Source organism: Paenibacillus luteus, assembly GCF_006542765.1.
GTDB classification, from domain to species: Bacteria; Bacillota; Bacilli; order Paenibacillales; family Paenibacillaceae; genus Pristimantibacillus; species Pristimantibacillus luteus.
Window position 1 is genome coordinate 1 of sequence record NZ_SKCD01000011.1, and the last position, 57,671, is coordinate 57,671.

At 43.6% G+C, this 57,671-nt stretch carries 55 protein-coding genes and 2 pseudogenes; 21 read left to right on the plus strand and 36 right to left on the minus strand.

From position 1 onward, the window contains the following. Positions 1-393, minus strand: a 393-nt coding sequence (locus E0496_RS08025; RefSeq protein WP_161601338.1) for a helix-turn-helix domain-containing protein, incomplete at its 3' end; no start/stop codon positions are given. Positions 394-1,279: 886 nt separating this feature from the next. Then, entirely contained in the window at positions 1,280-2,188 is a 909-nt protein-coding gene (locus E0496_RS08035) for an SDR family oxidoreductase (protein WP_141501082.1), read from the minus strand. A gap of 135 nt (positions 2,189-2,323) precedes the next feature. Between E0496_RS08035 and E0496_RS08040 the strand changes: the two genes are divergently transcribed. Further along, on the plus strand, positions 2,324-2,665 hold the full coding sequence (locus tag E0496_RS08040) for a winged helix-turn-helix transcriptional regulator (protein ID WP_277755839.1): 342 nt from the start codon (positions 2,324-2,326) through the stop codon (positions 2,663-2,665). A gap of 168 nt (positions 2,666-2,833) precedes the next feature. Here the strand turns inward: E0496_RS08040 and E0496_RS08045 are convergent, their stop codons facing one another. After that, positions 2,834-3,379 carry a cysteine hydrolase family protein gene (locus E0496_RS08045; protein ID WP_141501084.1) on the minus strand — a complete coding sequence of 182 codons (546 nt, stop codon included), beginning with the start codon at positions 3,377-3,379 and terminating at the stop codon, positions 2,834-2,836. Positions 3,380-3,499: 120 nt separating this feature from the next. Here E0496_RS08045 and E0496_RS08050 point away from each other — a divergent pair, with 120 nt between their 5' ends. The 3 genes from E0496_RS08050 to E0496_RS08060 all read left to right on the plus strand — a co-directional run bounded on the left by E0496_RS08050 (position 3,500) and on the right by E0496_RS08060 (position 5,873). Then, positions 3,500-3,943, plus strand: coding sequence for an Lrp/AsnC family transcriptional regulator (locus E0496_RS08050; protein ID WP_141501713.1), 444 nt, complete (start codon positions 3,500-3,502; stop codon positions 3,941-3,943). 257 nt (positions 3,944-4,200) lie between these two features. Then, positions 4,201-4,653 (plus strand): MarR family winged helix-turn-helix transcriptional regulator, encoded by a 453-nt coding sequence (locus E0496_RS08055; RefSeq protein WP_141501085.1) that lies wholly within the window; start codon positions 4,201-4,203, stop codon positions 4,651-4,653. A 41-nt stretch (positions 4,654-4,694) separates the two neighbouring features. After that, entirely contained in the window at positions 4,695-5,873 is a 1,179-nt protein-coding gene (locus tag E0496_RS08060; RefSeq protein ID WP_141501086.1) for an MFS transporter, read from the plus strand. 201 nt (positions 5,874-6,074) lie between these two features. Here the strand turns inward: E0496_RS08060 and E0496_RS08065 are convergent, their stop codons facing one another. Genes E0496_RS08065 through nikA form a run of 6 tightly spaced genes read right to left on the minus strand, consistent with a single transcriptional unit; the run spans position 6,075 to position 12,114 of the window. Continuing rightward, on the minus strand, positions 6,075-6,932 hold the full coding sequence (locus E0496_RS08065; protein WP_141501087.1) for a DMT family transporter: 858 nt from the start codon (positions 6,930-6,932) through the stop codon (positions 6,075-6,077). A gap of 43 nt (positions 6,933-6,975) precedes the next feature. After that, a complete protein-coding gene (locus E0496_RS08070) occupies positions 6,976-7,761 on the minus strand; it encodes an ABC transporter ATP-binding protein (protein ID WP_141501088.1) in 786 nt (261 codons plus the stop codon). Next, positions 7,754-8,665 carry an ABC transporter ATP-binding protein gene (locus E0496_RS08075; protein WP_141501089.1) on the minus strand — a complete coding sequence of 304 codons (912 nt, stop codon included), beginning with the start codon at positions 8,663-8,665 and terminating at the stop codon, positions 7,754-7,756. Before E0496_RS08075 ends, E0496_RS08070 begins: the two co-directional genes overlap by 8 nt. Then, entirely contained in the window at positions 8,665-9,555 is an 891-nt protein-coding gene (nikC, locus tag E0496_RS08080; RefSeq protein ID WP_141501090.1) for a nickel transporter permease, read from the minus strand. Before nikC ends, E0496_RS08075 begins: the two co-directional genes overlap by 1 nt. Continuing rightward, the gene (gene nikB / locus E0496_RS08085) at positions 9,552-10,496 is read right to left on the minus strand and encodes a nickel ABC transporter permease (protein ID WP_141501091.1); all 945 of its coding nucleotides are present in this window, start codon (positions 10,494-10,496) and stop codon (positions 9,552-9,554) included. Before nikB ends, nikC begins: the two co-directional genes overlap by 4 nt. A 1-nt stretch (position 10,497) precedes the next feature. Beyond that, entirely contained in the window at positions 10,498-12,114 is a 1,617-nt protein-coding gene (gene nikA, locus E0496_RS08090) for a nickel ABC transporter substrate-binding protein (protein ID WP_141501092.1), read from the minus strand. A 735-nt stretch (positions 12,115-12,849) separates the two neighbouring features. Between nikA and E0496_RS08095 the strand changes: the two genes are divergently transcribed. The 4 genes from E0496_RS08095 to E0496_RS08110 all read left to right on the plus strand — a co-directional run bounded on the left by E0496_RS08095 (position 12,850) and on the right by E0496_RS08110 (position 16,605). Next, positions 12,850-13,869 (plus strand): ABC transporter substrate-binding protein, encoded by a 1,020-nt coding sequence (locus E0496_RS08095; protein ID WP_141501093.1) that lies wholly within the window; start codon positions 12,850-12,852, stop codon positions 13,867-13,869. Between the two features lie 68 nt (positions 13,870-13,937). Next, positions 13,938-14,933, plus strand: coding sequence for a FecCD family ABC transporter permease (locus E0496_RS08100; RefSeq protein ID WP_141501715.1), 996 nt, complete (start codon positions 13,938-13,940; stop codon positions 14,931-14,933). Beyond that, a complete protein-coding gene (locus E0496_RS08105) occupies positions 14,930-15,736 on the plus strand; it encodes an ABC transporter ATP-binding protein (RefSeq protein ID WP_241674640.1) in 807 nt (268 codons plus the stop codon). The genes E0496_RS08100 and E0496_RS08105 overlap by 4 nt, the downstream gene beginning before the upstream one ends. After that, positions 15,733-16,605: a DJ-1/PfpI family protein gene (locus E0496_RS08110; RefSeq protein WP_206669734.1), complete on the plus strand. Its 873-nt coding sequence runs from the start codon at positions 15,733-15,735 to the stop codon at positions 16,603-16,605. The genes E0496_RS08105 and E0496_RS08110 overlap by 4 nt, the downstream gene beginning before the upstream one ends. Positions 16,606-16,729: 124 nt before the next feature. Here E0496_RS08110 and E0496_RS35535 read toward each other — a convergent pair whose 3' ends face one another. The 5 genes from E0496_RS35535 to E0496_RS08130 form a co-directional block, all read right to left on the minus strand. Then, positions 16,730-16,885, minus strand: coding sequence for a hypothetical protein (locus E0496_RS35535; RefSeq protein ID WP_161601339.1), 156 nt, complete (start codon positions 16,883-16,885; stop codon positions 16,730-16,732). Positions 16,886-17,027: 142 nt separating this feature from the next. After that, positions 17,028-18,755, minus strand: a complete 1,728-nt coding sequence (gene cydC / locus E0496_RS08115; protein ID WP_141501094.1) for a thiol reductant ABC exporter subunit CydC — start codon at positions 18,753-18,755, stop codon at positions 17,028-17,030. Beyond that, the gene (gene cydD / locus E0496_RS08120) at positions 18,752-20,515 is read right to left on the minus strand and encodes a thiol reductant ABC exporter subunit CydD (RefSeq protein WP_141501095.1); all 1,764 of its coding nucleotides are present in this window, start codon (positions 20,513-20,515) and stop codon (positions 18,752-18,754) included. Before cydD ends, cydC begins: the two co-directional genes overlap by 4 nt. A 41-nt stretch (positions 20,516-20,556) precedes the next feature. Continuing rightward, the gene (locus E0496_RS08125; protein ID WP_141501096.1) at positions 20,557-21,573 is read right to left on the minus strand and encodes a cytochrome d ubiquinol oxidase subunit II; all 1,017 of its coding nucleotides are present in this window, start codon (positions 21,571-21,573) and stop codon (positions 20,557-20,559) included. Continuing rightward, positions 21,570-22,934 (minus strand): cytochrome ubiquinol oxidase subunit I, encoded by a 1,365-nt coding sequence (locus E0496_RS08130; protein WP_141501720.1) that lies wholly within the window; start codon positions 22,932-22,934, stop codon positions 21,570-21,572. Before E0496_RS08130 ends, E0496_RS08125 begins: the two co-directional genes overlap by 4 nt. A 413-nt stretch (positions 22,935-23,347) precedes the next feature. On the opposite strand from E0496_RS08130, the gene E0496_RS35540 reads away from it, so the two are divergent. The 3 genes from E0496_RS35540 to E0496_RS08140 all read left to right on the plus strand — a co-directional run bounded on the left by E0496_RS35540 (position 23,348) and on the right by E0496_RS08140 (position 24,838). Continuing rightward, positions 23,348-23,500, plus strand: coding sequence for a hypothetical protein (locus tag E0496_RS35540; RefSeq protein WP_161601340.1), 153 nt, complete (start codon positions 23,348-23,350; stop codon positions 23,498-23,500). Further along, positions 23,494-23,916 carry an SCO family protein gene (locus E0496_RS08135; protein WP_141501097.1) on the plus strand — a complete coding sequence of 141 codons (423 nt, stop codon included), beginning with the start codon at positions 23,494-23,496 and terminating at the stop codon, positions 23,914-23,916. The genes E0496_RS35540 and E0496_RS08135 overlap by 7 nt, the downstream gene beginning before the upstream one ends. A 205-nt stretch (positions 23,917-24,121) precedes the next feature. Then, positions 24,122-24,838: a response regulator transcription factor gene (locus tag E0496_RS08140; protein WP_175598027.1), complete on the plus strand. Its 717-nt coding sequence runs from the start codon at positions 24,122-24,124 to the stop codon at positions 24,836-24,838. Between the two features lie 64 nt (positions 24,839-24,902). On the opposite strand, the gene E0496_RS08145 is transcribed toward E0496_RS08140, so the two are convergent. Together E0496_RS08145 and E0496_RS08150 are read right to left on the minus strand one after the other, a co-directional pair. Then, the gene (locus E0496_RS08145; protein ID WP_141501098.1) at positions 24,903-25,925 is read right to left on the minus strand and encodes a cytochrome c class I; all 1,023 of its coding nucleotides are present in this window, start codon (positions 25,923-25,925) and stop codon (positions 24,903-24,905) included. A 1-nt stretch (position 25,926) separates the two neighbouring features. Then, positions 25,927-27,261 (minus strand): c-type cytochrome, encoded by a 1,335-nt coding sequence (locus E0496_RS08150; RefSeq protein WP_141501099.1) that lies wholly within the window; start codon positions 27,259-27,261, stop codon positions 25,927-25,929. A 232-nt stretch (positions 27,262-27,493) separates the two neighbouring features. Here E0496_RS08150 and E0496_RS08155 point away from each other — a divergent pair, with 232 nt between their 5' ends. Both E0496_RS08155 and E0496_RS08160 read left to right on the plus strand, forming a co-directional pair. Further along, the gene (locus tag E0496_RS08155) at positions 27,494-27,856 is read left to right on the plus strand and encodes a c-type cytochrome (RefSeq protein ID WP_141501100.1); all 363 of its coding nucleotides are present in this window, start codon (positions 27,494-27,496) and stop codon (positions 27,854-27,856) included. A 206-nt stretch (positions 27,857-28,062) separates the two neighbouring features. After that, on the plus strand, positions 28,063-28,800 hold the full coding sequence (locus E0496_RS08160; protein WP_141501101.1) for a response regulator transcription factor: 738 nt from the start codon (positions 28,063-28,065) through the stop codon (positions 28,798-28,800). Here the strand turns inward: E0496_RS08160 and E0496_RS37150 are convergent. After that, positions 28,776-29,030, minus strand: coding sequence for a c-type cytochrome (locus E0496_RS37150; protein WP_421923453.1), 255 nt, complete (start codon positions 29,028-29,030; stop codon positions 28,776-28,778). The genes E0496_RS08160 and E0496_RS37150 overlap by 25 nt on opposite strands. 208 nt (positions 29,031-29,238) lie before the next feature. On the opposite strand from E0496_RS37150, the gene E0496_RS08165 reads away from it, so the two are divergent. Then, positions 29,239-29,964 (plus strand): response regulator transcription factor, encoded by a 726-nt coding sequence (locus E0496_RS08165; protein WP_141501102.1) that lies wholly within the window; start codon positions 29,239-29,241, stop codon positions 29,962-29,964. A gap of 53 nt (positions 29,965-30,017) precedes the next feature. Here E0496_RS08165 and E0496_RS08170 read toward each other — a convergent pair whose 3' ends face one another. Then, positions 30,018-30,668 carry a response regulator gene (locus tag E0496_RS08170; protein WP_141501103.1) on the minus strand — a complete coding sequence of 217 codons (651 nt, stop codon included), beginning with the start codon at positions 30,666-30,668 and terminating at the stop codon, positions 30,018-30,020. Then, complete coding sequence (locus E0496_RS08175) at positions 30,669-31,400, minus strand: sensor histidine kinase (protein ID WP_141501104.1); 732 nt, start codon at positions 31,398-31,400, stop codon at positions 30,669-30,671. 312 nt (positions 31,401-31,712) lie between these two features. Here E0496_RS08175 and E0496_RS08180 point away from each other — a divergent pair, with 312 nt between their 5' ends. The 5 genes and pseudogenes from E0496_RS08180 to E0496_RS08200 all read left to right on the plus strand — a co-directional run. Continuing rightward, on the plus strand, positions 31,713-32,408 hold the full coding sequence (locus E0496_RS08180; RefSeq protein WP_141501105.1) for a metal ABC transporter ATP-binding protein: 696 nt from the start codon (positions 31,713-31,715) through the stop codon (positions 32,406-32,408). A gap of 26 nt (positions 32,409-32,434) precedes the next feature. Continuing rightward, on the plus strand, positions 32,435-33,208 hold the full coding sequence (locus E0496_RS08185) for a metal ABC transporter permease (protein WP_277755845.1): 774 nt from the start codon (positions 32,435-32,437) through the stop codon (positions 33,206-33,208). 22 nt (positions 33,209-33,230) lie between these two features. Continuing rightward, a complete protein-coding gene (locus E0496_RS08190; protein ID WP_141501107.1) occupies positions 33,231-34,049 on the plus strand; it encodes a metal ABC transporter solute-binding protein, Zn/Mn family in 819 nt (272 codons plus the stop codon). A gap of 259 nt (positions 34,050-34,308) precedes the next feature. Further along, positions 34,309-35,084 (plus strand): IS5 family transposase gene (locus tag E0496_RS08195; RefSeq protein WP_141501108.1). Its coding sequence is split into 2 segments (ribosomal slippage): positions 34,309-34,642 and positions 34,642-35,084, totalling 777 coding nucleotides; the frame shifts between segments, so codons are not numbered across the junction. Between the two features lie 71 nt (positions 35,085-35,155). Then, a pseudogene (locus E0496_RS08200) lies at positions 35,156-35,254 on the plus strand (IS3 family transposase); the annotation flags it as partial. A 133-nt stretch (positions 35,255-35,387) separates the two neighbouring features. On the opposite strand, the gene E0496_RS08205 reads toward E0496_RS08200, so the two are convergent. Beyond that, entirely contained in the window at positions 35,388-39,440 is a 4,053-nt protein-coding gene (locus E0496_RS08205) for a DUF5695 domain-containing protein (RefSeq protein ID WP_141501109.1), read from the minus strand. Between the two features lie 834 nt (positions 39,441-40,274). Here E0496_RS08205 and E0496_RS08210 point away from each other — a divergent pair. Then, positions 40,275-41,690, plus strand: coding sequence for a PepSY-associated TM helix domain-containing protein (locus E0496_RS08210; RefSeq protein WP_141501726.1), 1,416 nt, complete (start codon positions 40,275-40,277; stop codon positions 41,688-41,690). A 19-nt stretch (positions 41,691-41,709) separates the two neighbouring features. After that, positions 41,710-42,198: a FixH family protein gene (locus E0496_RS08215; protein ID WP_141501110.1), complete on the plus strand. Its 489-nt coding sequence runs from the start codon at positions 41,710-41,712 to the stop codon at positions 42,196-42,198. Positions 42,199-42,262: 64 nt separating this feature from the next. On the opposite strand, the gene E0496_RS08220 is transcribed toward E0496_RS08215, so the two are convergent. From E0496_RS08220 to E0496_RS08295, 16 genes and pseudogenes are all read right to left on the minus strand, one after another. Further along, complete coding sequence (locus tag E0496_RS08220; protein ID WP_141501111.1) at positions 42,263-43,000, minus strand: ABC transporter ATP-binding protein; 738 nt, start codon at positions 42,998-43,000, stop codon at positions 42,263-42,265. Beyond that, entirely contained in the window at positions 42,993-43,814 is an 822-nt protein-coding gene (locus E0496_RS08225; protein ID WP_241674641.1) for an ABC transporter permease, read from the minus strand. Before E0496_RS08225 ends, E0496_RS08220 begins: the two co-directional genes overlap by 8 nt. After that, positions 43,811-44,380 (minus strand): nitrous oxide reductase accessory protein NosL, encoded by a 570-nt coding sequence (locus E0496_RS08230; RefSeq protein ID WP_141501112.1) that lies wholly within the window; start codon positions 44,378-44,380, stop codon positions 43,811-43,813. The genes E0496_RS08225 and E0496_RS08230 overlap by 4 nt, the downstream gene beginning before the upstream one ends. Continuing rightward, complete coding sequence (locus E0496_RS08235) at positions 44,377-45,714, minus strand: right-handed parallel beta-helix repeat-containing protein (protein ID WP_141501113.1); 1,338 nt, start codon at positions 45,712-45,714, stop codon at positions 44,377-44,379. Before E0496_RS08235 ends, E0496_RS08230 begins: the two co-directional genes overlap by 4 nt. Then, the gene (locus E0496_RS08240) at positions 45,711-46,106 is read right to left on the minus strand and encodes a hypothetical protein (protein ID WP_141501114.1); all 396 of its coding nucleotides are present in this window, start codon (positions 46,104-46,106) and stop codon (positions 45,711-45,713) included. The genes E0496_RS08235 and E0496_RS08240 overlap by 4 nt, the downstream gene beginning before the upstream one ends. Positions 46,107-46,417: 311 nt before the next feature. Then, on the minus strand, positions 46,418-47,995 hold the full coding sequence (locus E0496_RS08245; protein WP_141501115.1) for a glycoside hydrolase family 43 protein: 1,578 nt from the start codon (positions 47,993-47,995) through the stop codon (positions 46,418-46,420). Continuing rightward, the gene (locus E0496_RS08250) at positions 47,985-49,583 is read right to left on the minus strand and encodes a response regulator transcription factor (RefSeq protein WP_141501116.1); all 1,599 of its coding nucleotides are present in this window, start codon (positions 49,581-49,583) and stop codon (positions 47,985-47,987) included. The genes E0496_RS08245 and E0496_RS08250 overlap by 11 nt, the downstream gene beginning before the upstream one ends. Next, positions 49,555-51,327 carry a sensor histidine kinase gene (locus tag E0496_RS08255; RefSeq protein ID WP_161601342.1) on the minus strand — a complete coding sequence of 591 codons (1,773 nt, stop codon included), beginning with the start codon at positions 51,325-51,327 and terminating at the stop codon, positions 49,555-49,557. The genes E0496_RS08250 and E0496_RS08255 overlap by 29 nt, the downstream gene beginning before the upstream one ends. Positions 51,328-51,430: 103 nt before the next feature. Then, the gene (locus E0496_RS08260; protein ID WP_141501118.1) at positions 51,431-52,777 is read right to left on the minus strand and encodes an ABC transporter substrate-binding protein; all 1,347 of its coding nucleotides are present in this window, start codon (positions 52,775-52,777) and stop codon (positions 51,431-51,433) included. Positions 52,778-52,852: 75 nt separating this feature from the next. Next, the gene (locus E0496_RS08265) at positions 52,853-53,689 is read right to left on the minus strand and encodes a carbohydrate ABC transporter permease (protein ID WP_141501119.1); all 837 of its coding nucleotides are present in this window, start codon (positions 53,687-53,689) and stop codon (positions 52,853-52,855) included. 16 nt (positions 53,690-53,705) lie between these two features. Next, positions 53,706-54,638 carry a carbohydrate ABC transporter permease gene (locus tag E0496_RS08270; protein ID WP_141501120.1) on the minus strand — a complete coding sequence of 311 codons (933 nt, stop codon included), beginning with the start codon at positions 54,636-54,638 and terminating at the stop codon, positions 53,706-53,708. Between the two features lie 388 nt (positions 54,639-55,026). After that, positions 55,027-55,794 carry an ABC transporter permease gene (locus tag E0496_RS08275; protein WP_141501121.1) on the minus strand — a complete coding sequence of 256 codons (768 nt, stop codon included), beginning with the start codon at positions 55,792-55,794 and terminating at the stop codon, positions 55,027-55,029. Then, entirely contained in the window at positions 55,795-56,556 is a 762-nt protein-coding gene (locus E0496_RS08280; protein WP_141501122.1) for an ABC transporter ATP-binding protein, read from the minus strand. A gap of 91 nt (positions 56,557-56,647) precedes the next feature. Next, positions 56,648-56,906, minus strand: a pseudogene (locus E0496_RS08285) (DUF1048 domain-containing protein); the annotation flags it as partial. A 2-nt stretch (positions 56,907-56,908) separates the two neighbouring features. After that, on the minus strand, positions 56,909-57,280 hold the full coding sequence (locus E0496_RS08290) for a DUF1048 domain-containing protein (RefSeq protein ID WP_141501124.1): 372 nt from the start codon (positions 57,278-57,280) through the stop codon (positions 56,909-56,911). 2 nt (positions 57,281-57,282) lie between these two features. After that, on the minus strand, positions 57,283-57,606 hold the full coding sequence (locus tag E0496_RS08295) for a PadR family transcriptional regulator (protein WP_194151617.1): 324 nt from the start codon (positions 57,604-57,606) through the stop codon (positions 57,283-57,285). Positions 57,607-57,671 lie beyond the last annotated feature (65 nt).

Consider the following 57,671-nt stretch of genomic DNA (forward strand, 5'->3'; position numbering starts at 1 on the left):
GAGTACTTTCACTTCTTGTTCTTTGACGCGAAGTTCTTTTTGTAGCTTTGTAGCTTGCTCAGCAACACCGCCATTGGCTTGCATACATGCATCTCGCCAAGCTTCAACTTGCTCGACATACAATCCTTTCGAACGGCAGTATTCCGCTAACTCGATCTGGCTTAACGTCATGGTCTCCACAGCGATAGAGAACTTATCTCGTGTACTCCATTTCTCAGTTCCCAATTCCCCAGCAGGCATTGCAAACCCTTGTGCCCGAGCTAACTTCTTCCACTTATACAGTGTTCCTTCAGATAGTCCACTATCCCTTGCGATCTGACTTACAGACTCATTGTTCGGAGGCATCATTCGTTGCAGTATCTTAAGCTTCATCTCTTTACTCGGTTTAGTCATTGTCATCCACCTTAGTCTCTCTTTCTATTCACTATACTTTCAAGAGAGGGGTACGACAACTAGTCTGACGCAGGGGGTTTCTACAACTATACCCCATTGCACCTAGGTCAAGTGCATATGAATTCCTTCGTCAGTTCCCCATCTTCAGAAGTGAGTCGTCTTCACTCCGGGCTGCATATTTTACAACTAAACTTAGACATGAGTGGTAAGTATATCTGTTAGAAAGGCCATACCCGCGGCTCCCAATACTTTGTTTAGCTTCTTGATCATTTTGTCCAGGTTATTTCCTTGCTGCCTTTTGGTGATCGTATAAACTTTAACTTTATACTCCTTCACTTTTGCATCCGGCAGGACAAGATATTCTTTCCAAAGTCGAATCCCAGAAACTCGAAGCTTTCATCGAAGTACACCACTTTTGTTTTCTCAGGATGTATCTTCAGTTGAAGTTCTCCTTCTATAATGGTCTTGCCGCTTGATACAATTCATCAGCTTGTTTCCTTTGAATTACACAGGATCACTGGCACAGGACTACATATCGAACTTTAGACCTTTGTCGTGGATGTAATCAGCCAGAGCCTTCATTCCACTAGAATTTTGTTGAGGTCAGGCACTAGCCTCCCCTGCTCGTCTCTTTCCCTAAGGCTCTAATGTTTTTATTCCTCTCTGATGCATGATTTCCATACATATATCTTATTCTAATCATGTCCACCTATCTATGCCTATAACTGGTTGATGCTTGTATATGGACATTTATTGCCTTGAATGATCTAGCCATGAATGGTCAAGTCTTTGACGGGCAAGGTAAACAAAAAAAGGGCTCCACATATTAATCGTGCGTAATATGCAGAACCCTTTGTATAGTTTTTGGGTAGTCACCGTTCAGGTATTAGTTAGAGACGGGTGCGAAAAATCCATTCTGCACAGCTTGTTTCACCCACTCTGTGAGCGGAGTGCCCGGAGTGGCAGAACGAAGTTCATCGCTGACTTGCTCTGGTTTAGGTAATAAATGAAAATGATTACTTAATCCAAGCCATTTGTATGAGTCCGCCAGACCTTCTGCTGTTTCCTTACCCAGCATCGGAGATAATGCTTCATTGAATACTTCCACAGGAAGAGAGTAAAATTTTATCTTTCGATTCAATACGATGCTAAACTGTTCAGCCAGTTGATTCCCGCTCAGCGCCTCAGGTCCTACGATAGGCAACGCTTGCCCTGCCAGTTCTGTGTGTTTAAGTGCATGTACACTGTAAGTAGCCGCATCTTCCATACTGATCCATGCGACTGGAGAATCGGCTGGTACAGGATAAGCCAGTGTTTGATTGTCTACAACGCCGGGGATAAGGAAGTTTTCCATATAAAATGTAGGTTGAAGGATGATAAACGGAACGCCACTTTGCTTCAAATAAGCAATCGATTCCCTCTTGATATCATAAGCAGCAACACCAGTAACTTCATCTGTAAAGAAACCGCTGGTATTAAAAACGAGAAGCTTAACATTAGCTGCTTTGGCAGCATCTACGGTATTGCGGATGAATTGTCGATTACGCTCTAAATCGTAGTCCACCGGCATCAATAGAAACACTTTGCTGACACCTTGATGAGCTGGAATGAGGCTCGCTGCATCGGTTAGATCTCCAACAAAGGCGGTAATGCCTTGTTCTTGAAGCTGGGCAGCCTTGTCCGAATTTCTTACTATTGTATGAACAGCATATCCTTCTTTCACAAGCTTGCTAGCAACTGCCCCTCCTTGTACGCCACCAGCTCCATAAACTAATATTCTATCCTTTATTTCCATCTCATCGTCATCCTTTCATTTACTAAAAGTAATTTTGTGATTATAGTTATATATTAAAGACTTAAACTCATTTATGTAAGTACGCACATCATTGATATATAGTATCCCTAAGGATACCTAAAAGGAGGGACCATGTTGGACACACAAGACTCAAATTGCTCACAATGTCCGGTTGAATATACGGTCAATATGGTCGGGGGCAAGTATAAATTGCTCATTTTACACAAGCTTTCGATTTTTGGCGTAAGACGGTTTAATGAATTAAGAAAAGAATTTCCCAATATTACGCAGCGTACACTCACTCGCCAACTGCGTGAGCTTGAAAGCGATGGGCTGGTGAACCGACTAGTCTATTCTGAAATCCCACCCAAAGTAGAGTATTCTCTGTCCGATACCGGTAAGAGCCTTCACTCGATACTTCATCATATGGAGAAATGGGGCTTGAACCATATCGAAAATAATCCTAAAAAATCCTGATAACCAAATTTTTCAGAAAAGATAAGAACGACCTCAGATTTATAGCGAACAACCAAAGGAATTGTAATGAATATAGTCTGTTCAGAAAAAAAATTCTGGACAGACTATTAAAGTTTTGAAATATTTAATTATTGCGATTTCTTTGTTTTGTAAGCTTGAACTAGCTTATTATTTCACAAAATGCTCGGTAGAAATTACATTGGCATAGATACCGTTAAGTGCACCGACAAACGCATAATGAACTTGTTCAGCAGTAACGTCCTTACCCTCATAAGATAAGTCACGTGTCGCACATGCATCTTCAATAAGTGTAGCTTCAAAACCTAAATCCACTGCTGCTCTTACTGTTGCATCAATACACATATGTGTCATCATACCAACAACAACGACCTTGGTAACGCCCCTTTCCTTTAATTTACTTTCCAAATCCGTATTTAAAAAGCTGTTAGGGAAATGTTTAATGATGATACTTTCATTTTGCAAAGGCTGAACCGTTTCATGTATTTCAGCACCCTCTGTGTCTGGAAGGAAGAATCCAATTGCTGGATTTGCTGCGATATGTTGAATATGAAAAATGTTATCCTTATTGTTCTGTCTAAACCACTTAAGAACTTTAGCAGCATTCGCAGCCGCTTTATCGGGATTGACCAATTCCATGTTTCCATTCGGGAAATAGTCATTTTGAATATCGATAATAATTAACGCTGTGCTCATTTTCTCCACCTCAACTATCATATTTTGTTACATTAAAATCATAAATCATATGTTGATTTCTATCGATAACTTGATGAAATGCTTTACTACCAAATGCTTTCATGCTGAAAGGAGTTTATGATGGAGCTTGATAACATTGATTTTCAGATCCTGCGGTTATTAACCGAGAATTCACGTATTCAGTGGAAAGACTTAGGTGAACAAATCCATATGACGGGACAGGCGGTAGGGAATCGTATTAAAAAACTTGAGGATAGTGGCGTAATTAAAGCCTACTCGCTAATAGTCGATGAAATGAAAGTAGGACTTTCTTATACCGCATTTATCCTTATTTATATGAAAACATCCAATCATAATTCGTTCATACAATTTATTAATGAACAAAATGAGGTAGTTGAAGCTCACCGGATATCAGGAGAAGGCTGTTACCATCTAAAAGTAAAAATTAATTCTCAAGAAAAATTGAATCTTTTTCTAAATGAAATTCTTGCGTATGGGAACTATAGTGTAAACTTATCCATAAATGAAATTAAACAACGTAATCCATTGACTGCCACAATATAATGAAGTATGACTCGGCATACTAGTCGGCCTCATAAGAATGAACTTCTATTTCCGATTCGAAATCTAGGGTACAAATATTGGTATTCATTCGGCTTTTATCTTTCGTTTTGGGTGCATAACAAAAGCTAGAACTTCTTATATTTTTCATTTTCTTTGCGAAATAAAAAGCTGTTGACAAAAAAAATGTTAGCATATAACATACGTTTATCAAGTTTAGTTCACTTAACTTAACTTATCTTATTAGCAAGGAGAATATTATGCTTTCAGATTATCAAAAAATGTATAAAGAGCTAACTGTCGTTTTAAGTGAATATTACTTGAATTATCTTTTGTACAATAAAAACGCTCAAAAGTTCAACGATTATCATTTAACAACACAGCAAGATGCGTTTTTATTTTTTATGAAGGACAATCCACGCATCACAGCAAATGAAATCGCCAAGAAATTTGCGATTTCTAAAAGTGCTGTGAGCCAAGTATTATCGAAGCTCGAAGCACAAAACTTTATCAAGCGCGAGGCCAACCCAAATAAACATCGCGAGTTTTTCATCAGATTAGCAGAGAAAGGTCTTGATTATCAGGCATTAAGCGAAGAAGCAGATAAAGAATTTATGGAGAAGCACTTCGCTGACATTGATCTAGAACAATTGGAGAATGTATTACGAACAATGAAGAAAGTGAATGTATCCATTTCACCCCCCAACATATAGGACGGTGAATTGTTTTACAATTAATTTAGAGGGAATCAATTATGAATCGAAAAGAAAAAATATCTATCGCCCTTGCATTATCTAGTTTATTTATTGCTTATGTAGGGATGGGACTTGCCGCACCGGTTATGCCATCGATTGCGAAGGATCTAAGATTAAGTGGTGCCGTTGTTGGTTACTTGTTCGCAGCGATGGCCTTTGCACAGTTTCTGGCCTCCCCTTTTACAGGTGTATGGGTCGATTCAATCGGACGTAAAAAAATGATGGTCATCGGCCTTTTGATATTTTCATTTTCAGAGGTACTGTTTGGCTTTTCAAATGAAATGTGGCTATTATTTGTGAGCCGTTTCCTTGGCGGTGTAGGCGCGGCCTTCATTATGCCAGCTGTAGTTACGTATATTGCCGATAAAACTACGCTAGCAAATCGTGCAAAAGGGCTAGGCTACCAATCGGCTGCGATTAGTTTAGGATTTATAATTGGACCAGGAGTCGGCGGATTTATTGCAGAGTTTGGGATACGCGTACCGTTCTTCTTTGCTGCTGCCATATCATTTATTACTGCCATTGTTATTTTCTTTCTATTAGAGGAATCTATACCAACAGACCAACTGCAAAAAAATCGCGAATCCGCTGTACGACCAAAGTTTATTCAAGAGTTTAAAAAATCTTTTCAGCCACAGTACTTCACCCCACTACTGGTCGTGTTCGTACTAGCATTCGGACTCGCCGTTTATGAAATGATGTTTAGCTTATTTGTCGATGAAAAGTTTGGCTTTACCGTCCGTGATATTTCAATCATTATTACGATTGGTTCAATAGCTGGAGTTGTCTCTCAAATTTTATTCTTTGGAAAGTTAGTCAATGCCATTGGGGAACGAATGCTAATTAATTTAACCTTACTCTCTTCTGCTATATTTATCTTTATTACGATTTTAATAGACGGTTACTGGACGATGATTGTCATTACGAGTATTGTATTCTTCTCTGGTGATATTTTACGTCCTGCTGTGACATCCTTTTTATCAAAACTAGCAGGGGAAAACCAAGGGTATATTGCAGGTATGAATTCTGCATACACAAGCTTCGGCATCATACTAGGACCAATTATTGGCGGTATTTTATTTGATACCAACATCGATATGCCGTATGCATTTGCGGCAATTGTGCTTGCCATCGCGTTTGTCATTTCAAGCATAAAATTAAAGAAGCCTCACCATTAAATCTTGTTACTACTTAGGTCCCCTTTGGGGACTTCAAGACCTATACTTCCGGTCCGAGGTAACGATATAAGTAATATGCGAACACTCTGCCCTAGTGTGAGATATGAGAATCTTCCATACTTCGGACTCCGTCTTTTCACCACACATCATACAATGTTACTTTTATTGTCTTCCTTTGCTCCTGATCGATGGGAATTTAGTTTAGACTGAAACTTCTTTCACCTGACGCTGCTTCATAACAGATAGCCCTGTGCAGCCCACAATAATAAGAAACCCCCCAATAAACGTAATTACGTCTGGAATTTCGCGCCAAAACCAAAGGCCAAACAGAACATTCATTAGTAATCCTGAATAACTAATCATTTGGACAACTACGGCGTTCTCATGGGTGAAGGCTTTCGTAAGAAAAATTTGTCCCAGTAGTGAGACAACCCCAATGGCAAACAAATATGTAATGTCAACCCAACTTGGAATGACGAACGAATGCCACATAAATGGAATGGCGATAAGCATAGAAGTAGCAACAAAATAAAACACAATTTCATAGGAAGGATGTGACTTGCTTAAATAACGAATCGAGATACTTGCAGCTGCTGAGCATAACGCACCTAGTAAGCCTACAAGAGCGATCAGTGAAAAGCTTGAATATTGAATGGGATTAACTAGGCATATCGCTCCAATAAAGGTAAGAGCAAGCAGCCATCCAGCGCTTCCAGATATCCGTTCCTTCAGAATAAGTCCAGATAATAAAATTACAAATACTGGAGACGTCTGTGCCAAAATACTCGCATCAGACAACGGCATTTTGGACAGCGTATAAAAAAAAGCGAGCATGTATAATCCACCCATTAAACCCCTGATAACAAGCATGGGAATACCATTGCGGGAAAAACTCATCCTGCTGTAATGCATAAAGAAGAGAATTAATATGGTTCCAATCAGTCCCCGAAAGAAGGCGATTTCTGCTGCTGGAATATGATTACTAACCGCTTTCACAAGTACATTCATGACACTGAACACTGACGCAGAAAGTAACGCAAAGACCACACCATTTTTCATGTTTTTCTCCTTTAAGCCAATGAATAGAATGTATTCAAATAAATTATGAATATTGAGAAGCTGCAATCAGCATGCGTGTATATATATGGCGCTCTTCACTCCATATGGCTGAGCTCTCAAATTGGTCCACAATTCGGCCTTCGTGCATGACTAACATACGATTGCTCATGTGTTGTACAGCGGCTAGATCGTGTGAGATAAAAAAGATAGACATTCCTAATTGCCGTTGCAAGCCTTTCAGCAACTTCAGAATCTGTGCTTGGGTTGTCACGTCAAGACTCGATGTGGGTTCATCACAGATTAGCAACGCAGGGTTTAAGCTGATACCACGAGCAATACAAATACGCTGGCGCTGACCTCCGCTTAGCTCGTGAGGGAATCGATCCATATGCTCATTCTTTAAGCCAACCATTTGTAACAAGTGCAACGCTCTTTCTCTTCGACCAAGCTTCCTCGTAGGATCATATGGAGGAATGAAGCTTGGGTAATTATCTAATGGTTCAATAACAGAGCGCCATACAGGCAAACGATCGTTTAGAGAAGCTGTAGAGTCTTGAAATATGACCTGAATATCCTTACGCATCCTTCGTAACTCTCGCTTCTTTGCAGCGTTTAGACTGCGTCCCTGTAAATAGACTTCCCCATGATTCGGACTCTCCAAAGCAAGCAGGAGACGAACAAGCGTGCTTTTCCCGCTACCGCTTTCTCCAACCAATCCCACGCATTCACCTTGTCTAATAACAAAAGACAGTTCCTCCACAGCATTAAGTGCTTTGCCATTTCGCTTGTAGCTCTTCAGCAATTGCCGTGCTTCCAGAAGTTCATTCACTAAACAGACACCTCTCAGTAGCAAACGACATAACCTCTTCTAGCTCACCTGGTGGAATCAACCTTGGACAAGCAGCAAATAACTCACGAGTGTAAGGATCATCAGGCCGTTCTCTTACCCGTGAGGTTATGCCTGATTCAACAACTCGGCCTCTTCTCATCACCGCAAGCTCGTTTGCTCTTCCCCATACTTGCCGCAAATCATGAGTTATAAAAAGAACTGCACAGCCCGTCTCAGCCTGAAGTTCTATAATCAAATCCATTATTTTCTTACTGTTCAGCACATCAAGGGCAGTCGTCGGTTCATCTGCAATTAATAATGATGGTTTAAGCATTAACGCAGCAGCAAGTGCAATTCGTTGACGCTGTCCACCACTCAGTTGGAAGGGATAGCTGCTGTACGCGTGCTCAGCGGGCACATCAACCCGATTCAACCAGCTTAATACCACTTGCTTCGCCTCTCTTCTTGATAAAGGTTCATGTGTTCGAACAATTTCGATCAGTTGTGAACCTATTGTGAGATAGGGAGTGAAGCTGCTTTGATAGTCTTGGAATACCCAACCGATATGTTTGCCACGAAGCTGTTTCCATTGCCTCTCCTTCAACTTCATTAGATCATAATCATTAAATACAATTTCTCCTGACACTTTGAGCGTATTCGGCAGCAATCCGGCAATCGCAGAGGCAGTCAAGCTTTTACCGCTGCCGCTTTCCCCTATTAAGGCAAGCATTTCTCCCTCACGGAGCTCTAGCGAAACTTCATGCACTAGCACATCTTGTCTATTAATAGTTGTCTCAATCTGCAGTTGCCTTACGCTCAGAACAACCTTTGCAGCACTCTGCTGTAAAGAATAGGTTAGCTTGAGATCGTTTCTGTACACTAAACTACGATTAACAGCTACCATCACGTTTCCCCCTTGCGGCCATTTCGAAAATTAATAGTTGACTGCCCACGCACATCCAACAGCTCACGCATCCCATCACTAATCAGATTACAAGCGAGGACGACCATTAAAATACATAGTCCCGGATAGATCATTAATTGCGATGCCGCTTGAAAATATGGGCGCCCATCGCTGAGCATGGCTCCCCATTCTGGAGCAGGCGGCTGTGCACCTAATCCCAAATAAGATAAAGCAGATATAAGTAGAATGGTTCTGCCAATATCACCAGCTATTAAAATTCCTAAAGGAGAAGCAATCTGGCGGAGCAGATGACGCCCAATTACATTTCCAATAGAACTTCCAGCTACTACGGACGCCATAATATATTCCTTCTGCCGCTCAGACGTAACAATGCCTCTTACAACACGGGCGTAGCCAATCCATTTCACACATGCGACTGCCAGCATTACATTAATCAGTCCAGGTCCAAGAATACCCGCAACGGCTACCGCGATTAGAAATTCAGGCAACGCGCCAGAGCCATCCGCCAACCGCATGAGTACCGCATCCACTCTTCCTCCTATGTATCCGGATAGTAAACCAATCGGAACTCCAATTACTGTGACAACTGCAATGACCGCTAGAGATAAGCCAAGGGTTGTATGTGCTCCCTCAAGCAATCTAGATAGAATACAACGACCTAGATGATCGGTACCTAAAGGATATGTGTAGCTGGGGGGAAGCAGTCGGTCCTGCATTTGAATAAGTAGCGAGTCATTCGGAGCAAGCCACGAGCCCATTAAAGTCAGTATCAGAAAAAAAATGGCTATTGCCGAACCTACAATTAACATGGGGTAGTTAAACAAATGATTTCGATTAATCCATGCAGGCTCCTTCTTGTTCCTTCTCATATACGCCCTACCTTCTGCAATCGAATTCTAGGGTCTAGAATGACCAGGCCGATATCCGAAAGCCAATTTGTCGCCAGAAAAAAGAATCCGCTTAACATGACATAGCCCTGAATAACCGGATAATCCCGTAATCTGATTGCTTCTATAGCCGTACTGCCTAGCCCTGGCCAACCAAATAGAGACTCGGTTACAACAGAACCTGCCATCAAAGCACCCATGCTTATACCGAGAAGAGATACAATAGGCATCAGGGCGGCGGGCATTGCATGACGAAATAAAATACTTCTATTCGTTATACCTCTTGACTTGGCAGCCAGAATATAATCTTGTGATAATGTTTCGATCAGCCCTGCGCGTAACAGACGAATGTACTCAGGCGCGATGACAAAGCCAAGCGTTACCGAGGGGAGTATAAGATGCATAATAGTACCGCTACCCATCGTTGGCAGCCAGTTCAACTGATATGAAAATACATAGACCAACAGCAGACCAAGCCAGAAACTCGGTATTGATGCCCCCAAAATAGCAAATAGCCTACTGAAGGTATCTGGAAGTCGGCCCTTATACTTCGCCGCCAGCCAGCCTAAAGGAACAGAAAAAATGAACAGAACAGCAATTGCGCCAAGAAACAGATACACGGTCGCGGGCAGTCTCTCCATTAAGATCGTCCATACTTCGCGGTTATTCGTTAACGACTTCCCCAAATCGAGATTAAGCACATTTCGTAGCCAGCTTCCATATTGGACATAAATGGGTGTATTTAAGCCTAATTCCTCTCGAATAGTCTCTTGATCCCTTTGTGATAATGCACCGTCGCTAGCTTGTAAAATAGCCAGCACCGGATCACCCGGTGCCAGCTTCATTAAAATAAATGTCACTATACTAAGCAATAGAAGTACAACCACAAGTTGTATGAGCCTTGAGGCGAAATGCCAAAGCATTTTAATTCACATCCAGCTTATTGGTCACGATATAAAACTCTTCTGCCCCTGGCTTCCAGTTCGCAACACGCTTGTTCACGCCAACGAGAATATTGGGGTTAATAATGTAAGAATGCGGCATTGCTTCATTAATGATTTCAACAGCTTTACGAGTCAGTTCGTTTCGTTGTGCTACTTCACCTGTTGCATTCAACTGCTTAATAATCGGATCTAGCTTATCAATATGAATATTAGCTGGATTGTACGATCCTCCAACAATATAAGTAGAATTTAGAAATGAACCTCCATCACCACGTGGTGAAGTTAAGTAACTAGAAGTAGATATATCCCAATCTGTTTGATCCTTGATATATACTTCCGGATATTCAACAGAAACGATTTCGATGGTAACACCAATCTTGGCTGCCTCGGATTGGACAACCAGAGGAATTAGCGGCAATTCCGGATTGATTCCGCTAAACGCAATGAGTTTTAATGTAAGAGCCTTCCCGTCTTTTTCCAGCTTTCCGTTTGCTCCGGCGGTGTATCCTGCACTCTCCAAAAGTTGCAATGCTCCTACTGAGTCCAGCTTCTGAGCGGCTTCCGAATTGCCAAACGGCAAAGTTGAATTGAATGGTCCATTGGCAGGCATCGCATGGCCAAGCATAATATCATTCACAATAGCATCTCGGTCAATGAGCTTATCAATAGCTTGTCGCACTTGGATATCCGTTACATTGTTGCTTGCAGGATTATACGTGAAATAATGGGTACGAAGGCTTGTCACGGATTCGACAGATAAGTCTTGCTCTTGTTTGATTGCTTCAAGCGACTCTGGGGACAAATGATATACAATATCTGCTTGCTTGGACTGAAAAGCCAAAGTACGAATGTTGGCATCAGCGTTGGACTGGAAAGTAACTTCAGCTAATCGTGCTTTTTCATCCCAATAAGCATCATTTCGTACCAACTTAATTTCTTTACCTGATACAAAGCTTGTTACTTTAAATGGTCCTGTCCCAACAGGAGCTTGGTTAAACTTCTCTTTACCCATGGACGTTTCCGCAGCAACACTAATCAAGCTTGTCGTTGGATGAACCAGCTCTGTTGGGTAAGCAGGAAGAGGCTCCGTTGTTTTAATCGTAAGCTCCTGACCGTTCGCTTCCAAAGAAGCAATTTTAAGCGAGGCAGCCAGCGCTTTGCTATCTGTTATGCCCCGCTCGAAGGAAGCTTTGGCAGCAGCGGCATCCAGTTTAGTTCCATCTTGGAAATCAATATCATCTCGGATTGTAAAAACCCAAGTTACATCGTCTTTTGCCTCCCATTTGCTAGCCAGCCATGGCGTAACATGCATATTTTCATCCAAACGCACAAGTGTTTCAGTAACCCCCGCTCTAAGTGCAATCCAGCCGTTATGAGGGTCTAATGTCTCAGAAGGAAGACTATGAATTATTGTTATTTTTTTGTTATCGTCTGTTATTGAGCTCTTCTCTGCAGGAGCTGGCTGCTCACTGCTAATTGTATCACCATTATTGTTACTAACCTGATTGGAACAACCAGCCATAATAAAAGCGAGTATTAACAACAAAGCTCCAGTCAGCTTTAAAAACTTTGGATACCTCTTTTTCATTGCATACATAAACAAAAATTCCCCTTTTCATTCAATTAGCCCTCCTCTAAACATGTGGGAAGGTTACATAAATTGTATATGAATTCCATATTCAAGCCTATGACTCGTAAGAGCCATGTACTTGAGCACCCTACCGTTTCATTTAACTTCGATCGAGGCTATATGAAATATGAAGCATACGATCTATTCTGTGAAGATAAGATATTACACGTTACACGTTTGAAAACCAACACAGCATTCTAGCTATCCTTGAACCCCGAATTGACCGCTTTGTGACGTTATTGCGTTAGAAACAAATGTCATCATTCCTTCACACAAATAACTCTAAATGGTCATGGATTTCTCCTGTTTATCTTTTACTATTGAGCGGAATGGACTTGCAGATAAAAATGATGGAGAAAGCGAGATGTGGATCATTACGCCAAAATAGGATACAAATCTACTGGATAAAAAAGCACAATCATAAGTAGAGCTTACTCTCATTCGTTGTCAATCCCATGAGCGGATGACAGAATTGGAACATCTTGTGCTCGTCTGCTAGGGTAAGTTCGTCACCCAACTCGTTTGCGATCTTAGAGCGGCGTTTGCAAGGAGCTGCGCCAGATGACGGGTAAATATCGTATACGTTTGCGGACGGCAAATTCCGAAGGTCGCCGTACTATACCTTTGTAGGTAGATGATTCGTTCCAACGTCAAATAACTCGCTATTTTTCAATCAAAACACAATATTGGAGGATTCCTTTCATGATCAAAACCAAGTCAAATCTGCTTATACTATCTTTCAGCGCTGTTATCGCTTTATCTGGATGCGGCTCGTCCGGTGGCTCCTCCGGCTCCCCTAGTTCAACCGCATCCCCCACGTCGGCGGAGGCTGTGTATCCGGTATCGGTTGAGAATTGTGGGCGCACGTTGACGTTCGATTCGGCGCCGGAACATGTTGTGAGCCTATGGCAGGCGCCGACTGAGATGATGCTCGCCCTCGGACTAGATGATCGCATCAAGGCGGTCGCGGGTAACTACGCCGCCTTCCCCGATAGCATTGCCGAAGCCGCAGGGGGACTCACCGTAATTGGTACCTCTATGAGTTGGCCTTCAAAGGAGGTTCTGTTGAGCCAAGCCCCAGACCTTGTGGTCGGCCAGTCCCTAGAGGGTTTCGCCTTCGACACCTCGCAGGGCTACGCCTCGATGGAGCAGATTGAAGAGGGTGGCGCGAAGGTTTACGGGTCAAACATGTGCAGCTCGGCGGATGCTCTAACTATGACGCTCGAGACACCATACAGCAGCTTGCGGGACTTCGGAGCGATCTTTGGCGTCTCAGACCGGGCGGAGAAGTTCATCGCCCAAATGGCTGCGGAGAAGCAGACGGTAGTAGACGCCGTGAAGGGTAAGCCCACGCAACGAGTCGCGTTCTACAACGGGGGCGATGGACCGCTGATCGTGCTCGCTGGCGGCATCTACGATGACGCAATCGCAACGGCCGGTGGTACGAACGTGTTCCCGTCGGACTCAGTCTACGTGAGCAAAGAGGACTTCGCGGCATCCGACGCCGATGTGATCCTCGTTGGCACCTTCGAGGGTCAAGAATTTGCGACCCTCAGCGACTACATTAAGAAGAACTTCCCCGACCTTCCTGCTGTGAAGGACGGCAGGCTCGTTGAGATTCCAGTCGCCGACACCGACGCGTCCATCTCCGTGATGAGAGGTTTGACAGAGATCGCGAACGGCCTCCATCCCGACCTGAATCTCGCGGTTCCTGCGTCGTGACCTCCGTGTTAACTGTGGTGCCGCTCACGAGTCGCACTGATCACCGACGGTCCATCATCATCGTCCTGATGATCGCATGTGTCGCCGCCGTGGTACTCTCCGTATCCATCGGATCGGTCCCGATCCCTCCTGACCGGGTCCTGTCGGTGATCGCCGATCACATCCTCCCATGGAGCGTCTCCACCGCGGCAACGGATGTGGAGGCGCGCATCATCTGGGAGTTTCGGTTGCCGCGTGCTCTGCTCGGGCTCGTCGTCGGGTCTTCCCTCGGCGTCGCCGGCGCAGTTCTCCAAGCGGTGGTGCGCAATCCGCTCGCCGATCCTTTCGTGTTCGGGATTTCCTCTGGCGCGTCCGTCGCGGCTGTCGCGACTCTCACGCTGGGTCTAGGCGTCCTGACTGCCATCTCCGTCCCGGTGGCAGCCTTCGGTGGCGCCCTCGCAACGACACTGATCGTTTTTGCGCTCGCGCAGCGGCGAGGCCGCGTCACGCCAGGACGCTTAATTCTTGCAGGCGTGGCGATGTCATACCTGCTCAGTTCCGTTACGAGTTATCTCGTCTTGCGTGCGAGTGCGCCAGGACAAGGCGTAAGTCAGGTACTCTCCTGGCTCTCCGGCAGCCTCGCCGCCGCAGAATGGGGCGATCTGGGCATACCTGCTGTCGTCCTTGTTGTTGCTACCGTGGTGCTCATTCTGTTAGCCCGGATTCTCAACGCGCTCCTGATCGGCGATGAAACTGCTGCGAGTCTCGGCGTAGATGTGGGGCGTTTCCGCCTTGTGATGTTCGTGATCACGTCGCTCCTCGTTGGAGTCGCCGTCGCAGTGAGTGGAGCAATCGGTTTCGTCGGGCTCGTGGTTCCGCACGCCGTCCGGATGATCGTCGGCTCAGATCATAAGTGGGTCTTGCCTACATCTGCTCTAGCTGGTGGGCTGCTGCTCGTCGTGGTAGACATCGCAGCGCGTCTGATCATCGCTCCGTCCGAACTGCCAGTGGGGCTACTTACTGCTGCAATTGGTGCACCGTTCTTCCTCTGGATGTTAAGGCAATCCAGTAAAGGAGAGGCATGAGTACCCTGGGCGGCATGGATGCCGCCGCTCTCCACGTCGACGACGTTAAGGTTGAGATCGCTGGACGCACGATCGTCGAGGGAATCTCTCTGTCCGCCGACGGAGATGTCGTTGGACTCATCGGTCCCAATGGCAGCGGGAAATCGACCGTGCTTCGCGCCGTCTACCGGATGCTACGGCCCACCTCTGGGCGTGTGACGGCAGCGGATCGCGACGTTTGGGAATCCCGTCCGCGGGAGGCTGCCCGTGTGACGGCAGCCGTCGTCCAAGACGGACCAAGCGATCTCGAGCTGACCGTGACGGAGTGTGTCGCCACGGGGCGGATCGCACACGGCCGCCTCTTCGGGTCGGACAGACCGGAAGACGTCCTCGCGATCGAACGAGCGATGAAGAGGGCCGGCGTCAATGATCTAGCCGATCGCGACATGAGCACGCTGTCGGGCGGAGAGCGGCAGCGGGTTCAGCTCGCGCGCGCCCTCGCGCAGGAGCCTCGCATCCTCGTGCTCGACGAACCGACGAACCATCTGGACATCCGTCACCAGCTCGAGCTGATGGCGCTCGTCCACGCACTGGGGGTTACGACCCTTGTAACTCTCCACGACCTTAATCTGGCTGCGGCGTACTGCGACCGCCTCGTCGTCCTTTCAGCAGGTAAAGTGGTCGCCTCGGGAACGCCCAGCGACACCCTGACCCCGGAACTGCTCCATGAGGTCTTCGGGATTCGCGCTCAGGGCATCACCAATCCACTCACCGGGCGCCTGCAGCTTGCCTATGCCCACGAAAAGGAGATGAATTTTTCTTGAATAAAAAACTAGCTATTGAACCTGCAGATCACCTACGTCCAATAAACGGAGAGAGCATGGTCGGAACAGAGAACATCGAACCCACTCAGCATGCCGCGACCCACGATCATCTGGCGGGGAGGCCCGACGATCCAGCGGCGCGAGCGGCGTGGGATCGCTCCGTAGCGGCGCATGATGCACTTGCGGCACTGCCGGGGGTGACGTTCACCGCCAACGAGGATGTCGTCATCGTCCTGCACCCTGGTTTCGACACTCTCGACGTGATCGGCCCGCACTACTTCCTAGCCTCCATGCTGGGGGCGAAGGTGCACTTGGCGACAACCGGAGCCATGAGCGAGCCAGTGACCAGCGCTGGAGGGCTGCCGCTGATTCCCACGACCACGCTGGAGAACGCCCCTGCTTCCCCAACCGTGCTGCTGGTGCCAGGCGGGGACACACCCGTCCTCCTCGCCGATGAGGACGCTATGGCAGCGATTCGCCGCATCGCTGCCGGGGCGGACATCGTCACGAGCGTGTGTACCGGCGCAATCGCCCTCGGGGCGGCCGGACTACTTGACGGAAGGCGCGCGACCACTCACTGGTCGATGCACCATCTGCTGGCTGGATATGGAGCCGAAGCCGTCGATGAGCGTGTCGTCATCGACGGGGACCTTATGACCGCCGCCGGGGTCACAGCGGGTATGGACCTTGCCCTTCGACTGGTGGCACGGCTCCGCGGCGACGAGTATGCCCGGTTCCTCGAACTCGGAGCGGAGTACGCGCCGCAACCACCGCTCGGAGCTGGGACACCTGATGAAGCCGGACCGGAACTCACCGCCCTCGCGCGAGACTTTTACGCTACACTCGAACATGCACTTCGCGCTGAGTGACGCGCACTCGCCATTGCAACAAGGAAATGAATAATTTGCCTACTTGTCCTGTGTCAGAGATGATGCAACTAAAAGAACTGATTGCTCATTATGTATAGGATTAGTGAAAATTAGCAGAACACATTCACCTGAAATGATCTAAAATTAAAACAATCAGCATTGCCGGATTAATGGCAACGCTGATTGTTTTTTTATATTTTTCTGCTGTCGATATGTTATCGATTGACACTACCGTTGTATTCATGTTTCCTGAATGTTCAACCATTGCGGCTATCTTCATAAAACCATAAAAAACTCCTTTACATTAGATAGGGAAGGTAGACCTGTCCATAAATCTATTGAAAAGGATATACGCATGGACAAGCGGATACTTGCATGTATGACTCGCTTTGGCTATTCGGACACAATCGTTCACTTATTCCCTATCTGTCTACATGAATCATTTGCTGCTCAATCTTTCGCATTTCATACAAATAACCTTTGCGCTCCATTAACTCCACGAATGATCCCACTTCCACCAATTTGCCTTGATCTAAAACCACGATTTGATCCCAATCCTCAAGGCCGGCTAACCGATGACTGATTATGATAACGGTATCCCTTGATGCTGATGCAAGAAGACGTTGCATAATGCGATGTTCTGTAACGGAATCTAGTGATGAGGTCGGTTCGTCTAAGAGCCATACTCGCCCTCCTCGGAGCATAGATCTGGCAAGCGCTAGACGCTGTCGTTCGCCATCTGACCAATTCTCCCCCCGTTCATCCAAGAGGTCATCCAGAGATTTATTCAGCAGTTCTGCACTTTCGAGGACTGATGTTAACTGCTCATCTGTGTAGCCACTAGCATCTATTAACAAATTATCTCTGACGGTTCCACGGAAAAAATGATTGTGTTGCAGTACGACATTCGCTGCTCGCCAGATGCTTCCTTCATCGAGTTCCTCCGTAGACAGATGATTTAATCGGATTTGACCTGACATCGGAACATACAGACCGAGCAGTAGCTCAAACAATGTGGTTTTGCCCGATCCGCTTGATCCTACGATCGCGGTTTTAGAACCTGCGGGAATATGGAGATTGATGTCACCTAACACCGGACGCGTATCATCTCCGTAATGAAACGATACGCCGCTAATATCAATCGCTACTGGAAGATTGTCATCCAGCTTTCGATGCTTCTGGACGGTCGGTATACGATTCCCTGAATGCAATGTTTCTTCAAGTCGCTGAGCTGCATGCTCACTATCCTGCTTATACACAGGAAGTACAGCCATAGCCCCAGCCTCATCAAATACGGTAAGGGCTGCCATGACCAACATAGCAAGGAAAACGCCGGCCAACGATCCATTATTAATAAGAAAACTGCCAAGAAGCAGTACACTCCAGACAACTAAGAAAGAGAGCAGAACATGGAGGGTTTGACCTCTCAGTAAATGGCGTGCAGCCATATATTGATCATCAACAAGTTTAGTGGATGCTTGTTTGAGCTCCATCTCCTTTGTTTTTAATTGACCATAAACTTTAAGATCACGAAATCCATATAATAACTCGGCAGCTTCCGTTGACAATTGTGCACGCTGAAGTCGAACGCGTCCCCTATTGCGTCGTTGCCCCAGAAGTATTAACGATGGAATCAAAAAAGTCGTTATGAGCATACCAACTATGAATATTAACGCCATCCAAATAGAATAGAACGATACAAAAAGCACAGTAGCCAGAAAAACCATGATCAACACAATAGGCGGATAGGCAACACGCAAAAAATAATGCTGGAGAGATTCTACATCGCCAACAAAACGTGCGAGCAAGTCTCCACTTCTCTTTTTGTTGAACAAGCCCGGAGACAAGGGAACCAATTTGACGAAAAAGGTTGAACGTATGCGACTTAACAAAGAGAAGGTCGCTCTATGCGAATACATTCTTTCCGAATAACGGCTTGCAGCCCTAATTAACCCTAAGATCTTCACCAAAGAAGTTAAAATAATCAAAGTATAAAGCGGAGGAGAAAACACAGTCTGAGAGATCATATAGCCGCTTGCGGCAAACAAACTGACACCTCCTATGCCAGCAACGAAGCCGCCGATAATAGCCCAAGCTATATCCTTTTTTTCCTGAAAAAGCGTTTGGGTCAAGATTGATCGTTCATTCATTGGAATCCCCCTCTCCTTTGCACATCTACCATCTCGGCATATTGGGGCAACCGTTTCATCAGGTCATCATGACTTCCGCTGTCGACCAGTCTCCCCTTTTCCATAAACAAAATACAGTCGGCTTGTCGGATCGTATACAATCGATGAGCTACCGTGATTAAAGTAGCATCGATTGACAATTTCTCAATTGATCGCTGAAGTACACGCTCGGTGTACAAGTCTAAACCCACTGTCGGTTCATCAAACATAATGACCGCAGGACGGTTCAAAAAGGCACGGGCCAGTGCAAGACGCTGCTTCTCACCGCCTGAAAGTCCCCTTCCGCCTTCACCAACTAGCGTATGGTAACCTTCCTCTAATCCATTAATCAGGGAGCTAAGTCCTGCTGCTTCTGCCGCTCCTTCAATTTCTGCTTGGGATACTTGCCTACGAGTTCCCATCATGATGTTATCACGCAAAGATCCAGCAAAAATATAAGGATGTTGAGTAATATAGCTCATTTGCTCAAACCAGGACTCTTCCCACGCAGGAGACAATACCCTGTTATTAACCTGTACCTCTCCGGTTGACGGACGAATTAACCCAGCAAGGATATGCATGAAGGTTGTTTTGCCTGCGCCGCTTGGCCCAACAATGGAGATTTTTTCTCCCGGTCTGATCTGGACGGCGTCGACAGAAAGTTCGAATTTGTTGTCCCCAAAGCTGAATCGGAGTTGATTTACTTCTATAGCAGGAGGCATCTGATGCCTCACACTTATATTTGAATCCTTCTCTTCGCACGTCTCCTCATGACCACTTTCTATGAGGTCACCGAGCGCTTGCTCCACCTTGCGAGCCGCCCCCATGCTTGTACGTCCGCTGTGAAACGCGGTGCCTGTATTTTTGAGTAGGGAATAGAACTCTGGGGCTAGCAGTAGAACGAGAAAGGCTGTATCAAAAGACATGCTTTTGAAAACAAGAAGCTGCAACGCAAGCTCCAGCGCAATAAGTCCGATACTCAGCATAACGATTAACTCAAGCATCAATGTGTTTGTAAATGCAATTCGCAAGATACCCATCGTTGCATCGCGAAACCCAAGACTGCTGCGTTCAATTTCTTGTTGTTGGCGATTAACGCGTCCGAATAACTTAAGCGTGAGCAAACCTTGCAGAGAATCAAGAAAAGTGCCGGAGAATTCCGTTAACTGTGTGTACTTTTCTTCGGATTTTTTCTGAGTCTGCAAACCGACGAGTATCATAAATATAGGGATAAACGGGGCGGAAGCCAGCATGATGAATCCTGATGCAGGATGCTCAAAGAATACAGCGATCAGCAATAAGAGCGGAATAAATGCAGCTTCCATTAATCGCGGCACATATTGGCTGAAGTAGCTGTCGATCTCATCGACAGCGTCCAGCAACACGCTTACCTTTCCGCCAGTTTGTCCGCCAAGAGCCGTCAATAAGGGGTTTTTAGTCATATTCCGTATCAACGCATCCCTTATATTGGATTTGGAGATGGCGGCAAGCATGATGCCCGTCCTGCCTATTCCATAGGAGAGTACGGTGCGGGCTATGATTACGGCAAGCATAGTACCAAGTAGAGCGGCTATAGATAACAACGAAGTTCCTTGAACAAAAACCTCATTTACGATAGTAGCTAATAAAGTGGCTTGGCTTACAATCATTATGCCTAACCCCACTGCAAAAGCTCCCAATAGAAGAAGCTTCCTCCTTTGCATCGCCAATTGCTGTGACAATAAGCCGGTTCTTCTCTTCAATGCAACATCCCTCCTGTTCTCTTCTCGCGAGAGTCCTTTCACTACTTCCGGCCCTTTACATAATCCGCATCAAATAAAAACAATTTAAAGACGAGAATGAGTGAAGGAATTAGTAAACATAATCCCCCTATGAAGGCAATGACCAATGCGATTCCCATCGACTCATGAGTTGCGCCGCCTTGAATGGTAATATACGGATCCAGAATGTAAGGGTAGTGACCAATGCCGTAAGCAAAAAACGCACAGAGAAACTGAAGCATGACACAAACAAAGGCTAGACCGTAACGACGAGCATGATAGAGATGCCATAGGGCGCACATATAAAATCCAACGGAAAGGGCCAGCAGCCACCACAAATCCATCATGTTTTGAAAATGACGTTCGTTGTGCTGACTCAAATAAATAAATGCCGTCAAAGCAGCAATAATGGTAGGGGTGCTCCAGAACATCGCGTACGTACGCAATAATTTCAGTGCTGGCAGATCACGGGCCCGCGACGCATAGAATGTCAAGAATGAAGCACTTATAAATAACACGGACACGATGGCTAGGGCCACGATGCTCCAGGAAAGTGGACTCGAGAACAATTCGAAATAGGCTAGCGCAACCACACCGTCCTGTTCCGTTATAAATCCGCCTTCCGAGAGGGTTAGCGCAACCGAAAGCGAGGCCGGGATAAGTAATCCAGTAGCTCCGTACAAGAACAGGTATGTCGTATTGTCCTTAGAGCCGTAATTCTCGAAAGCGTAAAATGAACCTCTTATCGCCAGCAATATAATCGCTATGCTCCCCGGTACAAGCAAAGCCGAACCGTAGTAATACGCAGAATCCGGAAAAAAACCAACCATACCTACAAAAAAGAATACGAAAAAAACATTTGTAATTTCCCATACCGGCGATAAATAACGAGAAATTAATCGATTGATCAAATGATCTTGTTTCGTTGCCCGAGCATAAAATGCAAAAAATCCGGCTCCGAAATCTATGGATGCTACAATTAGGTAACCATACAAAAATATCCAAAGCACGGTAATGCCAATCAATTCGTAACTGATCAATTCGATCCCTCTTTCCCTACCGGCGGCAATTCTTGATCCTGCAAATACTTGTTGAATTCCAAATCCGCAGGATTATTCCGGAATAATCGGCGAAGCACGATAACGCATAACACGCCCAGCACAATATATAACAATAGAAACAGGAAAAATAGAAATACAACACTCGGTGATGAGGTAGCTGCTTCCTCTACACGTAAGTACCCGCGTATCATCCACGGCTGTCTTCCAATCTCAGCATAGAACCAGCCCATCTCCACACTAAGAAAAGCCAAAGGAGCAGAAACGATAATAGCTCGCAGCAGCCATCGATTGATCTCTTCTCGTTTCTTGAGCAACAGAAGTACAAAATACAGTACTGCCACTCCCATTAAGACGAATCCGATGCCAGCCATTGCATCAAACATATAATGAACGATTAACGGTGGAAGCTCATCTGATGGGAACTCCTCCAATCCGGTTACCTCAGCGTCAAAGTCTCCAAAGGCAAGAAAGCTGAGCGCTTTTGGAATACGCAACGCATCCACAACTTCTCGCTCTGCATTGAGCCAGCCCAGCAGAATTAGATCTGCTCCGCGTTCCGTTTCAAAATGCCACTCTGCTGCTGCCAGCTTCTCCGGCTGATGCTTGGCAAGAAACTTGGCTGACACATCTCCCGCTATCGCCGTCAGTACACTAAATACAAGTACGATAGACATCATAAGCTTTAACGATTTTTGTGCATAATCGGATTTTCCTTTTTTCAGCATAGTAAGGGCGGCTATCCCTGCCAGCAAAGCTGCCCCTGTCAAATATGCGGATGCTAGAACGTGAAATGCTTTGGAGGGGCTAGCCGCATTTAGCATCGCCTCTATTGGATTAACAGCTACAAAATGACTAGCCTCGAGAATAAATCCGTCTGGTTGATTCATAAACCCGTTTACCGTAGTAATAAATAACGCCGACATCCCGGCTCCGACAACTATCGGAATGGTTAGAAGCCAATGTATATACGGATTTCGAAATCGATCCCACGTATACATGTAAATGCCAAGAAAAATCGCTTCAAAAAAGAAGGCGAAAACCTCCATAAACAAAGGCAACGCGATCACATTGCTTGCCATTTGCATAAAGTTGGGCCAAACGAGTGCAAGCTGCAAAGCTATCGCCGTTCCAGTAACTACACCGACTGCCACAGAAATGACAAAGCCTCGTGTCCATCTCTTCGCCATAAGAATGTAATGAGCGTCTTTCTTTCGAATACCAACAAACTCTGCGATTGCAATCATTAAGGGAATACCTACGCCGACCGTTGCGAATAAAACGTGGAATGACAGTGTCAGCCCTGTCAACAACCTACTCCACCATACCGTATCCATGCCGATGACTCCTCCTTTTTGTTCTAAACTTCCATAGGATAATAACATTAGCTATTAGTATAAATGGTCTCCGTAGGTATCGTATGACTCTATCGAGGGGGGACCTGTGACAATAACGCTAAAAAAAAATGGCCACTTTGTGAAAAAAGGCACATTGTTGTCAATCATGTGACTTTGAGCAAAAGAATCAGAAAATGGCTCAAACGAGCCATTAAACTACATGATCATTTCCTTATATAATGATTAGAATACCTATATTCAATAAGAAGGGAGAACCTTTAATGTTATACTGGTTTATTTTAGGATCATTTTTTCTAGGCGGGGGCGTTTATGTCATGATGCATGGCGCAAGAATTAAAAGCAGGACGATGCCTTGCAGGACAAGGTGAACTACACCCAAACGGTCAGGAGCATAAAGAATGACTAACAAAAAGGTCAGTCCCTACCTGATCACGGTCATCCTTTTGCTTGCAGCAGTCATTGCCTATCTCTTCTACTCGTTTCAAAACAACGGCACCAAGATACCCGTAATTAGAGAAGCACCTGATTTCACCCTGGAAAAGTCATGCTGATGGAATTCATGTTCACCAGTTGTCCTGATATTTGTCCAGCCACGACTTACAATATGGTTCTTCTGCAAGACGAATTAAAAAAACAGGGAAGCTTTGGCGAGAGCGTGCAATTTGCAGCCATTACCTTCGATCCTAATACGGATACAACTGAAGTTTTTGCAGACTACGCCGAGAAGATGGAAATCGATCAAGCAGGCTGGAAGCTTCTACGCGGGGACGAGACCTACATTCATGAGAAAGCAAAAGAATATGGAATTGGAATTCAGAGGCTGGAAGATAATCAGTTTGTTCATACGGTAACTTCTCTTATGCTGATTGACGGTAAGCAACAAATTCGCAAGGTATACCGCATGGGCGAGGAAATGGATAATTCGGTCATTCTGAAAGATATTAACACGCTTCTCAAGGAAAAATAACTCGTTAGAATGAGATCATTACGCGTGATAAAGATCGACTCTATCAGCCATCCCATCTGGGATGGCTCTTTTTTTATTCTTCATGTGAAATTGTTATAGAAACTTCATAATATTGACGTCATATAGCTCCCACGAGTTATAGAGCCTCCATTCATCCATTGATAAAATGACATTAATAGTAAACATGGTATAGGAGGAGCTCTTAGTGTTCAACCATGAAGCTAATATACTGATCGTAGATGATGAAGCGCCTATCAGACAACTATTAAGACTTTACTTAAATAAAGAAGGCTTCTATGTGGATGAGGCGGAAGATGGTGTCTCAGGCTTAAAAATGGCATTACATAAAACGTACAGATTTATTGTTCTTGACAACATGCTTCCAGGAATTAGCGGGCTTGATATTTGCAAAAAAATTCGCGCAGTACAAGAGACTCCTATTCTTTTCCTTTCAGCAAGTGATTCTGAGTATGATAAGCTTGATTGCTTTGAAGCCGGCGCTGATGACTACGTTACCAAACCATTCAGTCCAAGAGAAATCGTGCATCGGATTCATGGAATTTTAAGCCGAACTTCGAAAGAGGCTTATCAAAAAAGAAGAAATCTACCGACTGCTCCTATTATATTAAATGATCTTGTCATTGATCCGGATGCCAGGAGTGTCAGCCTGAATAAGGTTAAACTAAATCTCACCATGAAAGAATACGATCTGCTGTTTGTACTTTCTTCCAATCATGGCACGCCCTTCTCTCTTGAAGAATTATATAAAAAAGTCTGGAAAGGGAACAGCTTTGGGGATTTCCGAACAGTAGTCACGCATATTAAACGTCTTAGAGAAAAGCTGAACCAAACGCAAGCCTATTCCGGTAAGCGGATACAAACAATCTGGGGCGTAGGCTATATATTCAACGATGGTTCCTAATTTCACTATAAACATCATACAAAATATCAACAGCCGTCCAAGAAATCCGGACGGCTGTTTGCTGCTATTCCTTTTGCTCTGTTCTTGGCTGCTGATCAATATAAGGCGCCAACGAAATTTCCCTGACTTCATGCCGTATCCAACTCATCAGCAATAGAATGATTAACAGGATGGATAGTGCTGATATGAACAGTTTTTTAGTTTCCGATTTGAGCAGCTTGTACAGAATAACAATTAATAGGATTGCAAGCACAATTGAAACACCAAGAAGTGAGGTATGAAAAAGTGATCCTCCCATAAAGGCTTTACGAACATCTGCATTCATGCTTAATAGCAGTACCGGCCCCGCGACAACTTGTAGAAACGTAAACAGAAACGCGCTTTTCTTGCCGAATTGCTTGGCTTCGATGTAAACGGGGTCTGTGTCTTTAAGTGACTTTCTTCTCCCCCACCAATAGGTGTACATCCCCATAACAGCAAAGCTAGCTGCCATGAAGTGAAAATACCGTTGCCATATTGTCGGATACAGAAACAGGGACTGAAAGAAACCTCTGGACTCCTTCCACAGCTCCGGCTGTAGCATAGATGCAACATTCGTAATAAATAGCAAAGGAATAAACAATAAGATTAAAGCTCCGCCAATCCCTAAGCTCACATGCAGCCTTTTCTTATTCTGCAGCAGTTTCCAGGAAAATTTATAAGCATATAGCAACAAGAAGGAAATAATAGTTAACGGAATCATAAGGAGCCACATCTTACCGATCAGTATCGTAGAAGGATAAAAATACTGCGTATAGATCGTACTGATAATAAGAAGAGGTGCGACTCCCATAACAACAGCAATACTCTTAAAAATAGACACCTGAGTCGCAAACTGTAGGGCTAGTTGATCATAAATTATATTTTTAGTACGGATTCCCTTTATTTCCTGCAAGACCGAATTTACGGAACCGGCTACAAGTATATTAACAAAGATAATATGCACAATAAAAGCAATGACAATAATAACTTCAAAAAAAGGCAAGTCTCCCGGAATCGCAAGCCCCAGATCATTGGGTACAGGCGACTCTGCTTTTAATAAAGACATGTTACTGCTCCTCCTCATTCTTAACGCCATTGGCCTCTGACACAGCAGCATGGATATAAGCAGCCAATGCCTTGATTTCCTCTTCGTTCATTAATGCAGGAGGCATCACATCCCTGACCTCGTGCATATTCGGAATGAAGCCTGCCAGTGCCTCTTCTGACCAATCCTTAGCTCGGCTGGTAAGCACCCTGCTTTTTCGCGGTCCATCGATGCTGTGGCATTGAATACATTGCATCCGGAATAGTTGTTCTCCAGCCTCAATTTTGTTCTCCTCCGTTACTTCTTTTACCGAAGCAAAAACAGAATTAGCCAGCGCCCCTTCCTTCTTGAGCTTCTCCGTATGCTCAACTAACGTTCCATTTCCATACATATAGTTGTAAATAATGTACGGCTTCCTTATGTTCTCTCTTACAATCTCAAACTCCGCAATTAAAGCCAGAGAAAATACACCTGTAAAGATGGCCAGCACAAGCGGAAACTTAGGCTTGGCGTTTAATAGCGTGACGCCCAAAATAAAAATAACCAATAACCCCAAAACATTAATAATAATAAAAGCATAATCACTCATGCCCGTTGCCCATACCACAAGGGTTTGTGCCTTGTCAGGGAGGCTCTTCAAATACCATGTACCGAAAACAATCATTAAAGGGACTGAAACGATCAACCATTTACCAAACATTCTAAAGACGAGATGCCGATCTTTTTTGTCCTTCATAACTAAGCTTGTCAAAGGTGTAAGCACTGCAACGCCGAGCGTAATTGCAGCGAAGGTTCTAAACAAGGTAGATGGTACCCACGTCTCGTTCAAAAATGCATCCCAGAAAGATAATGTCTCTACCCAGTTGCCAGGGTTAATCTGAGCAGCAAGAATACCCGTAATAATGACCAATGTAACCCACGACATTACACACAAAGCTATCCCAATTTTAAAGTGGAGCCTTTTCTTTGCTCCCCGCCATTTATCCCATGTGTAGAAATAAGTAAGCAGCAATATCACTTCACTAACAAACACAAGCCATTCTGTAAACCAAGCCCAGTGAAAAATTCTAAGCAACGAGCCAATCGCATCCGGAATAATAACGGTTGTCGTGAACCAAATCCCGACTCCAGTCATTGCTCCTACCGTTGTTGTAATAATAAGAATATACTTCGTCAAGCGGTGAGCAAAAGCATCCAACTGCTCATTGCCTCTTTTGATGGCGATATATTCCATAGAAACTACTAGGATAGATCCGCCTATCGCAACCGCATGGTTAATCATGACGTGAAGAACAGCCATCATACCAATTAGGTTTCCGTTACCGAGCCATCCAAAATCAATTGTTGGAAAATACATTCCCTTACCCCTTCCATATGTTTAACAATGTGTGCACATTACTCATTTGTAAGTATATCTTCGTGTAATTCAGCTAAAAATAGCTCGTTTGAGCTAAGTTATGAACTTCCTGTGAAGCTAGTGGATGTCATTATCCGACTACACGTTTACACTATGACTCTTTTGAGCTATAGAAAAATGATTCCATAAATTATAAAATAAATAGCATTACATTGAGGATGGGGGATTTACGTTGCAAAAGTGGATCATGTCTGCCTTTGTTGGATTTGCCGGATTGCTGACCGTCTTTCTTCTCCTGTTCAACCTTCCTGCAAAGGAAGAAGTGGCTGAAGAAAACAACGCTGTAACTATTCCAGACACGCCAGTTAATACAGCTGCAGCCGAGACTATTTATAAAAGCAGCTGCTTGCCTTGTCATGGTGATCAGTTTCAAGGTGCAATGGGGCCAGCGCTTGACAAGGTAGGCGCTACGATGAGCAAAGAAAAAATATATAAGCAAATCGTACAAGGCGGAGGCGGTATGCCCGGCTATAAGGATCGGTTATCCGAAGAGGAAATCGTTAACTTAACCAATTGGCTAGCATCGTTTCAATAACGTTTATATGCTATACGTTCACATTAAAAATGACTCACAAGAAAGGTGCTTTCAAAAAGTGCCTCCTCCTGTGAGTCTATTTATTTGTTCAAAGGTTCGTTACAATTTAACGGTTTTTTAGCTACATTGAGCCATATTCCTTCACGACTTTAAAGGGCATACTTATCCCATATTCAACTTTCGAATCTGAATGGAGAGCTGAGGCCTTGAAACAAAAGAAGAATATGATCCTCATCATCAGCCAGGAAAAGCATACCTACAATCATTTAAATGCATATTTTCTCAAAGAAGGCTATCTCACAGATACAACCTTCAACGTAAATCATGCCATGCTTAAATTAAACCATAACCATTATGGTCTAATCATTATCGATCATTCAACGACCGGCTTAACTAATATTCAAATATGCTCGGCCATCAGAAAAAGATTAAAAACACCCATTATGCTGATTACAGAAAATGGGAAGGAATCACAGCGGTTGGCTGCCTTTGAAGCAGGAGCTGACGACTGCGTGGAGAAGCCTGTATCCTATTTGGAGATGGTTTTGCGTGCCAAAGCTATTATCAGAAGGACAACCGATCAGGTAATACAATCGACTAGCAGGACGAGTTTTCCAGCTATCGAGCTAACGCATCTTATGATATATCCATCTGCTCACCGTATTTTAGTCGATGGCACAGCTATCCACTTTTCCCTCAAAGAATTCGATTTACTATATTATCTTGTGCTTAATGCAGAAATGGCGCATACACGCCCTCATCTGCTTGGTGTCATCTGGAGAGAGTCCGATGTTAATGATTATCGAACGGTGGATACACATATCAAGCGCATTCGGGAGAAGCTATCCGCAATTTCTCCAACTGTAGGAGGTATGATTAGAACAGTCCGTGGAGTAGGTTATCTATTCAGCGAAGGAAATCAAAGTATCCTTGAGGCAAAATAAGAGTAGCTTCCAATGTTTTGTAGGCTTGGTCCCCTTCTGCCCTGCAGATTAGTACCGTGACAGGACATGCATTTTTTCTTATAGATGATCTCAGCTTCACTGCTTTGGACACTTTGTCCTTCATTCCTATCGTTTTGCATTCGATCAACTGTTGTCGTACTTCCACAAGCCGTTACTAATATTGCTCCAATAATGACACTTATTACTGAGCCATACTTGAGCCTACTCATTATATAAATACCCCTTTCGAATTGAATATAGATTCTATCATATCCAATCGTCGTTACTTAAAAATGACTAATTACAGCTATTTTGTCACTAATATTATGAAAATTAAGCAACAATAATGGATATAAATAGCTCTATCTGGTTATGGAGAGCGATTCTCAGGCATGCTAGAATTAACGACGAAATGCAAGGAACGGAGGGACTGACCCCATGAAATCAAACAAAAAAATACTCATAATGGAAAGTGATGATCACACGCGAGACATTATGCAACTATATATAACATTAGAAGGCTGGAGCTTGGACATAGCCTCTGATTGGAATGAGGTTCTCATTAAAACAGGTATATCGAAATATGATCTGCTTATTATAGATGCCCCTCATTTTCTTGAGAGGCATGGAAGTCATGTTGTTACGGTGAAAAGTTTTCTTGCAACCCCTCTTATCTTGTTATATCCGACCGAACAACAAGAACCTATTCTGAAAGGCTTTCGATTAGGAGCTGATGATTGTCTAGCAAAACCATTCACTCCAGTAGAGTTGATTTGCAGAATACGTGCCATTATGCGACGGAAATCTCCTTCCTCCTATTTTGATATGTCAATGAAAAACTTATACCCCTATAAGCAAAGTCAAATTCATGTGAATTCCGCTATTTCTCAAGTGCAAGTAGGAGACCAATTCATACCGTTTACCAAGAGAGAGTTCAGCTTGATTAGTTATATGTATAGCCATATGAATAAGTTTATTAGTCGTTCTGAGCTTCTAGAGCAAGTTTGGGGCAATAACAAAGTTAGCTATGAACGCACTGTAGATGCTTATATAAAACGTGTCCGCTATAAAATCCAGAATCGCGCAGAAGACTCATTTTCTCTAATAAAGACTGTCAGGGGCTCCGGTTATTGCTTACTAGCTCCCTTCACAGCTTTGCATTAAAAACGCAGAACAGCCCTGCCTTATGTTTTTGAATAAGGCCGGGCTGTTTTCATCTACAAATGATGCAAACCACGTTCATATACGTATCTCGCTAATTGCACACGGTTTTCCAACTGAAGCTTTTGCAAAATATTTTTCAAATGATTTTTGACTGTATGCTCGGAAATCGTTAAATGTGTGGCAATGTCTCTGTTCAACATTCCCTTCGCTACTAACAGTAAGATCTCTCTTTCTCTATTAGTTAGAGGCGATTCCTCTTGCCGTGGTATTTTATCTTTTGAGAATTCACTTAATATCCGTTGAGCCAGTTCCTGCGACATAGGAGCCTCATCGAAAGCAATTGCTCTCAAATATTCCAGCCAAGCACTCGGATTCAAATTTTTGAGAAGGTAGCCCTGCGCCCCCTTCTTCAATGCCTCGAACAGATCGCTAATATCGTCCGATACGGTTACCATAACGATTTTCACATATGGGAATCTCGACTTAATTTCTTTTGTAGCATCGAGACCTCCCATCCTCTTCATGTTAATATCCATTAATATCATATCTGGCATGAGTTGCTCCGTCCATTCAATCGCTTCTTCACCATCCTGCGCTTCGCCTACAACTTCAAAAAGGGAATCCCCTCCGAGTATATCTTTCATTCCTTCTCTAGCATGTGGATGATCATCTACGATAAGAACGCGTATTTGTTGGTAAGTCATCTATGCTGCACTCGCCTTCCTATTAATCAATTCGAGTATCGTTCTTCCTGATTCTCGTCTGATTTGCAATTCCCAATCCAGTTCTAATGCCCGTTTCTTTAAAAACTTCAATCCATAACTGCCTTCCTTAAGAAACGGTTCACCGATTAAACCTGATCCATTGTCAGAAATATGACACGTCCAGCCCCAATCTTTTGTTTTTAATCTAATCCGAATATGATTAGCTTCATGAGCATGCTTTCGAATATTATAGAGTCCTTCTCTAAGGAACTCGTACAAACCTATCTTTTCTTTGACTGTTAAATGTAGCTCTTCTATTGGCCATTCATATTCGATTCTAACATTTGAATCGAGTTCTAACTCATCAATAAAATCGCTAATCGAACTTCTCCATGGTGCAGCTACAACTTCAGGCGGATACTTCAAATGAGATATAGACTGGCGCACGTATTCATTGACTTCTAATACTGTTTTTTTAACAGATGTCAGTTTCTCATCTTGTTCGTCGGTTCGATTAAGCTGCTCCAATTGAACAGAAACCAAAAATAAGGATTGAGCAATGCCATCATGCAGCTCTCTCGCCAAATTTTCACGTTCTTGCAGCAGCAATTGTACGACCCTTGATTGCTGAAGCTCTTCCTGAACATTTTCTAAAATTGCAAAAAGTCGTGTAATAAGCAGCAAGGTAACAATAAATACAATTAACGGTGATAGCCAATTTCCTGCATCCATAGAAATATAGGGTAGTAAATACTCATGTCTTACATACTCCCAGATCCAAATGGTTAGCGTTGGTATGATTAAAATTAACCATTTAATTTGTTTATACAGCGCTCAAATCCTCCTTTGAAAATATATTAAAAATTTTAAGCTTACGTCTATTTTCGCTTATCTCTACTTCCTTAAACATGACTCTTTAGAGCTAATTGCCAAAAATAATTCCTTACTTTGTAACAATGTCATAAGCATATAGCTACATCGAGTCATTCTCTCTTCTATCGTCGATGTTCATAATATTAAAGAGAAAGAGGTGAAAGAAAACAGGTGTCAGATTTTGCTCTTGAGCTTCAACAAGTATGTGCGGGCTATGGCGAGAACCCCGTCATTAATCAACTGAACTTCAAAGCGGCAAGAGGAGAGTTTATAGCCATAATCGGCTCCAACGGCGCAGGTAAATCAACCTTATTTCGAATGATCCTTGGCCTTCTTCCTCTATCGGCGGGAAAGATTATCATTCAATCGCACCAAATGGATAGCAAGAAAGATTTCGACTTTATTCGAACTAGAATAGGATTTGTTCCTCAAGGCGTTCAGGGAGGAAATTTACCTATTACGGTTCTTGAATCCGTTATGCTTGGAAACTGGGGAGCTTCATTCTCTTATTGGAGACGTCCAACTGCTGAAGATAAAGATAAGGCTGCTAAGTGGCTAGAGTATGTCGGATTAACGAACTTAGCGAGCAAGGATTGTAGACGGTTATCCGGTGGGCAGAGACAAAGAATGAATATCGCGCGGGCATTAATCAGGGAACCAGATATTTTATTGCTTGATGAACCGATTACTCATCTAGATAAACATTCACAAGAGATCCTTTATTCCCTCATTGCAGCGTGCAGACAGCGATTACCGCATCTGCTTATACTCATGATTACTCATCAGCTAGAAGAAGCCGCTCCATTAACCGACCGCATCTATTTGATGGACAAAGGGCAATTAATCGAGGTTGGTGAAGCACCTTGACCTTGCTCGACTATTTGCAAATTCCATTGTTCCAGCGGGCATTATTGGCATGCACTATCGCAGGCGGGTGTTTGTCTCTTATCGGTATTGTGGTTATTCAGTTCCAACTTACGGTCGTAAGATTTGCGCTTATGCACCTTTCTCTACTAGGAGGCGCTTTAGGCATGCTTATCGGAACCAAGCCTATGTGGGGAGCTATGGTCGCCATCGTAATTGGCTCACTTCTATTCGGCCCACTATCTTCAAAAATCAATCTGGAACCCGCCATTACAGGCGCTTTCTTAATGACAGGCTCACTTGCTGCTGCCTTAATGCTATTTCATGTTGGCGGAGTCCCTGCTATGGAAGTCTTTGGGCTGTTTGCCGGCAGTATTCTTACGCTTACCGCATTAGATTTTTGGCTATTAGGTATTGTAAGTTTGATTATCGTTTCTTTATTTACGCTTTTTTATAGGGAGATTCAATTGGTTCTGCATGACGCAGATCAAGCTCAGTGGCTTGGTGTTCCCGTATCAACCATTCGCAACTCGCTTCTATTTCTAACTGGCATTGCCATCGGAATTTCCATGAAGCTGGTTGGCGCCCTGTTAATTGACGCCCTGCTACTATTACCAGCAATGGCTGCAACCAGGATCGCTAAAACCTATAAACAGCTTCTTGTATTCTCTGTTCTATTTGGTTTAATCTGTGCAGTTGGAGGATTCATACTCTCCTTACTGCTAAACTTGCCCACCGGTGCAACGATTACAATGTTTGGCGTGCTGCTTTTAGGCATTTGCTATCTGCTAAAAAGAAAATAAATCATGCTGGAGGAATAATCAAATGAAACCACGTAATTGGAAATCTAAACTAGCTGCTCCTTTACTTACTCTGTTAACAGGTGCTGTTATTATGTCGGGCTGCTCTACTACTGCAAGTGAGGAGAACACAGGAAATGAACACAATCACAATGGAGCAACAACGCATAGTATTGTAGCCTCAACAAGCTGGACCGCTCTAATTGCCAGAACAGCAGGACTTGATAATATCACTATTCTTGCTCCTGTTGATATGAAGCATCCGAATGAATACGACTTCAAACCGAGTGACATTGAGAAAGTGAATAATGCTGATATGGTCATTTACTCGGAGTATGAACCCTTTATGAAAAAAATTCTTGAATCTGCTGAAGTTCCAGAAACAGATCGGTTTGCAGTCGTAACAGAAAATACCCCCGAAGCACTGAATGCACAAATCAGCAATTTAGCTGAACAAATGGGAACTACCGATACAGCGAGTAAAGCTCTTGAGGAAATAGATAGCAAATTTGAAGCCGTCTTGGCCGAAACAGCCAAGCTGGACGTTGTTGCCAAACGTGTAGTCGCTCAGGCTTATATGGTGCCAGTAGCCAAGGCAATGGGCTATGAGGTTGTTGGAGAATTCGGACCGGCAGAAGTAACACCTACACAAGCAGCAGAATTGGCTGCCTTAAAGCCTGCCCTTGTCATTGACAATCTTCATTTTCCTCAAGGAGCAGAAATCGCCAAACTAGCGGATAGCAAGCTTGTTGAAATTCGAAATTATCCAGAAACAGACACACAAACATTAACCGAGCTTATTACGCAAAATGCTGAAAAATTGGGATTGACATTAAGTCAATAGTTGAGGTGACAAGAAGCACTGTCCTAATCGTGGTTCTACTACTTTAGAAACATCTCACAAAAAGATAAATCTTCGAAAATCAAGAAATGGTGATGTCAGGAGTGTTATTCCTGCACCACCATTTCTTTGTTTTATAAATTAAATCCTACTTGAGCAAATTCAAATCACAATAGATAATTAGTAATTAGCGTACTAGGACGTGCCTGAAAACTAAAGAGTAATGTGGTATGATTTGAGAAAAACGAATGGAGCAACGAGCATGATTCAAAGACGGTACGAAATAAACGATGAACAGTGGGAACAAATTAAGGACATGTTCCCGCCATATCAAACAGGACGTCCGTCAAAATCAACTAATCGCACGATGTTTAATGCTATTCTTTGGATCGCTCGAAGTGGTGCGGCTTGGCGAGACTTACCGGAAGAACGTTATGGATCATGGAAAACGGTCTACAGTCGCTTTTGCAAATGGAGAGATACCGGACTACTTATCGCCATCTTTCAAGCCCTTCACGTAGATCCTGATTTTGAAAACTTGAGCATCGATGCTACATCGGTCAAAGCTCATCAACACAGTGCTGGTGCTAAAAAAAAGCAGAAGGACACGAAGTAAATCAGCACATCGGTGTCAGTCGTGGCGGAAAGACTTCCAAACTTCATACTGTAGTCGATGGACTAGGGAATCCCCTGGCTTTTCTTCTGACGGGTAGTCAGGTGTATGATTCCGTTCCAGCGATCGATATGCTTCAGGAGTTTGATATTACGGGAAGCCATATTCTTGGCGACAAAGCCTACGGCTCAGAAACGATTCGGAATTGGATCACGGCTAAGCAGGCATCCTACACCATTCCGCCTAAAGCGAATAGTCAAAATCCATGGAAAGTCGATTGGTATCGATACAAAGAACGCCACTTAGTTGAGTGCTTTTTCAATAAAATCAAACACTTTCGCCGTGTCGCTACTCGTTCCGACAAGTTAGCCAAGTCATTCCTAGCGTTTGTTTACGTAGCTGCCATTTTTAAATTGACTCAGTGATGAGTTTTCAGACACGTCCTAGTTGTCAGAAGTTAATTGTAGTAATGTAGTAAAATAAAGAATCACTCCAAAAGGACGTTGATCACTATATTCATTTTTACAATTACGAGCGACTACAAGCAAAACTAAACGGCCTCAGTCCTATGGCATTCAGGACAAAGGCCGCTTAACTAACTTTACTATTTCTACTGTCTACTTGACGAGGTGCAGTTCAATCATCAAACACTATACAACGTTTTTTCCACGCCACTTGTATCATCTGTTGCAGTGAGATGCATAATTACTGGATGTTCGTACCAACAGTTACCCCTTGATAACTTCCCATTCCCATAAGCCAACACCATTACTGTCATTTACTGGTTTTGTAATTGTAACACGCAGTGCTTTAACTTCTAAAGCCGGGTTAATATTAAATATATTTGAGGAACCCACTGGCGTATTTAAAGCTACAATGCCTGTGGTAATGGTCCCTGCAGTTACCCATGCATTCGTACTGCTATTCTTCGGAATGTATGAATATTCTATCTTTGTAGGCGTTTTTATACCTTGCCCATCGTTCCACAACATCAGATTTGAACTTCCGATTGTTGCTCCCTGTGGCCAATTATATTGCACATATTCCGTAGCGCTTGCATTGCCCCAGCTACCCCAATGCGGGCTGGTTGTAGCGGTTTTTAACCCATCTTTAACCGCAGGTAGACTCTCCCAAGTTGAAGTGTAGCTGGCAGAGACACTCGCTGCAAACGCCATATTATTATTGAGCGGAGTGAGCAATCGCAAATCTGTCAGCAGCTGATCATTTGCTAGAGTAACTTCAGCTTGTGTAGCAGATGCGTTTGCTATCACAGCGGAAGCGCCCGTTTTCGCAGCTGCAATCGGTGTAAGTCCTTGACCGGTAAAGTTCGCAGCTACTAATGAATTTGCAAAGTTATAGTTGTTTGTCAGCTCCGTCTTGTCTACGTTACCTGTACCACTACCACCGAGCACAAAGGTCAGTAAGCTAGAGGTACTCAATGCACCATCATTTGCGGTAAGCCTAGCCGTATAGGAGCCTGCTATTGTACCTACGGCTTTTGTGACTGCTGCTTTATTATTGGTAAAGCTTAGTTGGCCACCTGACGGAGTGCTGACAACTTCCCATAGGTAAGTCGTAGCTCCATTCGGTGCGCCGTCGTCAGTCACAATTCCGTTCAACAAAATCGGAAGATTTACCGGCGGGCTTAGTGTCACCACTTCTGTAGCAACCTGTGGAGCTTGATTTGCTCCTGTTAGTGACTTTTCAATGATTACTTCAGCAGTAGTTAGCGCACTGCTCATTTGGAACATAGCAACACCTTTGTTATTCTGCACATAGAACTGTCCGGCATTTGCACCATTCAGCTTGATCGTATAATAGCCATTCTCTACTCCTGACCCATCGAGAGTAACCCTTGATGCGTGCGTTTTTTGAGCAAGATTCGAGATTTGCAGGGTAATTGCCTTACCGTCTTTTTGAATTAACGCATTTTGAATTTTATCGCTTTCCGAAACCAAGTAAATTTTCTCTTTGATTAGGTTGATACGCTTGCCAAAACCGTCTTTTGGTGTGATATTGTATTTGTTGTTTGCGTCAGTGACCGTAGCCCCATACCCGAAAAGCCCAAATACTGGATCAATGACAATATCAGAACTGATACGCAATAGCGAGCCATAGAGTCCTTCTTCTGATTCTCCAGAAAAGTCCTGCCAGCCGTTGTTCATAACGCGAGTACCACCATCGTATACGTCTTTGGTACCTGTTCCGCCCTTATGAGCATTAAATCTCCAAGCGATACTTCCTACAGACTGAGCTGATATATGCCCCATATTAATGGCGTTGAAATTTGAAATCTTCGCAGCATAGTTGCGCTGCTGTGCGACAGCCGTTTGATCTGTAGTCCTGCCATCAGCCTGATAACGAAGCATATCATCCATAATGGATCCAGCCAAAGACGCGGTATATTGGAAATTCCACCAGCTTTCGCCAGCACGGAATGCTGGTACGGAATAGAAGTACCAAGTAGGCTGAATACCACGCATTGCACGAGTTTTCAAGTCATCTGCTTTCATGCTTTCCAAGGCTTTGGCTACCTTCGAGTCTTGTGGGAAGTAAGTGCGCAATGCCTTTGCTGCTGCATAGGCTCCTTCTTCACCAGTATTGTCGTATTCAAATTCTGACCCGTAAGGATAAGCAGCGTTTAGAATGCTCGTTGCTTTATTTTGGGCAAACTTCGTTTTTAGATTATTATACTGAGTTAGCATTCCTTCTTCTTTAAGTGCCTCAATTAAATCTGGAATTTGTTGTTCACCGTAGAATCCGGTTGCACCAGTGCCGACACGGTTATAGTAAATGCCATAGGCCTTTTCCAGATAGAATTGCGGAGATTCGCGATACTCTATCATATTGGGATATGCCTTTTGGATCCGATACATATTGAAGAATCCAGTCGCTTCCATCGCTTCAGAAAATGTCCGTACATAAGGAGCACTTGAAGTTGAGTAAATACCTGAAGCATTGAGATAGTTCGCAACCGTAAAAGTTGATTGCGTATATTTCATATAATTTTTCCACATAAAGTCGATCAGGTAGTTTTCAATGGATTGGATTTCACTAGCATTTGGATCGAGATAATTCTTCATAGCCATAAAGTTGATGTTATCGTGACTCCAGTCATCTCCCCAATGGCTGTTCGCCGTATCAAGACCGGTTGTAAGGTACCAGTCACGGTAGATACCGAAGGTAGGACTAGTTGGGACCTTATCCTGAGTACTATTTACCATAAATTGGCTGTGGGCTTGCGATGTTTGGTCAAGCTCAGCTAGAATATTGAATTCAAGTTGGGTAAATTTATTCACCCCTACAGGATCAGATTTTAGCTTATAATTCACACGAACGCTGTTATTGCCGATGTTGTCAAAAGTAAGTGCATAGATATGATGTTGTTCACCGTCTATTATTTTGGTTTCCACAAACGTTGCGGATTTTGTATACCCTGGGTTCCCAGAAGGTAAACCACGTCCGGTACGAGTATTGTTGACCACAGCGGCTCTGTTCGTACCTTTAATAACGGGGATATGCGCTGCATCATATGGATCATTCTGGAGGATATTCTGAATCTCTATCGACTGAAAATCTATTTTAGTGTTGTCGAAATGCAGATCCAGCTTGACAGGCATATTGATTGCAGCCTGGAAGCCAGGCAACGCCACTGCGTCAATCATCCCTGATTTGTATAGAATGGAACGAAGGTTTTTCTCACGGTCTTCCATAGAAGTAGAAGCGTTATTTGAACTTGCGGCATTTACTTGCGGTGTGTTGTCGCCTGCGCGTACCGCTGAAAACTTAAACTTATATGTTTTTTCCGCTTGAGGCGCCAAAACTAAGCTAGAGGCATCAGTAAAATATCCACGACCTGTTTTCGATATATCCTTGGAGTGAATATATAGAACACTTAATCCCGGGAACCAGCCGCCACTGTCACCGACCCAGTTTGAGTACAAAGATCCAGCACGAACTTCACCCGCGTCACCCAACCAATAATCAACATATTCGATGCGTGCGCCGCTTTCCGGCACTGGGGAAAACATCATGAAATTCCCTTCGCCGCTCGTGCGGATGGCATAGGAATATCCACTATCAGCACCAGCAAAATTATGCACAGTAACTCGGTTGTCATAGGTATCTGATGTACTTAAATACTTGTTATTCCATGGCATCGGCAAACCGATATCACCGAATTCAATATATTTGGTGCTTTTGTTTTTCAAGGTGATTTCCCACTGCAATGAACCGTCAGTGGTATCCATATTAAATACAGACTTCACGTCAAAACCTTTCATCACGCGAGCAGCTGTAGAAGTAAGAGCTTGTCCGATAAAATTGACTTCTACTTTCTTTCCGTCTGAAGCAGCCACCTTCGTAAAATATTGGTTACTAGCATTGATGGTTGTATATTTAGTCGATCCACCAGCCGCCAGTGTTTTATTTGTATCAACTTCTACAAAGCCAACTCTGTCGTTAGGGAATACTGCCGTGTCACCGGTACGGTAAGAAAAAAGCATTTCACCCATCCATTGGTGCTGGACGTCGTTCTGTGGTGATGTAGAGTTTGGCAAAACAAAATTGACAACAGCATTTTTTTTGTTTAATGGGTTATTCTTGATATTTAGTACTTCGATCTGTCCTAAATCCCCGATTGTAGCAGAAAGACTATCATTGGCGATAGCATTCGCTGCAGCGGATACCGAAGGCGCCTCGTTAATCCCAACCGGCAATAATCCGAAAAACAGTGCAAATCCAGTAATCAATGGTATCAATCTTTTGTTAACCGCTTTCATAATATCCTCCTGTTCACATTTCAAAATTAGATTTTTAATGATTCAATCCATTGCTTGTTCTCTTACTGAACTAACTTATTACTCCAGTAATAGTAATTCCCTTGCGAAATATTTTTTTAATTTGGTGGAAAATGACATTTACCCTCTGTAACGTTCCTATACCTAGTCATTAGCCTTTCGGAGAAAGCGCTTTCTAATATTCACCGAGTAATCCTTTCAATTCATCGCTAGAAACTTTTCTTCAATTCTACATTCCGTAGCGATATACTGGCTTGACACCGTCCGGGTAGATGTCCCCTCCCTTCAAAATAGCTATAGTTGATACGTCTAGCCATTTCATTCAAACACTCAAAACCTTTAAGCTCTCCAGAAAAATTCAGCATCAGTTTAGTGAATTTGCCTAATAACAGCTGCTTTTTGAGCTGCTGCATATCTTCACTTCTTCACCATGACACTATAACAGAAAGAACTTTATTCAAGTGTACTAGATTCACATGTGAAAGGAATTCAAATTTTCACCCTGTTTTTTTGAATTTACAACTTTTATAAAATACCTCAGAATTTAATTGATTAGTCTATATACATCCATGAGTGCGGTGTAAGTATTCAACACGCTCACCTGCCTAACCCGAATTTTATTTAGTCACATTATAATTGTATGTACAGTATGCAAATTAACAGCAGATTCGAGTGGTTTAAGGGTGCAAACTATTTCTACTGGAATCGTGTTTCTCACTTAGATTCGAAAGGATAGCTCTATCGAGTCATACGATGTCAGCCCACCTAACGTTATAATAATAAGGAATTTATTATTACCAGGAACGGGGTAACATGATGAGTGCATTGCCAGATGAAGAGTTAAATAAAAAACAACCCGATTCAAAAAGCCGAGCATCCGTAGGAATGCGCCAAGCTATTTATCAATCAGTTTGGAGGTGGCATTTTTATGCAGGTATTATTTTTGCTCCTTTTTTAATAATTTTAGCTTTCAGCGGTTCCGTTTATTTGTTTAAACCACAAATCGAAGGATATCTGTATAAGGATATGCTCACTTTACGTGAGGTTGGTACCACAAAAATGACGCCAGAAAGTATCATAGAAAAAACAATAAAAGCTTATCCAGATACGGCTGTTTCCTCTATTACACTTGAAGATAATCCAAAATCAAGTTACAAAGTTTCAGCAAGCCGTAATGGATCTTCTACCATCATGTATATTAATCCTTACACAGGCAATGTTCTTGGCATGATGAACAGCGACAAAACCTTTACTGCTTTTTTCAAAAAAATGCACAGTGAGCTTGTTATTGGTGGGACATTGGCAAACCGACTTGTAGAACTTGCCGCATGTTGGGCAATCATCATGTTATTGACTGGCTTATTCCTATGGTGGCCGCGAAATAAAGCGGCTATATGGGGAACCGTTTTACCTCGGCTCAGCAAGCCCGGAAGTCGCCTTTTCTGGCGTGATTTGCATGCTGTTCCCGCATTTTGGATTTCCCTCGTTTTATTGAACATTATTGCTGGAGGTCTACCTTGGTCGGGAATACTGGGCGTTCAGATTGATAAGTTAGCTAATTCAACGAACACAAACACGCCTCCCTTCGCCTATAGCTTTGGCGCTAAGCCTGAATCGGTTACTGTTGCTAAAGATATTGCAGAAGATTTACCGTGGGCTGCTGAAAATCTCCCCGTACCAGCTTCAGCTGTTGGAGGTTATATACCAATAAGCATTAATGATATTGTTGCAATTGCTGATCAGAATGACGTTCTTAAGCCTTACACGATTACGATGCCGATGGAAGAAACGGGTGTATTTACCGTATCCACTGCTCATGATAAACCCGGCAAAAACGCCACACTTCACATGGATCAGTATAGCGGTGCTGTTCTAACAGATGTTCGCTTCTCTGATTATGGAATTATGGCCAAAGCCATTTCTTACGGCATCACTTTTCATGAAGGCAAACTATTTGGTTTCACCAATCAACTTCTTGGATTAATTGCCTGCATAGGTCTCATTTTGGTAGCGGTGAGCTCATATGTGATGTGGCGCAAGCGCAAGCCGGATGGTAAGCTCGGCGCACCAGCCAAACCTAAAAGCAGCAAAGTTACAATTGGTGTGTTGATCATTATGCTGGTCTGCGGCGCTTTAATGCCGCTGGTTGGCTTGTCAATTCTTGTTGTACTCGTCCTCGATCTATTCATCCTCCGCAGAATCAAGTCGCTTCGGCACTGGTTCTCGGTTTAATCCTAAGGAGAATATACTAATGAATATAACCATCCATCGTATCTATTTATGGGCAGGTGCCCTTCTTCTTGTCACTTTTCTATGCAGTTGTACCGCAACAGCATCCGATGTAGACGAGAGTGGACTGCCACCCCATCTATCGGTTAATCTCAAATTACCTGAGCAACTTGAAGCTGACATTCCCAGCATCTTCTCGGTAGAAGTGACAAAGAGCGGTAAGCCGCTGGAAGATGCCGATCAGGCCGAATTCGTCATTTGGTCGGAAGACGACGATTCCTCAACTGTGACAATTCATGCAGAAGAATCATCACCAGGCATATATTCTGTCACTTATTCGATCAGCGAGGAAGGGCTTTACGTGGTTCAATCTCGCATTCGTTCCGCAAACGAGCAAGTTATGCCAGCCAAACGCTTCGCGCTTGGCACACAAGCTATTGAGAGGCTTGCCTTCCTGGAAAGTGCTCAGCACTCCGGTGCAACTCTCCCAGCAGATGGCGGACATCATTAACGAATAAAGCAAACAACTCCCCCAACCATACCAGGCTGGGGGAGTTGTTTGAGAAACATATATATTAATACCCGTTTAAGTGACTTGTTAATCCAAACCACTCCGCGAATGCATCCTGTAACCCACTAGCACCTAATTTGTCCCGAATTTCGGAAGAAGAACCCTCAAGCTCGATTTGTCCCCCTCTCAGCAAGGCTATTCGGTCTGCAAGCGCCTCTGCAACATGCAGCTGATGGGTCGAAAAAATAACAGTTTGGCCATTCGCAGCGATTTCCTTCACCATGCGTATAAAGGTTTCAATCCAATATGGATCAAGGCCGTTTGTAGGTTCGTCCATTAAGATAATTGGTGGTCTCGCCAATAGAGCCTGTGCGAATAATACCCGTTGCCTCATTCCCTTGGAGAAAGATGAAACTGATTTTTTTCCTGTATCCTCAAGACCTACTTCACTCAGCACTTCCATGACTCTTTGCTTCGGTACTCCACGAAGTGATGCCCAGAAAGCAAGGGTTTCGTAAGCTGTTAATCCTTGGCTGAACCGGAAATCATCAGGCATGTAGCCGATCAGCTCCGCATATCGCCTGCGATTATCCTGCCAGCGCAAACCGCCAACGCTGATGCTGCCACTATCAGGCTGCAAGATCCCTGCAATCATTTTTAATATCGTGCTTTTCCCAGCTCCATTCCCACCACACAAAGCCATAATTTGACCTTGCCCTACCTTCAAATCAAGCTCATTAATGATTAACTGCTTCTTTATTGATTTCTTAACCTGCTTAAGTTCCACTTTAGGATTAGGCACGTGAGCGCCTCCTCTCCCAAATTAACTGTGCAGCTGTTATAACGGTTCCTATCCATGCTGCAGCCATAGCTATGAAACCAATACTGCCCGCGGGCTGTTTGATCCATTTTATCCACTCATAATATTCAGGTCCCAGAATGGCTCCTCCACCTAACTTCACTACTGTAAAAAGCCTTGAAAGTTCCGCCGGATTAAGAAACGTAAGGAAGGTCACAGCTGGCTTTATCATCGGATAAGGCAAGAAACCTAAGGTTGCAATAAGTAATGGCGGCCATCCGATAATGGCGAAAAACCAAATCGATACGCCGACCGTTAAGGCTTGCCAACGATTTTTAGCAAGAGTTCCTACAAGCAGAGCAATTGCAAGAAAAAACAAAGCTACACTTGTCGAAAATGTTAACAGCTGCAAGTATGTCTGCAATCCGAATCCTGAGCCAGCAGCTAATCCGAGAATACTAGCCGCACCAAAACCTATAGATACGATAACTAGCAAAACAACAGAAAGGCCAATATATTTTCCGATAATAAAGGACCATGTGCTGATCGGATAAGTAGATAATAGTTCCCAGCTGCCATCCTCCCTCTCCGCTGTTAATGAAAAGGAACCAAGCAGCAAAGACATCAGCGGCAATAAATATAAGATCAGATTAAGTGTTGTTCCTGTAATGCCTGAATAACCTTGAACATAGCCTTGTGCATTAATTAAGAGAAGGCATAGCATAAATAATGTAAAAAGGCCCATGAAAGAATAGGCCCAGGGATTTCGAAATCCTAACTTTACTTCTCTTATCGCAAAATGAACCGTCTGAATCACGAGTTCTCCCCTTCTGACCCGTTGCCCATATCCATCTCTTGTTCACTATCATCGGAATGCATGCTTTCATTATGCATCTCCATCGCTTCCATATTCATCATGTCACGGTTAACTTCCCATTTATGATTCGCAAGTTCTTCATAGCTTAACAATTGCCCCATTCCTTGTTCATCGATGTAAGCTTGTGCTGATGTTTTATCCTCAAAGGCAATCACACCATATGCCATTGGCGTTACATAGGCAGCATCATAAGCATAAAAGGCCTTTTCGTACTTAATCCAATCCCCGCTATTATGATCTCTAACAAACTCTGCTCCTACGGTTTCTTCTCCGTTTTTGATTTTCCACTCATTCATACAGCCAATATCATCGAACTTCAAGGATTGACCATCCGTCGTAATGATTTGGGTCGCGTAAGGATCATCCTTAACCGCCATATTACAAATCACACATTTGTCTACCTCTTCATTAATCGCTTCCGGTTTATATTCCTTAGCTCCGCATGCGCTTACCAACAACGTAATCATAACCAAAAATAGTGCAGCGCTAAATCGTTTCGTCTTCATCTTTTTCTTACCCCCAAGTACATAAAATATAATGCAACAATAAGTAATCCAGCGCCAACTACCGCCGAATTCTGCAGAGTTTGCGTCGGTAAAACAAATTTCAGCTTCCCACTGGGTTGCATCAACGGCGACGTGTCCGTCGACCAAGACTGTCTATCCGATTGATAGAGGTCTTCTAGAAAAACCATACCAGGCGATTGGAAAAACAATTGAAAGGCAGGTCTAGCTTTCACTAGGCTTTGAAAAAAGGGATTAATCGCATAAGTCGTTTCACTTTTGCCATCCCCATCCGTATCAATGCCCTGAAAAGAGTCCCAGTAATTTGATTCAAGTAGATTTCCTATGCTGTTTCTTGCTTCTGCACTAGCAACGTTACCTACAAACTGATTTTCTTGAATATCATTGTCTTCAGCATCAAGCAGTTGTATTCCTATAAAATTACCAATGACTGCGTTGTCTACAATTTTGTTTTTCGTGGATTGTTCGACATAAAGTCCTACACGATTCCCTTCGACATGATTGCCCGAAATTATTGTGTGATGTGCGTCAAACAATAAAATTCCTTGAGAATTTACATTTTCACTTTGCTTGGTAAATTGATTGCCAGAAACCTCAACATCGCGAACTGCCATGATCATAGCCCCGGTTATATTCAGATTGCCGATATTGTTACGAATAACCGTACCTTTTGTATACATGCAATGAACACCGTAGCGTAGCAGCTCAAACTGATTATCCTCGATTAGATTCCGATCACTATTCTCCATATAGATGCCATCATGCATAGAAGAAATCGTATTTCCTGCAAAATAATTTCCATGTGAATCATACAAATCGATTCCATTTCCTTTGTCTGAAAGTTTAAGCGGCCGATCCTGAACGACACCTGCCCAGTCAATAGTTGTGTTTAGAACCTTGCCGTTATTCGCCTTCCTCATTATAATTCCGAAGGAGCCGGTGCGTATTTGCAAATCATCAAGCAAAACGTCATTTGCTTGCACTAAAATGGCGGGCTGTTTTTTGATTGTTTCATCCAAGATGGTCAATCCAATAATTGAAACGTTATTTGCTTTAATCTGCAAAGCAGGTTCATTAGATGTATTACTAATCGTAGCGCCTGCTCCAGACTCAGCGACAAGTTGCAACGGCTTATCAATGACAATGGGCCCCTTGTAGGTTCCTGCAGGGATATGAAGAGTGTCACCTACATGTGCTTCATTAATTAATACTTGCAAAGGACTCGGCGTCCCTTCTGCTTTTACTATACCTACCCCAATCAGAGTAGAAATCGCTAACAGAATAAAAGCATACATTAATTTCTGGATTACTCTCATTGCACCTCAACCTGTTTCTTTTTTGTTAAGTGGATTTCTTCGGTATACAGATGCAAGTACACTTCATAAGTACCTGATTTTGCAAATGTGTATATACCACTAAATAGATTCTCCCCTTCTTTCTTCGCCTCAATAAACACGGGCTCCCCATCGACTCGAATTTCAAATGTCATTCCTGAGGAGTTGGACAGCTTTGCTCCTGTGAATTCAGCAGTGAGCACTATCTTTGACCCATTTACTGGTTTATCCGGATCTGTTGTCAATGCTGCATCAATGGCTGCCGGGTCAAGTGCAGCCGGAGGAGAAGTCGAGCAAGCCCCGAGGAAACTGAAAATTAAGAACATCACACTTATCGATAAAACCATTTTCCGCAATTCTTCCCCTTCTTTCAAAAATGTCCTGCATCTATATTAACAAATGTATACTTTTATCCGTATGACTCGAAAGAGCCATTAACCGAACTTAATCGTCACAAATGGCAAGGAATTAGCTCATTCGAGCCATTATTGTTCCACTTTGCTCCTAAAAACAAAAAACCACCTTTTCTAGGTGGATGAGCTTTACAATATTTAAAAGACCGCGTTAAACGCGGTCTCCCAATCAGATCAACGTATTGTTTCCCCTCGCTCAGTCGAAGACAATCGATTCGAAATGCATGGAACAATAATCATCCTAAGCTGGCGAATGTCCACGGGACTCGCCGCTAACACAACAAACGTGTAACTATGAAATCATCGAAGTCAACATAACCTCCGGACTTTTGATCAGCTTGAGCATATAACCCCACTTTCGCTCCAACCCATTTACTGACTGTAGCATGAAATGGTTCATGCTCAATCCTCTCGAACTGTTTCCCGTCCTGGCTATATTGAAACTGGCACACAGCCCCTGCTTCGACTGAAATCCTAAACCATAACCTGCTTGGGAATGCTGCTGAAAGCCTCCATACTAAGCTTTCACTATCCATATCCCCTTCAAGCAATTGAATTTCGGGGCCTTTCTCAGCGTCTAACACAAAAGTTAATGCCAAATAATGATAACCAAAGATGACTATTCCTGCTCGATCTCCTTGTTGGAAGCCTGATATGTCCAAAGTCGTCGTTACTTCAAACGTAAGTGCTGGGAATTTTTGCATCAAAAGGTAGGGTGCCTTATATAACGAATTCTGCCCCTCTAACCCTGTTTGTGTATAAAATCGAAGATATCCGCTTCTCTCAGAAAGAGAATACCAGTTTTCCTGAGGATTAGCTTGCCACTGCCATTGTAAGCCTAGTTCAGGAGAATCGAATGTATCGGTGGAAGCTGGTGCTTCTATCGGATGAATGTTATCACCCACGTTCGGCTTTGGTGCACGCATTACAGGCTCGCCGATCCCATCTCCATCCTGATCGATACCAATAATCGGCCAACCAGCCTTCCACTCCATTGGTTGTAAATGAACGATTCTCCCGTACGCATCCTTATGCTGGAAATGCAAAAACCAAGATTCTCCGGATGCAAGCTCCACCCACGCTCCTTGATGCGGACCATTCACAGGCGTCTCGCCTTGATGAAGAACAACGCGGGCTTCGTAAGGGCCTAGAGGATGCTCGGAACGTAGAACCGTTTGCCAGCCTGTCTCTACGCCTCCAGCTGGGGCAAATACATAGTATATGCCCTGGCGTTTGTACATCTTAGGACCTTCAATCGTTGGATGACGTGAAGGGTCGTCGATAATAACAACGCCTTCATCGAGTATTTTTTTTCCGTCAGGCGTCATCCTTCGTATTTGCAGTCGATGTTTTATACCACTTCGACTATGTGCATAGGCATGAGCCAAATACGCCTCGCCATCGTCATCCCAAAATGGGCAGGTATCGATAATACCTTTCCCTTCCATAACAAGATGCAAGTCACTCCAAGTACCTGATGGATCTTGAGCTGTTGTCATAAATACACCAACATCTGGATCGCCATAGAAGATCCAATATTGTCCGTTATGATAGCGGATGCTTGGCGCCCACACACCGTTCCCATGTTGCGGTTGATTAAAGTTCGTAATCGGCATTCGTAAGATCGCATGATTGATTAAACGCCAATTCACAAGATCCTTCGAATGAAGAATAGGCAGTCCGGGAATATGACCAAAACTGGAAGCGGTCATGTAAAAGTCATTATTAACACGAACCACATCTGGATCGGAATAATCGGCATGTAGGATCGGATTAACGAAAGTACCGTCTCCTTGGTCTGCGATCCACGGGTAACTATCATGCTTAGCCATACTATTGTTACTTTTCATCGCTACTCTCCATTTCCGAATAATACCGTTGTTTGTATTCGCTTAGACTTACGGTAACGTATTTTTTGAATACTCTTGAAAAATAGCCGCGATCTGAATATCCCAACATATAAGCAATGTTTTCAGCCGATTCTCCTTTTTCCGTAAGCAGCAGCTTCGCTTCATCCATTTTTATTAAATGTACGTGGTCTGTTACATTTATACCCGTCATCTTCTTGAAGTAACGAGAGAAGTAGCTTGGATTTAGATGCAAGTGGCGAGCGATATCAATTGATGTTATATTTCGATATATGTTTTCTCGAATAAACCGATTAATCGCTTTCAGATCTGGGTTCATCGTACTCTCGTCTTGAGAAAATGATCTAGCACTGGTTATGAGAGCCTTCATAAACCAACGCACGATTCGAAACGCTTCATTCAATCGAACGGACTTGCCGATATCCTCCTGAACATCTGCAGCTAATGAGCGGCCACTCCGTACGGTTGCCTCCTGAACCCATCGCAGCAACAGCTCCTTCGCATCTGCCGGTGCCAAAGCAGCTAAATACATGGCTTTCTCTAGATTATAGAGATAGATATACGCGAATGAATCGTTTGCAAGATTTAGAGCTTCCATCCATTTAACCGCCAATGAATCCAATCTATTCTCTTCCTGTTCTTTGCTGCTCCACAAGTCTTGAGAATCATCCGCGTTTACAACATAAAAATCCTGTTCGAAACACTTTTTTGTTGCAATGATCCCCTTCCCAAGCTCAGGCAAGATGCAAACCTCTTCTGTGGTTATGATATAACTTTCGACCTTTAAGAACTTAAGCAGCTTCTCGCGAAGCTGAGTACCAAACTTCTCTAAGTCTGCCTTCACATCCCCTTCTCTCGAGCAAGCAATGCACCAAAGGCGTCCGTCTTTAGAATAGAAGATGGTCACAGTCGTATGCTCGGACAACTCCACAGCAATGTTATATGCAGCATATCGTACCAATTCCGTTCGATCACTTTGATAAACTTCAATAAGATCTCCTCTGTCCAAGTGGCATAAACCTATGGCATAGCGCGAATCATCAGTCCATAATATACCCAATCTTGTCCCGTGCTCGAGCAGCGCTCTTGGATCTCCGCCATGAGAAAGCTCATGAAAAAACTGTTGGATGAGAACATTCTTATTTCGCGTCATGTCACTCTTGTACGCCATTCTCTCCAACTGATCTTGCTCATCATCAAAACGCGAGACTGCTTTTTTCAAACTTTCAGCAATCTTCTCTGGATTTAACTCATCTTTGACGATATAATCATCCGCTTCAATCCTAAGTGCCTCTTTGACATATTGAAAATCCTCGTGACAGGTTAGGAAGATAACACGAAGTTTGGGATTAAAAACTCGAAGGCGTCGAGCCAGTTCGATTCCATTCCCGTCGGGAAGACCGATATCGGTAAGTAAGATGTCCGGCTTGGTCGCTGTGAAAAGTTCCAGAGCTTCCTCGGCTGAATAAGCTTCTGCACATATACGGATAGTTAGAGACTCCCATGGAATGAGTTTGCGCAAATATTCCACAACCGGTGCATCATCGTCGACCAGCATCGCTTTCAACATTGGGTTTTTCCTCTCTATCCTTATTCATTGGAATATATATTTTACTCACAAATCTATCCTTCTCGCCCAACTCAATGCTAAGTCGAGCTGAATTTCCAAATGTCAGCTTCAGACGACGATAAACGTTATACAACCCAATCCCGCTATCACCGACTTGTTCCACCTCATTCTCAAACTTTTGATTCAGTCTAGCCACCTGTTCAAAAGTAGTTCCTCGGCCATTGTCAGATACTCGAATTTCGATCCCTTGAAATGCTTCCCTAATCATTACTTCAATTAATGGATGGGAAGTGGATCGGTTAAAACCATGAATAATACTGTTCTCAACCAATGGCTGCAGTAGTAGACGTGGAATCATTACCTCGCGAAAATGGTCGGTCAGTGAAATGTCCAGCTTAATATTTAGTCGATTTCGCATTCGAATTATGGATACATATTGTGAGAGCAACTTACATTCATCTGCAAGGGTTAATGGCTCGTGTACCTTTAAGTGAGCCCGCAATAACGCCATTAAGGAATCGATAGTCTCGCTGTGCACCTGATCACCTTCAAGGGCTAAATTACACTTGATGGAATTAAGCGTATTGAACAGGAAGTGCGGCTGGATTTGGGAGAACAAAGCATACAATTCAATCGTTCTTTTCTCTTCCTGCTCGTTTTCCAACTTGCTAATAAGTGCATTAATATTATCCAGCATGTCATTAATCGATTTACCAAGAAGTGAAATCTCATTTTGTCCTGTCACAAGGTAACGAACAGAGCTGTTTCCCTCTCCGTATTGTGAAGCGACACGCATTAGCTTATGGATTGGCCTGTTTAATCCCTTTGCGATGACGCTTGATATGAACAAAAACACGAACAGCACAATACAAACGGCAAGGAGCGTATACCAGAAGCGTTGCGTTATGTCGCCAAACACCGCAGTTGTGTCTAGCTCGTACACCAAAGTCCAAGTCGTTCCCGACACGGGTACCGTTTCTCTCTTTTTGCCTGAATCCGCCCCGTCTATGAAATGGGATGGACTGTTTTTGACGCCTGCTAATAAACTTCCATCCTGCTCATATAAGGAAAAGGCCCCTTGACCTGCATTATGGAACAATGAATCAAAATAGGAATGAGGAATGCCAACAAAGAGTGTACCCAGCACTTCGTGACGAATGGGATCATAAATAGATTTTTTCAAGAACAAATAATAGGATGATTGGAAGACATCATCGTAGCTGTCCATCTGTTCCGCTCGAAACCAATGTACGATACCTGTGGAAGCTTCGCTCTTTGGCAAATGCTCAAAACGTATGTCTTTGCGAAGCGATGCTATATCACTGGGTTTAGCTGAGCCAACAAGCGGATAATAGGCTTGATTGAGGTACAACACATTAACATTCATCAATGATAATTTCCCAACGTAAAATGTCATATTCTCCGCTATGCTCGTATAGGACTGATAGTCTGCAAATGTTTCAAAGCTCGTTATAGCTTTTAATTTTCTCAAATCCGAATGAGAATGATTCAACTGTGAAGCTGAGTACTGATTCACCGTATAGATGACATCGTTTGCCGTTTTGGAGATATCGTTGGCTAACGTTCCGATAATACCCTTCATGTTTGAACGGACATTTTCTTCGTTTGCTTGTTTATTGGTAATATAGGACATCACCGAAATCAATAGCAGCGGGATTGTAAGAAAGAGCAGCAGCGCTAATTGGATTTGACGGTAGAACGAAATTCGGTATAACCAACGCATGAAGTATCCCCCCCCAATCCTACAATCCATTTTACACAATTATAATCAAACTCCATAATGAAAACAGGGAAATCGGCAATTGCCGACCTCCCGATACAAATGATTATTTATTGCTTATGATGATCTTTTGTCCTTCATCCAGCATAAACGTGCGTGCTTCTTCAAACGGTACATCGTCGAGCAAGAACTTATTGATCCCACCTTCGGCAACCTTCTTCAACTGTTGCTGGTAAGGAACGCTAATCACAGAGGAACCAGCTGTCCGGACACGCTCATCAAAGAGCGTAGCAATCAAAGCGTCCATGTCCACCAGATTCTTTTTATCACCAACAATTTCTGTCACAATAGCTTTTCCGTCCGCTTTTTTCCAGCCTGGGATTCTGCCCGATAGTGTCGCTCCTTCCATCGTTGCAAACTTGATAAACTCAAAAGCAGCCTCTTTATGCTTCGAATTTTTATGAATAGAAAGATAACTGCCGCCTATGCTCGTTAAACCTGGCTCCACTTCTTTGGATGAACGAGGTAGCGGTGCAAACGTAATATTGAAATCTCTCGGATAGCTTGTATCATTTAGAAACGCTTCATCAAGCGAATACATCGCAATTGGCATCATGCTAGTTGTACCATTCATGAAATCAGTGGCCCAATGCTGTTTGGCAGCCAATACATCAGCAAGCGGCCTTACCGACTTATCTTCCACTTCCATCCCTCTGCGGAGATTGAACCAATATTCGAAGCTTGGATCATCAAACAACAAAGTACCGTCTTCTTTTAACTGCGGATTCTTGAAATCGGTGTACGCAATCAGATTGGCATACTCCCCGAAAGTGTGGAAGTAAGCTCCGAATCGTCCTTCCTTGCTTTCCTTTAATTTTTTCGCATATTCCCTAAAATCATCCCAGGTCCAATCGAATGAAGGTTTGTCCAAGCCGGCTTCCTTCAAATGATTTTCGTTGATGGCCACATACCAGAAGCTTGCATCGGTCATCGCACCATAATACTTTCCGTCATATTTCGGATTGCGATAGAATTCATCTTCCGCATTAATCTGGTTCGCTTCATAGAATTCATCCAGCGGATATAACATCCCGTTACCTGCACGTTCCAACACATAACCTTCGTTATTTAAAAGAACAATATCAACCGCTTCTCCCGAAGAGGATAACACATCCAACTTTTGAAGCATTTCACGTGAATCGTTATTTTGCACAAGTGCTACATGCTCTACCTTGACGTTCTTGCTTTGAGCGTTGAACGCTTCCACGATATTCATCAAGGGTTCACCTTTTTCACCCTTAGCGTTCGTGTAAAATTTTAACGTCACGACTTCGTTCCCTGCCGAGCCAGCATCGGATTCCGTGGGTGTTCCCTGATTTCCATTTCCACTGTTGCTGCAAGCAGCCACTAACATGAATGAACACAATGTGAGTAATAGTATGATTTTTTTCATTTTGCATCCCCTTTATTACTTATGATTTACCCTCTAGTTTTTCACTTGCATTATTTTGACTTTGCTTTAACCAGATTATCCTTTTACTCCTCCGACAGTAATCCCGTTTATCACCTCCTTTTGGAGAATGATAAAGACGATGATAAGGGGAATGATTGCTGACACTGCAGCCATCATCATTAACGAAACGTTGTTAGAGTATTCCTGCCGAAAAAATTGAATGCCCAGTGGTAGAGGAAATAGCTCCTTTTTAAACAAGAAAATCAAAGGATTCTGATAGTCATTCCAGGTCCATATGAACTTAATAATACCTGCTGTCGCCAAAATCGGCTTGGACAATGGCAGTAAAATTTGTGCATACACCCTAAGATAACCTGCTCCGTCAATTTTCGCTGCTTCGATGAAATCATTAGGAACTCCCATCATAAATTGCCTCATTAAAAAGGTGAAGTACATTGAAAAAGCAAGCATTAGCACTAGCCCTTCATGCGAATTATACAAGCCTAGCCATTTAATCATGATAAAACGTGGTACAAGTGTTGCTTGATCAGGAATGATCATAAATGACATCATAAGCGCAAACATAATACCTTTCCCAGGAGCACGAAGCTTGGAGAAAGCAAAAGCAGCCATTGACGAGAATAATAATGTTGCTATCGTAGAAATGATCGCAAGCTTGAAGGAATTCCAATAGAACAAGGTAAAAGGGACATTTTCCAACCATACCTTCTGGAAGTTTTCCAGCCAATTCCACTGCTGTGGAATCCATTGAATGGGATAAGTCATGACATCCCGCTCTAGCTTGGCTGAAGCGGAGAGCATCCACAATAATGGAACAATAAATAAGATTGAACATGCCGACAATAGAATGGTTATAAGCAATCGGTCAAGCTTTAAGTTCTTTAATGACATTTTTCCTATGCCTCCTTTATGTCCGCTTCCCTCTGGCTTGTATAATCCAGGTTACTGACGATACAGCGATCACAAGTAGAAAGAGTACCCAAGACATCGCAGATGCGTAACCCATATTAAAATTAATAAAACCCTCCTCATAAATTCGGTAGACAAGCACAGTCGATGCATCATTGGGTCCACCGTCTGTCAAAAATTTAATGAGATCAAACACTTTAAAAGAACCGATGACTGTCGTAATTGTCAAAAATAGCGTTGTAGGAGCCAACATCGGCACCGTGATGGACCAGAACTGCTGCAGACCTGATGCTCCATCGATTCTTGCTGACTCATATATATCTTCAGATATTTGCGTCAATCCAGCGAGAAATATGATCATCTGATAGCCGAGTGCCTGCCAAATGGCGATCACCATGATCGAAACGATCGCGTATTCCGAATCAACAAGCCACTTCGGAGGGTGGTCGAAACCAATCCCCATTAGAAACTGATTGATTGGCCCGCTTGAAGGGTGATAGAGTGCGGCCCACACTGCTGCAATAGCAACCGTAGAACAGATATAGGGAATAAAAAACAAAATTTTGAACAATCCTTTTGCATAGACCTTCGTGTGCACAAGAACAGCCATAATCATCGCAATGATTAGTCCCACCGGTACCGTAACGGAAGTAAAGAACAAATTGTTCTTTAAGCCCTTCCAGAATTTCGAATCGTCCAACATCCTCTCGAAATTCCCGAATCCGATCATGTTCATTTCCTTAAAACCACCAATGAGATTCCAATCCGTAAAGCTTAGAAACAATGAAAAGAGCAATGGGAAAATAGCAAGCGTTATAATCCCTATAGCTTCAGGTGCTAGAAAAAGCCATCCCACAATGGCTTCTTTTCGGTACTGATTCCACCACCTTTCACTTTTCGTACTCTTTACTTTGTCGATTATAGTAGCCATAGCTGTTTACCTCCTGCGGTTGATCCCTTATGAATAACTTTATTATAGAAATAACCATTCGAATTTACAGGTCAGGATTTAGACGCATTGTGGTGTACTATTTTTACCTGGTATTTCGTATCAAGTTAATTCTATAGGCGTTTAAAATGGGAAATAGTTCTATAAAAAATAAAAGAGTCATAAGAATATTGGTGAAAAACCGATATCAATGAAAAATAAAAAACCACCTGGGAAGGTGGCTTACAGTCATTAAGAGTGCAGAAAACAATTTATGTGAATCTTAACATCGCCTTGTACTAGTTTCATTACTTCAGCTTGAAGTTGAAGGAACATGATCATTGGATAGAAAAACCCAGTACCGGTACAGTACTGGGTCGCGCTTCTGTAATTAAAATCGTTTCTTATACGCCCTCATAGCAAAGATATATGCCACGAGCATGATTCCGATGCACCATGCAAGAGCGACCCATATATCATTGCCTACCGGCTGACCTGACAGCAGTGCACGAATGGCTTCCACGATCGAGGTCACCGGCTGGTTTTCTGCAAAGACGCGAACGACAGTCTGCATTGAATCGGTCGGCACAAACGCCGAGCTGATAAACGGCAGGAAGATAAGCGGATAGGAAAAGGCGCTTGCGCCTTCCACCGATTTGGCGGACAGTCCGGCAATCGCCGCGATCCAAGTTAAAGCCAGCGTAAACAACACGAGTATACCGGCTACGGCAAGCCAAGGCAGCACCCCTGATGACGAGCGAAAGCCCATAATGAGCGCTACGAGAATGATGATGATAACAGAAATAACGTTGGATACCACCGAGGTCAGCACATGCCCCCATAGCACGGCGGAACGAGAAATGGGCATGGAATGGAACCGCTCAATTATGCCCCGTTGCTTATCCAAAAACAGGCGGTAAGCCGTATAAGATATACCGCTTGCAATCGCAATCAGCAGGATACCAGGCAACAGGTAGTTCACATAGTTATCCGTACCGGTTTGGATTGCGCCGCCAAACACATAGACAAACAGCAGCATCATCGCAATCGGAGTTAAGCAGACCGTGACGATGGTGTCCAAGCTGCGGAAAATATGGCGCATAGAGCGCCCAAGCATAACGCTCAAATCGCTGAAAAAATGTTTTTTTACCGTCTCCATTTACATAGCCTCCTTCTTACCGATGATTGCGAGGAAAATTTCTTCTAACGATGGCTGTTTTTCAACATACTCCACCTTCGCTTGCGGGAACAGCTTTTTCAGATCCGCGAGCGTGCCGCTCGCAATAATTGTTCCTTCGTGAAGAATGGCAATACGGTCGGCAAGCTGCTCCGCCTCCTCCAAATACTGCGTGGTGAGAAATATCGTCGTACCTCCAGCGGTCAGCTCCTTTACCATCTTCCAAACCTCGATGCGTGCTTCGGGGTCGAGTCCAGTTGTCGGCTCGTCAAGGAAAACGATCTGCGGTTTTCCCGCGAGACTCAGGGCGATGTCGAGCCTGCGGCGCATACCACCTGAATATGTGGACGCCTTGCGGTCGGCAGCCTCTGTCAGACCAAAGCGCTTAAGCAAGTCATCTGCAACTTGACGTGGATTTTTGAGGTATCTTAGTTTTGCAATCATGATTAGATTTTCCCGTCCGGTCAAAACTTCATCTACAGCGGCAAATTGTCCGGTCAGACTGATCGCCTGCCGCACTTGGTCGGGGTTGGATGTAACGTCGAATCCATTTACGGTAACGGATCCGCTGTCTGAATTGAGCAGCGTGGTGAGGATTTTGACCGCGGTTGTCTTGCCCGCGCCATTGGAGCCGAGCAAAGCAAAAATACTGCCCTGCTCCACCTCGAAAGTTACGTCTTTTAGGACTTGATGCTGCTTGTAGGACTTTTGCAGACCCTTTACTTGGATTGCAATGTCTTTCATTTAGAATTGTCCCCCCTTCCGAATTTGTTCCTCAAGTCGCTGTTTAATTTATTGCGAAAGTTATCGGTCCACTTTCTCGTATCGCGCAAAAACTCATCGCAGAACCCGGCAACATCTTCGCCCGTCACGTCAAGAACGTTCTTGCCGTCTGCGGCGCTGGCTTCAAACAACTCGATCATTTCGTGCTGAATTTTCAACATGTCAGAGCCATCTCCTACTGCGAAGCTCCACATGTATCCATGGATCTTTTCAAACACGAACTGGTAGTCTTCAGGCAGTGTTTCAATCCGTGTCATTTGCGCCTTATATTCTTTTTTATCCCCGATCATTTTTTTGATAAGCTCCAGCATCGTTATTGCTCCTTCATATTAAATTTTTCCATTATCTCTTTGTTTAGTTTTTCTCGCAGTGTTTCAGTATTGGTAACCGATGCTCGCATGAACTCATCACTAAATTTGCCGACATCACAGCCTATAACATCAAGAACCTGCCTGCCCTCTGCCGCGCTTTCTTCAAATAAATCCACTAAGTTCGTAAACATCGTTAAGTCTGTAAATATCGTCATGTCACCGCCTGGGGGGCCAACGCTAAACATATAATGTTGAATTTTGCGAAACGCAAATCGATAATCTTTCGGCAGGGCGTCAACTCGCTTCATAAATTGCTTATAAACCCGTTTTTCTTCCAAGTCGCCAATTAACAATTTAATAATAGAATCAAGCATGGTTATTGCTCCTCCTTTAATTGGTTGATTTTCGACGAGACAAATTCCCATTTTTCCCAGAACCTTTGCAGCTCCTCACGTCCCGCGTCGTTTAGTGTGAAAAACTTTCGCGGCGGCCCCATATCGGAGGGCTTCTTGGTGATCTCGACCAGCTTGCTTTTTTCAAGCCGGATTAGGATGGTGTACACCGTTCCCTCCACAACATCTGTGAAGCCTTGGGCGTTCAGCCGCCGCGTGATTTCGTAGCCGTAGGTTTCTTTGCGGCTTATAATTTCAAGAACGCAGCCCTCAAGCGAACCTTTGAGCATTTCCGTTAGATTTTCCAGCACAATCACTCCTAGCTATTCTGTATGACCGGTATTGCGTATTACTTACTACCTCTATATAGTAT

What these genes read in the sequence shown, in the direction of transcription:
- E0496_RS08100 (WP_141501715.1), top strand. Translation starts at nt 13,938, where the DNA reads ATGATCGCATGTGTCGCCGCCGTGGTACTCTCCGTATCCATCGGATCG.
- E0496_RS08145 (WP_141501098.1), bottom strand. Translation starts at nt 25,925, where the DNA reads ATGTCTTTATTAAAAGCAGAGTCGCCTGTACCCAATGATCTGGGGCTT.
- nikB (WP_141501091.1), bottom strand. Translation starts at nt 10,496, where the DNA reads ATGCTTTGGCATTTCGCCTCAAGGCTCATACAACTTGTGGTTGTACTT.
- E0496_RS08055 (WP_141501085.1), top strand. Translation starts at nt 4,201, where the DNA reads ATGCTTTCAGATTATCAAAAAATGTATAAAGAGCTAACTGTCGTTTTA.
- E0496_RS08215 (WP_141501110.1), top strand. Translation starts at nt 41,710, where the DNA reads ATGAATATAACCATCCATCGTATCTATTTATGGGCAGGTGCCCTTCTT.
- E0496_RS08105 (WP_241674640.1), top strand. Translation starts at nt 14,930, where the DNA reads ATGAGTACCCTGGGCGGCATGGATGCCGCCGCTCTCCACGTCGACGAC.
- E0496_RS08045 (WP_141501084.1), bottom strand. Translation starts at nt 3,379, where the DNA reads ATGAGCACAGCGTTAATTATTATCGATATTCAAAATGACTATTTCCCG.
- E0496_RS08165 (WP_141501102.1), top strand. Translation starts at nt 29,239, where the DNA reads ATGAAATCAAACAAAAAAATACTCATAATGGAAAGTGATGATCACACG.
- E0496_RS08290 (WP_141501124.1), bottom strand. Translation starts at nt 57,280, where the DNA reads ATGCTTGATTCTATTATTAAATTGTTAATTGGCGACTTGGAAGAAAAA.
- nikA (WP_141501092.1), bottom strand. Translation starts at nt 12,114, where the DNA reads ATGTATGCAATGAAAAAGAGGTATCCAAAGTTTTTAAAGCTGACTGGA.
- E0496_RS08205 (WP_141501109.1), bottom strand. Translation starts at nt 39,440, where the DNA reads ATGAAAGCGGTTAACAAAAGATTGATACCATTGATTACTGGATTTGCA.
- E0496_RS08235 (WP_141501113.1), bottom strand. Translation starts at nt 45,714, where the DNA reads ATGAGAGTAATCCAGAAATTAATGTATGCTTTTATTCTGTTAGCGATT.
- E0496_RS08260 (WP_141501118.1), bottom strand. Translation starts at nt 52,777, where the DNA reads ATGAAAAAAATCATACTATTACTCACATTGTGTTCATTCATGTTAGTG.
- cydC (WP_141501094.1), bottom strand. Translation starts at nt 18,755, where the DNA reads ATGAATGAACGATCAATCTTGACCCAAACGCTTTTTCAGGAAAAAAAG.
- E0496_RS08060 (WP_141501086.1), top strand. Translation starts at nt 4,695, where the DNA reads ATGAATCGAAAAGAAAAAATATCTATCGCCCTTGCATTATCTAGTTTA.
- E0496_RS08035 (WP_141501082.1), bottom strand. Translation starts at nt 2,188, where the DNA reads ATGGAAATAAAGGATAGAATATTAGTTTATGGAGCTGGTGGCGTACAA.
- E0496_RS08210 (WP_141501726.1), top strand. Translation starts at nt 40,275, where the DNA reads ATGAGTGCATTGCCAGATGAAGAGTTAAATAAAAAACAACCCGATTCA.
- E0496_RS08265 (WP_141501119.1), bottom strand. Translation starts at nt 53,689, where the DNA reads ATGTCATTAAAGAACTTAAAGCTTGACCGATTGCTTATAACCATTCTA.
- E0496_RS08250 (WP_141501116.1), bottom strand. Translation starts at nt 49,583, where the DNA reads ATGTTGAAAGCGATGCTGGTCGACGATGATGCACCGGTTGTGGAATAT.
- E0496_RS08245 (WP_141501115.1), bottom strand. Translation starts at nt 47,995, where the DNA reads ATGAAAAGTAACAATAGTATGGCTAAGCATGATAGTTACCCGTGGATC.
- E0496_RS08230 (WP_141501112.1), bottom strand. Translation starts at nt 44,380, where the DNA reads ATGAAGACGAAACGATTTAGCGCTGCACTATTTTTGGTTATGATTACG.
- E0496_RS35540 (WP_161601340.1), top strand. Translation starts at nt 23,348, where the DNA reads ATGACTAACAAAAAGGTCAGTCCCTACCTGATCACGGTCATCCTTTTG.
- E0496_RS08075 (WP_141501089.1), bottom strand. Translation starts at nt 8,665, where the DNA reads ATGGTAGCTGTTAATCGTAGTTTAGTGTACAGAAACGATCTCAAGCTA.
- E0496_RS08280 (WP_141501122.1), bottom strand. Translation starts at nt 56,556, where the DNA reads ATGAAAGACATTGCAATCCAAGTAAAGGGTCTGCAAAAGTCCTACAAG.
- E0496_RS08050 (WP_141501713.1), top strand. Translation starts at nt 3,500, where the DNA reads ATGGAGCTTGATAACATTGATTTTCAGATCCTGCGGTTATTAACCGAG.
- E0496_RS08270 (WP_141501120.1), bottom strand. Translation starts at nt 54,638, where the DNA reads ATGGCTACTATAATCGACAAAGTAAAGAGTACGAAAAGTGAAAGGTGG.
- E0496_RS08095 (WP_141501093.1), top strand. Translation starts at nt 12,850, where the DNA reads ATGATCAAAACCAAGTCAAATCTGCTTATACTATCTTTCAGCGCTGTT.
- E0496_RS08190 (WP_141501107.1), top strand. Translation starts at nt 33,231, where the DNA reads ATGAAACCACGTAATTGGAAATCTAAACTAGCTGCTCCTTTACTTACT.
- E0496_RS08135 (WP_141501097.1), top strand. Translation starts at nt 23,494, where the DNA reads ATGCTGATGGAATTCATGTTCACCAGTTGTCCTGATATTTGTCCAGCC.
- E0496_RS08065 (WP_141501087.1), bottom strand. Translation starts at nt 6,932, where the DNA reads ATGAAAAATGGTGTGGTCTTTGCGTTACTTTCTGCGTCAGTGTTCAGT.
- E0496_RS35535 (WP_161601339.1), bottom strand. Translation starts at nt 16,885, where the DNA reads ATGAAGATAGCCGCAATGGTTGAACATTCAGGAAACATGAATACAACG.
- nikC (WP_141501090.1), bottom strand. Translation starts at nt 9,555, where the DNA reads ATGAGAAGGAACAAGAAGGAGCCTGCATGGATTAATCGAAATCATTTG.
- E0496_RS37150 (WP_421923453.1), bottom strand. Translation starts at nt 29,030, where the DNA reads ATGAGTAGGCTCAAGTATGGCTCAGTAATAAGTGTCATTATTGGAGCA.
- E0496_RS08175 (WP_141501104.1), bottom strand. Translation starts at nt 31,400, where the DNA reads ATGGATGCAGGAAATTGGCTATCACCGTTAATTGTATTTATTGTTACC.
- E0496_RS08170 (WP_141501103.1), bottom strand. Translation starts at nt 30,668, where the DNA reads ATGACTTACCAACAAATACGCGTTCTTATCGTAGATGATCATCCACAT.
- E0496_RS08150 (WP_141501099.1), bottom strand. Translation starts at nt 27,261, where the DNA reads ATGTATTTTCCAACAATTGATTTTGGATGGCTCGGTAACGGAAACCTA.
- E0496_RS08275 (WP_141501121.1), bottom strand. Translation starts at nt 55,794, where the DNA reads ATGGAGACGGTAAAAAAACATTTTTTCAGCGATTTGAGCGTTATGCTT.
- E0496_RS08255 (WP_161601342.1), bottom strand. Translation starts at nt 51,327, where the DNA reads ATGCGTTGGTTATACCGAATTTCGTTCTACCGTCAAATCCAATTAGCG.